Here is a 56,870-nt window from a genome sequence, read left to right as displayed (position 1 = left end):
TCGGTGAAGTGGATAGGTTTGAAATGGTACCAGCGAAAGCTGCGATATTAGAAGTACCGAATATATCAATTTGCATTTTTATGTTAGCAAAAGATCTACCCGTTGTCAGTGTTCTAAAAAGCAAAAACCCATACACATGTGTGTATGGGTTAGTGGGTTAGTGGGTTAGTGGGTTATACCATGTTGATCAAGTCCCCAGGTTGAAGGGAAGTCTGATATTCAAGAACTTCTACGGGTATATCTTCTATAGGAGTCCACGTAATGTTTGAGACGAGTATTTGTACGTGTGAATCACATAGGTCACCGACAACTCGATACACCTCACCATTATGTTTAATTGATTTAGTGAGCCAATTAGGAAAAGTATGATTAGGCAGCACTATATTAAGGACAGTTTCATCCTTAGAGTTACAACCCAACACGCCGCATTGGCAGTCTTCTAAAGTTTCAAACCCCCTCTCAAAATAAGACTTTAATTGGCTTTCACTTTCCATGCACGATTCACAAACATGAGTTTTCATAGAGCTAGACTCAACATAGAAATCGTCAAAAGTAACGCCAAGTGCGGTTATTCTTCCTTTACCAAATGGGCTATGTCGAATCAGCTCATTAAATCCAACATTGGAGTAAGGGTGATTGATTTTTTTCGGGAAAGTCATTCCTATGTCATGGAACCAACAGGCAAGTTTCTTCTTAGAATCAAGGGTTAGATCGGATTGCTCGCAATCAAATTCCGACCAATGCGATCCTATCTTTAGTTCGACAACTTCGCGTTCGAGCAGCTCTGATTGGTTTGGCTCTTCATCTGACACTTCTAGATCTGTAAGATGAATGCCGGTATTCGTCAAATTGCCTGAAGCAGTTATAGCCGTTGATAAATCAATCGAGCAATTAGTGACTATCGCCGTACCTTCGCTCCAGTATGATGTGTATAAAGCGGATATTTTCATGGAATTTCCTTGTGTTATTAAAGTGCATATAAATGCGTTTGAATAAGTATATTGCCGTATATATTTCAACCAACATGAGTAAATATGCGGAATTTTCTCCTAATTACCCATATCAATTTCTATTATTCTCCCTCTACTGTCCTTTACGGAGAAAACAGTAGCTATTGAATCAGGGGCTCTCATAGCAATAAAGGCTTCTTCCGCAGCTTCTTGAGCAGAGTCAGCTTCACTATCAATCGACCAGTTGACTACAAAGTTGGAAGGTTGTTGTGGATTAAAATGCTTAGACTGGAGGTCGTCCAATGTATTCACAGACTTAAATTCAACATCTCGACTGAGAAGACCTTTGAACAGATCCGTCATTATCTCTAAATTATGAGTTTGATTTCGGCTAGGCGACTGATTCAATTCAATAGCATTGATCATTAAGTCAATACTCTCCGATGTTAGTCCCACCTCCAATGGGTCAATTGTTAAACATGAATTCTGTTTCTTCTCCAAATCAAGAGCAGAAACCAATGTAGACAACAAGCATAAAGCATCGAAATGATGCTCTTTAAGTTGATTGAGGATTAATTCACTTTGTTTCATTCTTTACTCCAAACACACTCACTTGCCCTTAAAGTAAGAGCAAGCAAAGTATGGTTATTGGTTTAGTTATACAGGGAAGCGGGAGAGTAGCTGCTCAAATATGTCATTTAAGCTAGTACCTAATTCGAACCCATGATTGTTTTGGAAGGAGTCTTTTGACACCAAAACATCACTTTCATCACATCGACGTACTAGAGAGCAAAAAATAAGATATGAGTTGGCCGACTCATTTGGCCAAGGTATAGAAGCAGACTCTAATCGTTCAATAAGTTTTAACTTATCAAAACCACCTCGGTTCTCATGAAATAAATCCACCAAAGATAAGAAATCTTTAAGGGTATCTCGGCCTTGCATGGTTTGTTGCGTCAAGTGAACTAAACCAAATGGTTCAAGCACTGACTTGAGTGCTTCATCTCGCTTAATCGTGACTCTTTTCGACATTGAGTACAACAAATTCTCTGCAAAAGTAATGTCGGGAATCGTGCTCAAATGACCAACGACGGTAGCCCCGTTTTTATTGTACAAGATCGATAAATCTTCTGGTTTTTCAGATTTAGAGTCAGGGTGCGTGTATTTCCAGATTAGTTTCTGGCGTTCTAATGTTTTATTTACAGTAAACATTATATTTCCTTGTGTGGTAAAGTGACGTGGTCACTTTTTGTGTGAAGTACCAAAATGGTAGAAGGGGTGGGGAATAGTGCGACTTCGTAGAAGTAGTTACTTAAAGCACTGGTGTAACATAAGAATAAGTAGAATAGCACAGATTGAATGTATTAATAATAGATTCAACCTATGCACATAAATAGGTGGAGAGGAGGCTTAATCCGAGATCGACTTAACATGCGTTTCGTACATTGAAGAAACGGATTCTCTTAGGTCTTTCCAGCTTTCAATCGAGTATACAGAACCCGTTTGTATTACCGTCACACCCGCAACTTGCCCTGCGACCAATTTTTTTAAAATTGGATTGATACTGCCTTTCGGTATATTACCAAGGGCGTTTGTAATAGAAATCAATGTAGGGTTCTCTAGTTTATCAATAGCGCCAAGCACTAAAAACAACCTATCAGTATCACCTTTTCTTCGAGTATCGTTCATATAAAACCTAATTTTTACTCTCAATCCATATGTTATTGTAGTTGAGATATCGTTTTTATTGCTCAACCAGTTTAGCAGTAGGCGTAATATTCTCACTGATTATTTTATCAATATCAACCATCCCAAGCTTTTCAGCCAAACTACAAGAACTCTCGATATAGGAGTCTGCAAGATCAAACGAGTCTCGTAATTCAGTTTCAGAAAGAAAATATTGGTTAGCCAGATAAGCAAGTGGATTCGATTGGCAATCAAGCATTTCATACTTGTAAAGTAATCGCATAATCAATCCATTTCCTGCGAGTTCAGCTTCCGCTATTTCTGGTATTACTTCATTCATATTGACCGCGTAGTTTTTCTTAAGATTTTCCGCTTCATTAATATGCTTTTTCGTACTTCCAAACCGTGGAATCATCGGGGTTACATAGTTGTGGTAAATATATCCAAAAAATAAAGAGTAGATCACACTCGCCATTGATAAGCCACTTACTACAGCGAGCGACATAACAAGTACCACTGTGAAATATAGTTTAATTTTGTTTTCTCTCAGCTGTGAGACAGATGCTTGTTTTTCCGCATGAATATATTTCAACCTCAACTTTATGATTGGTAGGCTCACTATTTTATTCTTAAAAAGTTCTACGTCACTTTGCATCGAATACTGAAAATCTAAAGCGCATCCATACACAAAGTGCTCGTATGGAATAGTAGGGAAGTTTCCACACCTACCGAAGCCAAGCATTCCATGGACAGTAAAAATATTGTCGACAACCTCTGAGGAAACGAAACCCAATTCTTCCCACACTGGTCTTTGATGGGAGAAGAAATCATCAGAGGGTGATTGTTGTTTATAGTTAACAGTGCATTTTTGAGCCACCAGGCCTGACTCAAAATGTTGTTGATATAAGTAATGAAGCGTTGATGAAACTAAAGTCCTGATATGTTGATGGTCGACAAATTCCCATGATTTTTCCTTATTTAAATCACGAAGAACTAGCCCGTCTATTTGAATACCGATAAGGTCAGACGCATTATTGAATAAAAGCGAACCATTGAGCTCAACAGATACCGTACTTTCGTCATTCTTAGGTTCTTGGTGACAGACGAATAGCTTTGCTTTAAATCGATTCTGCTCTGTCATCAAAATTGTTAAGAAATCCTGCTCATGCCGAGCCGATACATTAAAAACCTCATCACCAGAGATATATTTATATCTTAATTTCAACATGCTAATCAGCGTAGTTTCCACAAAGAAATCCCTTAATATCAATATCAAATATAGAACCATATTAGGTTGAATGAATAATCCAATCAAGCAAAAAATTTTTACCCTATGGGTAAAAAAAACCCTTCTGCGAGTGATTAGAATTACTCGCAAAAGGGTTCCGGACTTTAGATATAACTTTCGTTATTAATTTGAGATATGAGATTTGATGTCCATTGATTAGTACAACAACCTCATTATTTACCACGTTCATGGAACGCTATTTCAAACTTAATCTCCATTGATGAAATATTTGTCTTTTGACAGGTACTCTTGGAGTAAGGTTTGTGCTGCAAAAAGCAGAAAGAAAGCACTAAGTACTTGAATAATTTCAATGACACAACCGCTAAGTCGATTGATTTCAGTGCCGAAACAATCTTTTTGGAAGTAAATAGAGTTGCATTAAGGTTGGAGTGTTACAAGTTAATACATCTGTTGAGTGTACTTTCTTTAAACGATGTCACGATTTGATCCAATGGGAAATAAAAAACACTGCTCAGAGAGCAGTGTTTTGAGGGTTAAAAGAGGGCTAGTTGGTCCTCTTGAGTTAGTGGGTTAAAAGGAATTGATTGAGTACACATGTTCGCTGCCGGTTTATTTACCAAAGGAGATTTATGATTAATCAATTGCTTGGCCAGTGGATTCTTCATATCCAAAAAATCTTGAATATGATTTTTCACTGATTGCATCAACTGACTGTACACCTTAAAGTCGACAGCTTGACCGATCACATTTGTTTCTATTGTTGCTCCCGTAATGTTTTGATCAAACTCGGTGGGAATGGACATTAGTTCCCTAAGAAGTTGATTCGTTGGCCATAAAAAACGCCCGTCATCATCGACAACAATCAGACTATCCTTAGCCATCTGCGGTTGTGATTTTAAGGGTGTTGGGCTATGAGTAGATTGAGAATTGATAATTCTCAGCCGACCACATTTGAGTCCATCTTGAAGTGATTTGCTGTGAGAAACATCGCGCATAAAAGGGATATGCTTCGCTATCACTCTATCCCAAAAACTAGTTTTTTCTTGCTCTTCAATCTCAGGGAATGAAAATGCAGAGGGTAGACTGGTGGCAACACTAAAACATCTTGCTCTAGGTGTATGCGAACCATGCTCAATCCCCATCATAGTTTTGGTATAAACAGTGTATCCCCATTTAGCTAGCCGTAATTCCCACATCTTATATAAATCTGATGATAGGAACGATCTAACTTGCTCTAGTACAACCACTGGTGGTTGGACCGACTCAATAAGCCTTAAACCGTCATACGCCATATCTATGGACGAGGATAGGTCAACTAATGCTTTCTCCTTCTTCTCCTTAGGTTTCATATGGCTGACGTCATTACATTGGAGGCTTACAGTGAAGACAGTACTCGGTGTGGCCGTTCGTTTAACGAAGCCAGCATCAATAGTATTTATATCTTCATTGTACACTTGCTTTATAGGTAAGTTGGCTATTGCTGTTAATACACCAGTCTCCGATAAGTCAGCATCCCCATCCCTTTTTTCTTTTGGGCGAGCATCTAACAGGCTATTAATTTCGAAGCCCCGTTCATAAGCTGCATAAGCATCAATCCCACTACTACAAACAGCGAAGCAAGAAAATGGTCTTTTTGATTTGACTACTTGAGCAATACGTTTAGCCAGGGCGTTGACCCAAGGCCGAACAAACAGTTTACCCATAGTGAATATGACGTGCACAAATTCACAATTCTTAGGGATCACTTTATCGAGCAAGCTTTTCGCGGAAATTTCGTACAATTCTTCAAACGGCTTGTTGGTTCTTTTTTTGTATTCGCGCTGGTATATCTGTTTGGGTTTATGGACAAGAGGCTCTTTACTTGCAAGGCTCACTGTAATGCCTTCATCGTTATCCATAATTTTTTCTATTACCTTCGTACCTTTTTCAAATAAGTAGAGAGGTAACCAGTTAGAACTGATTTGAATTTTTCTTTTACCACATGGGTAATTTGTAATTTTAAGCTTTTTGCTCATAAAATCATCAGGGATGTGCACGGATGCATTGATCATGATTTGTTTTCCTTGTGTGTTAGATTCACAATATGTGAATGGAGTAGGGAAGGGATACGGCCTTAGAGGCATGTTACCTGAAGTATCGAAGTAACCTTTATTTACCCATTATAACTTAGAGGTTTATATAAAACAAAAACCATTCTACTGCATGCAGTAGAATGGTTTTATGGAGGTAAGTTCTCTCGTTTGAGATAACTAGAAAAATTGGACTTACATTCTACAGCCCGATGTTTCGTTTCACTACTTATTCATTAACTACCGAATATTGATAGCTCAAAAGTTTGCGCTCTCTCTTTCAAGTTAAATCCAATATCGTTAAGTTCGTTAATTGGACTGTTGTTATCAACTTCATAAAAGAAAGCTTGGTTAAAGCGAATGCAACGACCGTAATCCAACTTGTTACATTCATCGGTCACCTCATCATTTTTTTCTACCAAAAATGCTTTGGTTACCAGATAGCATTGTTCAATACTACTGCAGCTAATTTCTGGGGCTGTACAGTATTCGACTGTCTGAACTTGTGCAATTGCTCTGGACAGGTATTTTTTTAGACGTTGCGTTAAGCCAATCTCATGCTTCTGCAGTTCGCTTATCTTATACAGTAAATCGATGACCACCAACCAATTGCGGGTGACCTTTGTTAGGTCATTCATTTCAAAAAGACCGACTTGTTTACGACGATAATCCATTGAAAGCTTAAATTGCGACTTGTACGAAAGCATCTGTTGTTCATACAATGCAATATTTTCTTTCCAATGGGTTGGTACCTTTCCATTCTTGTATTCCCGACAAGCAGTAGAAAACATTTCATAGAGACTTTGAGAGTGATTGAATCGAACCAATGATGCTTTCGCGCAATTGGTCCAAAAAAGGTAGTTATCATCAGGAAAGGTTCTTACACCCGTTGGAAGGTTAACCGTTCGAATGTTGTCCTCATGAGTGATGTTGTGAGCCATCAGAAAACGGTCGTCTTTTTGATGCTGAGTGAATGATGGCCAGTGATACTTTGTTAGTTCGATATCAACATCATTCGTTTTCAATTCGCCATAAGCGGTTTGCCAGTAAAGTGGAACATAGTCCATAGCAACAGGGTTTGTATTAATTATTCCAGTTGCCAAAAACGAGTCTAAATATAAACCTTTCATCGTATATTTCCTTGTGTGTGAAAAATAATGCCCACTTAAAGTGGGCATTATTTAGAGATTAATGAAGCAGTTCGTAACGAATAACGGAGTTGTCGAAAGTCGTCAGTTCTAATCCATTGTTTATCAGTTTAAAATCGGGTTTATCTGCCCAAGAAACTGGGTGATTCTTTGATACGAATGATGTCTTTGCCGCGTGAATAACGAGCTCGCCCGTAACCTCTCTTGGGAAAACAGGCTTCAACAGTTTGCGACCCTGTATAAAGAGGCCGCTATCATTCAGTTCAATATCTGCTTTTTGCACATTTAGACGCTGAGCATGCGCAATGGTTTCTTTAACCTTTGCATCCCAATCATCTAAAGATATGCCACCGATCATAATGCGCTTAACGCGGTGGTTTTGTGCCATTTCAAAAAAATGCTTTTTGCTTTTGATTACTATTTGTTCCATGGTAATTTCCTTGTGTGCGAACTTGAAAGTAACTTTCATAGACCACCAGCGGTGGGGAGGGTATATCAGTGATGCCAGCATTAAGCTGTGTTAGACGAGGCGCATCGATTCTAACGGTGTAGAAGTCAAATATGCATTAAGACCGTACTTAATTCAAGTCTATGGCATAATTTCAATGGACAATCTCAATAAAAAAGCCTTATCCATATGGATAAGGCTTTCGTTAGAGTTGTGTGCGGAAAATTAGGCACATTTTTTCATTTTTGCAGTGAAGTTAAACCCCATTTGCAATGAGTTACTCTGCGGCTCTTTGAACATTCTTGAGAAAACCTCCAATCTCAAATAATCAGGACTCAGTGTTTCCATTTCCTTAACCAATTCTTGCCACGAAACTTTTTTTAGTTGTTCGTACAGCAACGTATCAACGGATCTTTGACCAACCATCATCATCAAAATATTGACAGCCTCTTCTTCCTCACCCTTTTCGAAAGTAGGGAGTTGAAGGTTTTGATAGTCTTGCAACAGTAAATTATACAAAGCGACAGCTTGCCATATTTCATCTTCATTAATCAGATTGTAAAAGTCATCAGTGAAATGTGTGCAAAGACGATCGTCATGGAATTCCTCATCATATGAGTTGCCATTACTCTCTTTCTCATCATCCTCGAACATGAGGCTGTGCAAAGAAGCAAACTCGATCGCGTTGTGCGTATTAACGCAAGTCCGATCGTTGCCATGCTGAGATGGTTTATCGATAGTACTTATGTACTCATTAGTCTCCTTTTTCAGTGATAGAGGTACGGTGGGGTTATCCGCAAGGTCTTGTAAATACTTGGTGTATGTATCTTCATGCTCTTGAAGAATATCATTTTGAAGCTGAGAACCTTTTAGCAGACCATTTTTAGTCTTACCGAAGATAGCGCCAATTCGACAACAATCGAGGTGAATCGCATTACCTTCGTAACCATGTAAATTTGCTAGCAAGAGGCGAGGCTCTAATACATTTTTGGCGGTCACATCGCTCATTGCAAAGTAGTGAATTTCATTAAAAAGCTTTCCCCCTTTTGGATTGCGCAGTGACATTAATTTATCAATTTCACCAATGGTGAGGCGAAAGTCTGTGTCTTTTTTATTAAGACACGGGATGCCAAGCCGAATATTGACGGGGTAATTTAACACTTTCATCAACCGATGAGCTTGAGCCTGTATGTTAGTACAACGATGGATCGGAAGTATTACTGAACAACGTTTTCTTAACCAGGTTATATCCTCTTTATGCTTGATAACCGTTTGCAAGGCGTTATCTGGGCATAGTGGATCATCAGGGATTACGATTGATATGTTTTTCGACTTACAACTAGGTAAGTTAACAATCATGTTTCGATATTGCTCAAATACCCATTCTGTTGACTTATACACACCTTGCCTGAAGAAACGGATAAGACCATTATCCACAAACAATGGCGATCGGTCAGCATGATAGAGTAAGTCACTGAACAGATCCGCTTTGGATTCAGAAGAGACTCTAGCCAGTGAGGTACCGACAGCGCAACCAGCTTGTACAAAGCCCATTTCGTTCCCGTTAGAGATCCCACTACGATAATAGATCTCCTTTTGAAAACCTATTGCAGCCTGTTTGCTTGCGTACGATATTACGCGTTGTAGTTTTATCTCCAATTCATGTGGTGGTAGGTTTTCATCGCAGATGTACGATGGGCCCAGTTCCGTTAAAAAAGCGGTTTGCTTTTTCTTTGTATTACCGGCAATGGCCATAAAACATTCAAGAAATTGCTGCTCAAGAATTACAAAGTGCTCTGGTCTACCATCAGATAACGAACAGAGCAGCTTTCTAGCTTGTCGTTTGTGGTTTTGAGCATAGAGATCTGGTGCAACAACGTCATGGAGACCAACATCAAGTTTTTGAGCATATGTCTCGTAGGTAAGCAAACCATCATTGGTCATAACGCATAAATGAAATGTATTTATGCTTTCTGGATGCTGTTTGATGAGATTGCGGATTTGTATAGGGCAACTAAGCACCAAAATAGGTTTAGTCATGTTTAATTCCTTGTGTGTGTATTGCTGATAAAGCAATGGGTAGAGGCCCACGATCAGGAGGTGGGTATAAAGTGATGCCAGCTGAGCTGTGTTAGATGAGGGCGCATCGAATCTAACTTTTTACTATTTAAATATGCACGACACATAAGCTCTATGCAAGTTTGGTGCTCTTAAGGTGAGAAGAATCAAAGAAAAAAGCCCCAAATAAATGAATTATTCAGGGCTTTTATAGTACGTAGTTAAAGTTGTGAAGCCCAGGTTAATGGGGTTGTCTTTGCGATTTCGTTACAAATGTAGTCGTCAATATTCTCTTTTTCAGTTTCATACATCTGTTTGAGTGTTTCCCAACGCTTCTTCCAAGTGGTGTCAATGTTATCAATGATAATCAACTCTCCAGATGAGCTGTATCTAGCGTGGTAATCGCCATTTTGGTCATAGTCATCACCATATTTACAGTAAGCGATATCAACAGGTATTGTGTTTGACTTACAAAAGTCGATGAAGTCCGAAATGCTTCGGGGTTTTATATCAAAAGATTGCCATTGAACGGTTTCAACTAAGGTATCGTCGATTTCATTGGATGAATCTCCGGACATCTCGCCCACATATTCATCATCCAACAGATTTTTATGTAGGTCAAAGTCGCGTTTGAGCATAGTAACAATGATAGTCGCCATATAATTTCCTTGTGGGGTGAGCACGATACGTGCGGTGTTAAAAATTCACAGAAAGTGAGGGGAGGTTGCAATGATGCCAGCATTAGCACTGTGATAACTTGATGCATCGGTGTTATCTATTTGAATAATGACTATAGCAAAATGTAGATCGGATTAAAACACAGGCATAATGAGGCGGAAAAAACGCCATTACGCCAATGTTTTTGGCAGGTTCAGTCTATGAAGCGGTTAGTTTTGGCATACATCTCATTTCTTTTCGCGTCTTCTATTTGACCTTTGGTCACACCGCAAAGTTTCATCGTTTCTCTTTGGGTGTTAATCGTATTTTTAGCCCATTGCAAACACGCTTTTTGCCACTGTATAACTGCTAGAGGGTTTGACAAGTCAAGGCCAGTACCATGGCAAATGGCGCACTCTGATGTGCCAAACAACCCTTGTATGCGGCCTTTTCCGTGGCATGAGTAACATTGGTCCGGTCTGTCGGTCACAGTCACGGGACCATGATTGACTTCTAGCGTTATGTTTTCGTAGGAAACATCAAAGTCAATATCAAACGTTTTTAAAATGGACTCAGTTGACTGGTCGCGCTTAGCTATTCTGGTATTAAGTTGAATGGACTTATCTTGTTTTAATTGCTCTGGGTCATATTGGTCCATTTTAAGCGTCCTTATCGGTCACTAAAGCGGAATACACTTTGTAAAGGGCGTTTCCAATGGCATCACAAGCTATGTCTTTCTTAGGGCTGCTGAGGCAGCGATTCAAGGTTCTTCGAAAGGCGACTCTCTGCAACTCATCAACATCCAAACCATTAAGGGCTGCTCGGGAGTGAAGAATGGATTTAACAACGCTATGTTGATTCACTGCTTTACGAAATTCTTGTAAGAGCAGGTAAGCTTCTGATTCCCCATCCAGTTGCTCACTCAATTGCTTCATGATTTGAATGGATTGTGTCACTTCTTGAAATGATTCGTCATCAATACAAACATGTCGCAAGCTTGTATTTAAAGTGTCAAACAATGTGTCATGAGAAATACAATCCTCTTGAGTTCCACTTAGAAGCAAGTTACAGAAAATCAAAGCATCTTGTTGAAAGAAGCGTAAGGCGTGATTTGGAGTCGGAAATCCGCTTGAAGTTACCATGATAGATCCTTGTGTTAATTTTTAAGGATGCCAGCACTGCCGCTGTGATAACGATTGCATCGTTTTGTTATCAACCTAAACTATAGCACTCAACGGGACCAAGGTCGAATAATCAAACCAAAAAAAGACGCCATCAAGGCGTCTTTAAAGTTGGTTAAGAGTAAAGAACTCTGAGGTTGTTTGGGAAAACTTGAGGAGCTTCATAAAGCGTCTCACCATACTGGCCAGTTTCATCATTAATTCGAATCAGACCATAAGACTCTATAGCTGTCTTGAGTTCTTCTTCCGTTCTAAACCAGGATTTTTCATTGTCACCATAAGAACTTAGATGAGCGATGTAACCACTTTCTAAAGGTTTAGATAATAATTGAGCAGCCAACTTTCTTTTATCATTCAAAGAATTTAGCACTATTCGACCAATACGGTCATCGTGCAGAGTGTGGCCCACATAGCGACCATGGTAATCGATGAACTTGTCGGGTTCCGAAGGGAGCATATGTTCAAACACAACATGTTCACCTCTAAGAACCTTGAACGGCTTTTTGTAATCAGTTATCAACGATTGCAATTCTGACCAAAGTGCTCGATTTCTATCCCTTGCTTTGTTGCTATGAAAAGCCCAGTCTTCAAAGGAGTCAAAATGGCCATTGGTTGTGAAGTTACTCTCGCCATTAAAAAGCCAAAGAGGGACTTCGTCCAATGTATCTTTGTAGCCATTAGCCCCTTCAACTTTATCCGAAAATAGATGTCTAACGATGGTGCCTGATGGAACCAATTGACTGGTTTCAATGTAATATGCGGGGCCTCCACCGCAACTAACGACATCCGACCGTAGTGGTTTGGTATTAAATGTGATTTCGCACATCTCTGCAGATTCTGTATCTCGTATACCTCCAACAATGGCAAACATACCCATTGAAAATCCAGATAGAGAGAAAACAGCATCACCCGCTTTTGGTTGTTGGTGTGGCATAGATTATTTCCTTGTGTGGTTTTTATAAATTAACAGACTTTAAAGCTTCATAAGAACACCCTAGAACGAGTCTAATGGCTTTTTTACTAATGCCTTCGTTTAAAAGGCGCTGAACACTCTTCTTTTGAGATGAAGTGAGTTTTACCTCTCCCATTTCTTTCTGACGAAGTTTGAATTCATTACTTCTTAATAGTTTTCCGTCCATGACGATTCCTTGTGTGTGTTGCTAGATAGCAAAATGCCTAACGGCGAGGGGAATTAGAATGGTGTGTAGGGAAGCCCCCCGTAACTCAAAACACCGTTGTTACGTATTTGAATTCCTAGAATATAACAATTTGGAGCCAATGCAAGTTCAAGTCAACAGTGGTAATAAATCGGGGCATAGTGATCGTATCTTCTTGGTTTTAAATCCACGGAAAGCGACTAATTCAGAGACTTGTTTTCGTTTATCTCCGTTCGCCGCCACATAACGATTTACTTTAATTCGATACAAACGAAACCCTGCCTCTCTATAAGCCTTTAACAATGTTTTATTTTTAATGGAATTACTAATGATAACAGGGGTATCTACTCCCTTAAGTGAATCAATGACGGCCAATTGGTCGTCCATAGTAAAGCTACCTTGATAACCATTAAACTCTTCTGCGTAAGGGGGATCGATATAGATTAAACCGGATGAATTCAACTGAGCATGAGTAAACTCACTAAAACATTTTGAAGTGAATATCCACGATTGAGCGGTTTTCCTAAACTCGCGGCATTTTTGAATCTTAGCAATTGGAAATGAGGATGCTGTTCCTACGGGCGTGTTGTAAGTACCTTTTTGATTTACTCGGTAGAGTCCATTAAAACCAGCAATATTAAGAAAGAGAAATAGATCTGAACGTCTCTTTTTGCACCAGTCATTATTTATGTTAGTTCGATATTCTTCTCTTGCTTTATAGTAAAGGTCTTTTGAAAAATTCCAGTGAGGACTTGCGTGATCACCATTTATTTGATGTTGAAAAAAGTTTATCAGTTCTCTATTCGTATCGTTGGCCAAAACGTTAGGAAAGCCAAAGTACAATGACAGGCCTAGCGACCCAGAAAACAATTCAATTACCGTCGAGTCAAAGTCAATTTCCTTTTCTATCAACCGGCGTAATGATTGGGCTAAATAGCTTTTGTTTCCAAGCCATTTGATAGGAGATTTGGTTGCTAATCTATCGTACATGTAAAAACCACTCACTCTTTTTAATAACCATACTTCATTGAGGTTGGTTTATCCAACCTTTATATATTTAATAATACATGTCCTGCTGCGACTTCCAACCATTATTTGACTTGAATATATCAACAATCCACGCCAACTATAGTCGCAAAGAGTTAACACAGATAATTCTAATAACCTGATGATCTTATGCATAAGTTTACTTAATTGTATTTCATGGAACTACAAGCTTTCCAATACTAAGAGGGAATGATTTGATATGAAACGATTGATACTTGGAATACTACTTATAGGCTGTCACTCAATCAGCTTTGCTAATGACTCTACAGGTGATGTCGTTAACTCTGTTACCCAGGATTCCAATTTCAGTAGCAGCAACAGAAAAGTGGCTCGATTGTACTCCGGTAGTACAGCAGGTAGAGTAAACATTCCTTCTGGGTATGACACAATCATTGTTAACGGCGATACTCACTACGTTGGCGCAGGGTACACCAGCAATATCCATGAAAGCAAAAACCTTTAAGGAACATGCTAATTATTGCATCTTTGGTGATGCCACTGTCAGTGTTCCTGATTGTTCAATATACATAACAGACACGTATGTTACTGGGGGCAACTCTAGTAGAAATGTAGCAACTGGCTATTCTTGTGATGAAAGAGGCAATCGAGGAATCTGCGTCCCTCAATACACACCAGTAGGAGGAGTGGGAAGCATTTATAGTGTGATTGTTGCTAAAGAATAATTCTGGTCAGTGAATTAAAAAAGGCCCTTAATGAGGGCCTTTTATATTGGTTAGTTTAAGAAATCAATGAAGTTGACTTCAAACTCATTTTCCATCCAAATTATGATGTCATAGCGGGAGGTTCCAACTTTGAAATGCATAAATGCTTCTTCGATTTCATCGTTGTTGTTTACGGCAATTGTACCTAGTTTATCAACCCATGCTTGGGTTAAATCTTGGTGACAACTCAACATCTTTATTTCAGATGCTGACTGTGATTTTTCTTTATGGAGCAGGGTTCTCTGATTACCATTGATCCCAAATAGAGCGTGATACTTAGCATTTCTCGATCCAGGACTGATGATTTGAGAACGCTCATTAAGAGGTTGCACGTCAACAGATGTGTAATTCAACCAAAAATTTTTAGTTTCGATCACTTCATTTAAATGGTTCATAATGGATATTTCCTTGTGTGTTGTTAGGCGCATGCCTAATTGCCTAAATGGGCAGAGGGGTAGTAAAAGATGCCAGCTAAGCTGTGACTAAGTAAGTGCATCGAAATAGTCAAGGTAACGATTAAATTTTGCACTACATGACCCAGATTTTCAAGAATAACCGTAAAATATAATATGCCCTACCCATTTCCGTGATGAGTAACATCACTTCATTGAACTATTTGAATGACTTTGAATGACTTTGAATGTGCTCTTGAATCCAAGGCTTTAGGTAGTCGGTAGCAACAAATAAACTTAGCCTGTCAATGTTTAAGGGCTCGTTATCTATTATCTTGGTATCCTTCATTCCAGTGCCGACAATAATCCCCACAAGTTCTTCAGACATGTTAAATACGCCACCTACCATCACCGAGATGTTCTGTTTCAACGACCGCTCCGGTAACGTAATCAGAAACAATAGGGGTAGTCATGCCATTGCTTTCTAAAACACCGCTAAAGTAGTTACCATGAGTAAGGATAGATACTTGAGTGGGATCGTTTTCACTGCGCCAGTGATAATTTTTAGAAACATAATTTTCCGTTGTTTCCGAGTCAGAAAATGATATCTCATTTTTCACAATAAGAATCTCTGGCTCGGAAGCACTAGACGGTATGGCAATCAGTAAGCCCATTGCTGATGTAATAAGTGTTTTTGAAAAAAATTCATGTTGGATATCCTTAATCACAGTGAATAATCAACATATCAGCCAACGTCAAAAACTGGAGTATAAAAGCCAGACAGTTTAGGCGGCGTTTGAGTAAAAAAAAAGAATCATGCAAGCATGATTCTTTGAGGGGTAGTTAAGCTGCAGGTTGTAGACAGCGAGTAATGATTGATTCCAGATATTCACTATCTGGGTATCTATTATTAAGGTCAATATCCATCGAGTACTTCCCGCTTTTATAATAAAAAGAGAGAGAATAAACACCTACCTCATTATCCAGGCTTATGGATTCAATAAAATTCACATGTAGAAAGAGCCAGATTGGGTTCGAGATCATCATTGAAGAATATTCACAGCCGTAGTAATCGGCCCCCCCTTTCAATATAAATTGATGAAACTGACCTGACCCAATAATTCGAGCCAAAAATCTCAAATCAGGACCTGTTTTACTCAAAAATGTTTTTTCTAACTCCGTTACTGTTATTGGTTTAACCTTAGTTAAAGCTATAGGGCATACGCAATATCGTCCCGATACTTTATTAGTGCGAATATCTGCATGTTCGTACTCTTCACCTAGGTCGACTTTGCTCAGACCCAACAGTCCATCAAACATCGAACGTATTGTGTTCGTCTTTGTAAAAGTAAAAAGGTCTTGCAGCACCCCCCATACACTTATACTTGATGCCTTCTTAATAGTAACACTGAGCAACAGGCTTGTTACCTTGCCATTCCACTGCATCGCAGAGGAATTGTCGGTTAGTGATATCGTCATTAACGTCGAAGTAACAGGCTGTAAATGTATTTCCATTTGGTCCCTTGTCCAAAAATGAGCGACATTAGGCTTTACAGTTTTATTAATGTACGGGGTCATATCTGGCTCCACTACATTGTATTTGTCGTCGATTAATTCGGCTAAAGTGCACCAGCTAGGAATTTTAGCACCGTATAAAGGGTGCTCCTTAAATGATCTATTATCTTCGGCTTGTTTACCGAGTTCATGCAAGACCATCTCTATTGCACTTTTTGACGCGTCTTTAATAGTGGCGCTAGCTTGGTTAATCAGGACAATTTTTTCATTATTCGCAATCACACTACGGTCAGGGTGGTTAATAAAAGCTGCGCGTTTTATGCACTTCTTCAGTTCATGTAAGGTGAATTTACTTAGTGGTTTATCACTAAAACGACACGCAGTCTCAACTGCGTTTTTCAGCGTCATACGATTTTTCATGGTATTTCCTTGTGTGTTAAAGCCCTACGATAGTAGGAAGGGATAGTAACTGGTGCGGTAGCATGCGCTATGACGAACGAGAGCACCGAAATCGTCAAAGTAACCATTTAAATATAACAGAGAGCTATTTACTATTCTAGTGAGATAGATTTTTGCTCAATTATCTCCCTTTGAATTAGGACTGAAACCTAACGAAGTTTCATGTTCGCTGCTCTCAAAGCTCTGAGATTCTGCCAATTTTGAAACAAACCTATTCACTAGATTGTTAGGAAAAATTGACCGATGTGTATTAAAAATAGCTACGTTTGAATTATACAGGCGGATCGAAGACCCAACGTTATCCTCTTGAATTGAAATCTCACTCATAAGCTTGTTCAAGACGGTATCGGTTTTCAATTGCGGATACTCCTCAACGGTTGCTTTAAAACCAGAACTGACCATGGAAGTAAGAACTTCTATATCTTGTAATGTCCCTAAGTCCACTTCAGTACTCTTATTTTCAATATTCAGTAATGCACTTCTAAGCTTAGAAATGTCCTTCATCAGACTTGATTCAAACTCTTCATATTCTTTAACAGCTGAAGTTAAAGGGGGAATAATCTTAGATTTCTGGCGCTCTTGAGTGATGACGTCGGCCCAGGCTTGCTTGACCGAAATATGTCGGGAAATCAATCCATTGTGGATATAGATGACAACAAACCCAACCAAAAAACCCAAAATGATAAATGTAGTCATATGTATTGTTCCTATAATTGGTTTAAGTAACGTTTAAAGTTTAGTTCCTGTCCAATTTTGACAGGAATGTGAGGAGTAAATTTAACTTTGTGGCTCCAGCAGATAATCCTAATTCATTTTTGAACTCCGTTGGATTATCTAACCCAAACTCTCGGCCATCGACCGAAAGAACATCAATGTCTGAACACGAGATACATAGTTGGGAATAATCATTAACTTCTATATTGAGGCCAGAAAGTTCTTCTCCCAGTATGACGATTTCTTCAACCAAACTAGGGGTCAGGAATTTAGCTAATTGATGAACATTTTTTGCACTGCTGTTGAAATGATGTCTAAATACCAAACTGGCCGGTTGGTATGTGTCAGCATAGGTGAAATTTCCATCACTGATGACCGCAAGTTGAGAAGATTTCTCAAACGGAATCACAATACCACAGCGGTTGAACTTTCTATCTACTACATTGGTTGCGGAGTTCCTTTCTCTACCTATACTTCTTCGACGTTCAACGTATTCGAATTTAAAAAAATGCCCTTCTTCTAGAAAGCTATTATTTATCTGCATAACAGATGTAAACCGTCTGGAATGATTGCCTCGTTTGAATTCTAAAAATGATCCGAGTAAGCCTTGTGAATATGCGGATGTCGTCGATTCTTCTGTTAATCCGTGATAAATAACTTGGTTCTTTAAGTATATTTCATCACTTAAAAAGGCGATCGCTTGACGACGAACATGTGTCCACATCAAAGGAACAAAGACTAGGAACCCAAATAATAAGAAAAGGGGTAAGGTAACCCCCGTATTAAGAAGGTCCAAATATAAAAGACTCCCACCAACAAATGCGCTTGAACCGGAAAGCAAATACAAGAAAGTGTCATCGTACTTAAGAGGGTAACCAAGGTCTTGAGCAACCGTAACAACATCTTTAATCTGGGTTTGATTAATTGCACCTTCCAGTTTGCGTCTCATCCTCTTAAGGCAACTAGCCACCTCTCGATTACCAGTCATTTTCTTTCCCCCCCATTTCGTGTTGTCCACTGTACGTATACGAAGTACATATTTGATCAGTTTCATAGGAAACACCAACAACTTCATAGTCCATCGATAAGCCCAAAAAATACTTTTTAGGTGATGAACTTACCAGCGGTACAGTCGTTTTAACGTATTGTCGGCAAAAACTATCATTATTATCAATGTAGGCCAGAAGTGTCACTACGGTGTCTTCCCAGATTGAAAGATTTTGTTAATGGACAACCAATCAAGACTTAATACTATCAGTTTCAATATTTATATTTACTGATCCATCCAGACTGAGTTGACCGTTAATTCCTTTAATAAAACTGATTGATTAAAAATTATCAGCTAGAACGGGCAAACCATCGAGTTCTATCGCGGTAACTGGCGAAGACACAAGCACACTCAGTGCTATTGCCATTTTGACAATTTTCATAATTAATCAATTCCTTTAGTTATCCTAATCAGATTATCATAGGTTTTTTAAACAAACCAACCATCACAATACGGTCCTTGTGATGAAGATAAATGCCTTATATACTAAAAATTCCACAGTAACATCGATGCTAAAGTTACAAAGCTTAGGCTTGCATCTCTGCATATCTTGCACTTCTTTGCTCATTTTTGAGCTCAACACACAAGGAAATATCCAAATGAACGCTATTAATGCGACTTTAAATCCATCTGATGATCAGGTTTTTACTGATACTCAGTCCATCCCACTAAGTAATTTTGAAGCAGAAAGGTTAAAACATCGCCAAGCTGCGATCGATTACATCAAGTTAGTAATCCCCAATTGGCAAGATCTTATCATTTCCGATGTAGAAGAAGATTCTATCCATTTTTGCGGTTACAGCGGTGGCGTGGATTCCTCAGTCACTGGTTTGTGCCTTGCCTTATTCAACCCTAATTTGAATCTAATTGGTATCATGACAGATACTGGTGACGAACCCATCTCTGTCCCTGAAATACTTGATACTATTGAATATTTAACAGGTCACAAGATCGTGGTTATCCAGGATGACTCTTTGTACGGACGCATCGAAGAAAATGGTTATTTACCAAGTCCAAAATCTCGTTGGTGCACGAAAGTGTTAAAAATCGACCCTTGGATCAAGTATATTACTAATAACTTTCTTTCTTCTGTCTCTGAAGAGGGGGGTAGAAAGGTGTATGCGTACGCGGGTATCCGCTACGATGAGAGAGATCGTTCTGGAATAGTCGACATCGATGGCATTGAAACTATTCACCCGCTTATTCGAGCTAAGGTAAATAGAGAGCAAGTCTGTGACATCGCGGCCCAATTCAATGTATTGGGCTCGACCTATTACAGAGGGCGCAGTCGTTCAGGGTGCGAATCCTGTATGTACCAAACCTACCAAGAATGGATTTCATTGTTGATTTGGAATAGGAAGAAATACTTTAAAGCAGCCTCTGTCGAGAAAGTACCTCAGCCTATCTTAGACCGTTATAAGTATGATGATTCTTTTTGCGTTAAAGATATGGGTTTTTACACTTTATACCCAATTTCATCTATTGTTCGCGATGAAAAATCATCTTTCGAAGTAAACACTATTTTTAACACTGTCGAGAGGCAAGACGACAAAGGGAAGATAACTTGGGACTACAAACCTAAACCACCAACCAAGAAGAAGAAAGAAAAAGCGAAAACTGGCACAGCAGAGGTTCAATTTGATTTATTGGGAGGTCTTCCTGTTGAAGAAGATATATCACCAGTTGAAGTTGAGCCAATAGAGGTTATCAAAGGAAGCAATATCATCATAGAGGATGAGGTGACACTTTACGTGGCCGTAGAGCACTATAGAAACAAGCTTATGAATATGATTGGCAACGATGAACTCAATTCAATTTGGCAGTCGCGTTTAATCTCGTATTCAACGGCAGTTAGTGGTCTAACAAAACAATTGCACGGGTATTCCTACCACCGTGCCATGGCCTCAAGAACCGCATGGGATAGTGTAGAGCAATATGATGAAGAAAGTCATATATCTATACTTATGATTAAATTTCCTAAGGGCATCATACCAAAAGTCGATTACCAGTCTTTTGAAAAAGTGTTTACTTGGAAATATGGTCGATCGCTGGTAGAGCAAGCTCATATCGTAAGCTGGATAAATAGAGTATGTGATTTAGAGCGCAGTAAGGAGATTGTTCGTTTATCTAAAGTAAACAAACGAAGGACTCAACTCACTAAAATGTGTGAAAAAACCGTGGCAAATCATGTTGCGGCTGGATCACCCAATTTTGGTACTGTGATTGGAGTTGGACACTATCGGCCAAAAGTCATTGAGGAACGTTCTATAGATGATTCTTATGATGAAGACCAAAATTCCGTTCGATGCTTTATGTGCAGCATGTAAACAGCAATAAAATAAAAACCCCACTACCTAGTTTATGACTAGGTATGGGGTTTTTTATTGCTTCATTTTCCGTTTGACCCGTTTAACCGTTGATTGGCTTTTACCGGATCGTCTGACTACTTGATTAATGGAAAGTCCCTCATTTAAAGCTTCAATGATATCTGGATGTTTCGAAACAAGGTCTTCAGTACTTCCTTTCGGTCGCCCAAATGTTCCGCTTTCATTAAGTGTTAAAGCAATACCTCGCCTAATCGCATTGAGTCGTTTTTTTTCATACCGCCATCGACCTGTTAGAATGAATCTTTCTGCTAAATTGAATGGCTCCAGACTGTTATTCAATCGTGTAAAATCCGACTTTAACTTCCTCAAACTCGCTTTATCTAATTTCAAATATTCTTGATGGCTACCAAATTCGAGTTTGAATTCTTTATATCGATGTAAGGCATACTGCTCAATATAACCGCAATTAGATATCTGCCTTAGAACTACTGTTTTTGTTACCTTACATTGAGTCTCTCGCTCAATATCTCTCACTGTCTCAACAAGTCTAGTCTCCGGTGAACGGCGAGTACGACCAATTTTTAATACTTCGGATCCATCAGATAAATGAAATTCGAATAAGTATAGAGTACTGGCCATTATCACTTGTTGCCGGTTCGCCTCTATATCAAACAAAGCTTCGTGCACTTCTCCATTGCCCACCCTTGTTTTAAGTTCGGTTATGCGGCTTTGCAAGTTTCCTCTCATCCAGATAGAGAATTTTGAAAGGGTCATACTGCCTAGAATGATTCGGGCACTATCTGAAAACAAATAATTGTCTGCCCATTCATCATATGAAAACAATGGCTCTCGGTATTTGGGTTCAATTGTGCTTAAGCTTTTCTTGAAAACATTAGGGGATTTCGATTTAGGATTAAAACCTTCATGTAAGGCTTGAACAACCGAAAGCGGAAAGTTTAAGTGAAAATGGTGCCAACCAGAGATAGTTGGTATTTCAGTTAATGATTCATTGCACGTCTCGCCATCGTGTCGAAAATGATGAGACTTAATGGGTCCCTTCACTGCGATTAAGCCGCATTTGCAAAAAGGGCATTGAAGGTCAGTAAGACCAGATACTTGGTCTTTAACGTTGCGGAACTCTCCGTCACTAGTTCTACCAATACTTAAGTATACAGGCATATGACACCATACTTTTTTGACCCAATTATGTTCTCAGTTTAGCTAGGGTCAAAATAGTATGCAAGCTTAAGAGCTATTTTCATTCGAAATTATAGCCTCCATATTTCGTTGCAACATAACTCTTATAGTTTCTGTGTTCAAAGTTCATCAAGTAAACAAGTGGAGAAAGGCCGACAATACTCTGCACCGAATTGAGAAAACCATAATGCTCTCCGCTAACACCATCCAATAAACGCCGCAAATAAAACCCTAGGAATAATTGGAATTAGAATCACAAAAGGTCATTTTCTATTAAGTTTTTGAACGACATACAATAAACACAATGGTGACCTAATGACAAAAAGTAACCTTCTATCATCAGTTGCAATAACTGGAATGATACTTCTCTCCACTGCTGCGCATGCAACTAGCCCTATAATGCCCTTAAACGGCGAGATATCATCCCTCGCTGAACTGCGCTGGCTCAGTGAGAACTCAACAGGGTGGGGGAATGCTTGGCAGTTAACAGCGGATATTGACGCCAGTGATTCGATGAACTGGAATCATGGGGACCATGACAATGATCCAGGAACATCAGATGAGTATATGGGATTCACTCCTATAGGTTTGGACTCTGATAGGTTCACAGGGTCATTTGATGGAAATGGATTTACAATATCCAATTTATTTATTAATAGGCCCAACACACGCAACATTGGCCTTTTTGGTTACGTTGATAGCGGGACAATTCAAAATTTAAACTTAAGTGATGTTTCAATAACAGGCTATCGAGAAGTGGCTGGCCTCATTGGAACAGTAGCAAGTGTTTCGAGCACCCCCCTCATTAAAAACATCTCTGTTACAGGTACGCTCTCAGGTAATGGAGCGGTCGCGGCTCTAGTTGCTTCACAAGATTCCACGACCCCTGATGTGACTATCGATACTATTGACCTTGATATCACCATTAATTCAACACAGGATGCAGCTGGAGCGATGGCGTTGTTACGGGCAGGGACCGCGTCCAACATCCATGTCAAAGGGGACATATCCGGTCAATCCGTAGGGGGCGTGTTTGGCGGCATATATGGTGATGCATCACTGGATACCATTTCTTATGATGGCGTGATTGTCGCTTCATCAGGTGCTGGCGGTCTAATTGAAAATACATATACTTCGTTGCCTATACGCAATATTGAAATTAAGGCCACAATCCAAACCTCAGATGGCGGGGGTATTGCGCTTAGAGCTTATGATGCAGATATTGTGTCAGCGGCGGTTGATGTCACAATTGAATCGACCGATGAAGGTCAAATAGGCGGCGGGTTCGCAACAACATATAATTCGAGTATTTCCGATCTTGAAATGAAGGCCACTCTGCTAGAAGGTGAGCAATCTGGAGGGGTAGCAGCTTACGCCGATAACTTAACGATATCTGATGCAACCCTAAACTCTATTGTTACCGCTTCAACCTCAATAGGCAGTTCATCTCGCTACGGAGGCGCATTCGGCTACGCCTACGATGTAAAAGCAAGTGATATCGATATAACAACAATCGTTAACAGTCCTCAAGGTTATGTAGGGGGCTATGGTGGTTACGTAACGAGCACGACTACCGATATAGCGGAGAGTTACGCCAACACCATATCAATAAGTGGAACGGTTTCTAGTTTAAGAGATAAAGTCGGAGGGTTTGCAGGGGGGGTATACACCTCTTCAGTGACCAACCTGTTTCTTGATGATGTTCAAGTAGAAACACCAGACAATCAGGTTGGCGGCATCTCCGGTTTTTCGGCTCAATCAGTATTTGATGCAATCTATGGTTCGGTTACCGTTAATGGGTATAACGAAGTAGGCGCAATTTCAGGGGTAGCTTATGCCACCACAGCTACCAGAATATCTGTAGATACAGAGGTCACAGGAACTAGTAAAGTTGGTGCCGGTTTTGGTTATGCTCCAGATGTTAATGCTTCAAATATTCAACTGCGAGGAACGGTTGAAGGGGCCAATGACTATGTGGGTGCATTTATTGGTCATGGCGGAGGAACTCTAAATCGCATTATGTTACTGGTTGACGTAAGCGGCCTTAACTATGTTGGCGGTGTGTTAGGCAGTACCATTGCAGCCACGGCACTTGAAAAAGTCATTTTTAAGGGTGACGTTAAATCTAGTAATTATGGCGGCAGTATCATAGGCAGCGACACTAAAAGTGCTGAAGCTACTCTAGTGTACCATTCTGCAACGGGATCTTATCAAAATGACCTTTTTGGTGAGGCCGTTTCAAACTCAGATTTAATGGATCAATCTTTCTATTCCGATTGGAATTTAGCTTCAGCTTGGGGTCAAGGGGATTGGTTTATGCCCGACTACGGTATGTATCCTACCCCTTCTCTGGGCTACTTGCCTGAATTTGTAGAACCAACTGAAAGTGAAGGGGAGGTTCCTGCAGTGATAGTGGAAGCTATGTACAACTTTTCCGTTCAGGTTGAAGCGAGAGATGGGTCAGGTAAAAATAAAGATGTAACTTATTATTTAGACGAGAATTCACCTACTTTCGTTACTGTCGACACCTTTGGACTCGTTGTCGGTAACCCTGTTGAAACCGATGAAGGTTTACACTCTATCATGGTGTATTCAAAGACCGGATCCAATGTGAATGCGCTACCACCTTTCCAAGTAGTCGTGACGAATAATACCCATAGTGGTGACGAGAACGATTCGGACATTAGCAGTCCAGGAGATGCAGATCTTGAAAGTGGCTTTCCTCAAGTCAGTTCTGGTGGGGCAAGTGGTTTTGGAACCATCCTTGCCTTGATGGTGCTATTACTAATTAGGCGAGATAGAAAATAGTTTGGATTCATTAGATTAACCAATAATTAATCCATAATCGGTATGTTCAGGTCAATTTGATATACAAACCTTTTAGATTGACCTGTCTACCGCCTCATTAGAATTCTACCTCCTTTTTTCCTAGCCATAAAGAAGGTATGCCCCAATTTAACTTCAGGTATAATTGACGCTATTAAACTGAAAACTAGCATTGTCTAGTTTTAAAACAGGTTAACCCTTTAAGTTTTCGAAATTGATAGAGGAATCATGAAAGATCAGAACATCTCAGACCAAATTATCATTCAATGTGAAGTTGCAATGTCGCTTATTGATCAAGGCGATGTGTTGGCGGCGAAATGTGCCTTTGAAAAAACCTTACTACTGAGTAAGCAATTTAGTGCTGATTTAGATAGTTTTAATGAACTGGCTACAAAGAATGAGAACCTTAACACTTTAGTTAAACTTCAAATCAATGAAAATTCTGAATTAGGTAAGCATTTGACGACGGTCAACAATAAACTCATTGGGCTCCAAACAGCGTATAACCAACTTAAAGAGCGTCATGACTCGGTATCCATTGAAAACTCCACATTCAGAAGAATGAATCCCGTGGAGCTTGAAAAAAAGAACGAGAAATTAAAAGGAGACTTAGAAGTACTAATTGATCAGTTAAAGGTACTCAAGAATTCAAAGGAGTCGAAACCAGAGAGTCTTTTAAACTTTGAGAGGGAGCTTCGTGAGGCAAAAACCAAACTCGTTGAGTATCGTGGTGTCGAACTTATCAGTGACTACCCAGGCACCAAACGTAAGATGCTTTACACATTAACTCGCTATCCATTTCCAAAAAAATTTGCGCGACGAGATTCGAACCCTCATCAAATCCCTCTAATTTCCGAGTTACCTTTTCTGTTTCAATTAAGCAGTAACACGGGTATCTCAGTTGACATTTCATTTACTATATGGGGCTCTCCAGTATTTCCTTTCTTATCAGAATTCTCTTACGATTACCCTTCAGGACTAAGCGAAAAAATCCATCAAGAATTCCTCAAAGCCATTAAAACTGAAGAGTCGTTGAAACATCAGTCAGGGCTTATTAAATTTTTTAAAACAATTTACGTTGCTGATGTGAGCTCTCTGGATATTGTCGAGATTAAAGCCTTACAAAAAGCCAAATATATTCGTCTTTTTGATGCAATTTCAACGACTGACGTTGCTTTTATGAATGCCATGTCTCGTGCAAAACTGGATGAAACGATAGCTAAAGCTTTGCGCATCAAACTCATTGATGCTTCAAATTCTGCGCAAGAACAGATGAAAGCTGAAGTTTCAAAAGCTCTGATTGAGCTTAAGAATGAAAAAACAGCATAGAAAAAGGGATTTGTATTTATTGTTCGCACTTGAAATTTCTTAGTAGAGTTTTAAGTGCACTAACTTACAAGCAGCAATATATGTACTTGTATCGGGTGATTTTATGGGTTTTAGCGAACTCTTTGAGTTCAGATCTACTTTCAAATGGATAAATTCCTTTTTCTTCTAATGTTTTAACTGATTGGCACACATCCTCCACCAACCACACACCACCTGTTACCCGAAAACTTCCACCGACAGTTTTAGTGATCACCCGCCCCATGGAATCTATACAGTTATAGGTTTTTTCTTCGACATAATTCAATTCAACTTCAATAAGTGATCCGTCTGGCTTGTAAAAGCGAGGGCTTTTGTGTGCACTAATTAAGTAACATTTCATTGGTCACCTCTTTGGGTTGTAAATCGGTCTAATCGGCATTACTATCCCACAACTGGTTTGTTTATCCAACCAATTTTACTTAGTGAGGCGTTATTGATGAATGAAGTAATTGAACAAAAGTTAGTTGATACGTTACTTGTCTTACGCTCGGATTTAATAAAAACGTATTGCCAGTCGGTAGAACTTCAAAGGCAATCACTGGCGATCGCGAATCAAATAGAACGTCTAATACCTAAAAAAAATGCGGGATACATAGACGACTTTGATGTTGTATTCATTAGGTTGGCTGAGAGACTGGGAGAGAGTTCCTCATCAAGAAGCCTCCCTAAAATGTCATTTTTACTTTCATTATCTAGTGAAAAACTTAACAAGGTTATTCAAGATGTAATAGATGAACACTTGTGGTCTGTTATGTTCAATCGACTTGGGGTGTTTTCAATGATGTCAAAACTTCAAAAGGATAAATTTACAAAGCAGTGTAGGCTTGATCCACTGCCATTTGAGAAACAAAACGTAGAAGGAACATTGCGATCTTTATTTTCTCGCAAAGAGGAAGTATTACTAGAATCTTTGCAGGACTCTCTTAATGATTTACCCAATTCATTCCAGAGTAATGACCAGTATAAATTTAATAAGCGAATTATCATCAAAAATGGATTTATTTCCTATGGGGACACCTTCAAGCTCACCACTCACGATTCATTGCAAAGTATTCTTGGGTACATTTGGCAGCTCATCTACATGAATGGATGGCAAGTCGATTCAAATGGATTAAAAGGTAATTTTATTTGGGACGAGTTAGACACAATAGTTTCTAAATCTAATGGTGACATCAGCCTACTTGATAGTGTTGAGGTTCTCGGCATAGAGTTCAGGTTTTTTGCCAAGAAAACCATTCATATTCTTATGCCCGATACTTTGATTGGGGCGTTAAATGATGCCGTTGCGAGAACAAACGCACTGCCGAAATCTATATAAAAAAGGGCCAGCATGAATGCTGGCCCTTTAGTTTTAAAATGCTCCCTTAGGATAGAAAGACTTGTTTGTTCTAATGAATTTTTGAATTGAATCGAGTTCATTATCCAACATCGAACCCCAAATTGCATCGGTACAGTTGCCTTCGAGTTCGCTAGGACTGATCAATTCAGCCTCCATCATTTCAATACCAAGATGGTAGTCAGAAACTACTTCTTTTGTAATCTTTCCTCGTGCATCAAAAAGTTCATCATCAATGGAACAATAAACATGAGCCAGAGCTCCTTTGTTTTCACCATGTGCATGGCAATCCCAATCGTACATAAGCTTTATATTTGGATTCAATTTCGCGGCAGCTAAGGCAAAGATGTGGCATCGACCGTGAAGGTAGGTAGCAACAGAAGAATCTCCCCATACAGGGTTATTTTCTGGTAACCATATTTCATCGGCAGTGACGAGTTCTTTGATTTTTTCCACCCATTCACATAACAATAACTGGTTTTGAAGGCTCCAAACATAACCGAAGTTAGCATCAGCAATAGCCTGTGATGATTTAGTCTGAGCGTTTATCGTGTCATTCGCACCATAATATCGTCCATTAATTGAAACTAAGGCGTGAGCTCCATGGGCATATGTTGCTATAACAATATCTGTGCCTTTCACTTTGTTGAAAGAGTCGTATAGCCACCCATCAAGGTTTTCGTTCATAGGCTCTAATAACCAATAGAGATCTTTAAGATGATCTTTTGGTTTAACGGCCACACCACTCTGTCGCAACTGCTTTAAGATTTCTCGAATTTCAAGCACTTCAGAGTATTTGCACGTTTTATTCTTGTAGTGTTTCAATTCGCTAAACGGCCCAACTTCATGACTCTGTTCATCGTGATCAGTTTTAATGATGGTTATATATCCACCAGCGTTAATGTGATAATCAAAGTCTCCCGTTCCAGCTTTGAATGGCATCACATCGGCTTCAATATCTGTTTGGTTAAATGATTCTAGGTAAGTTTGCTTTAATTCTTCCGCTTCAAACCATAACCCACATGGAATTGGATTATTGCGAAAGAAATGACCCGCAAGGACTTTCAGTACCCAGGATGGGGATCCGTCTGACGAGCCATAAAGAACGTTAGACTCGGTGGTGGAGATGAAAAAATTAGTACTCATGATTGATTTCCTTGTGTGCTGCTTTTGAAGCAAAAGCATGTGTTTCACATAAATGTGAAGAGGGAAGTAAAGTAGCGCCAGCTAAAGCTGTGGCAAAAATTTAAGCGCTGAAATTGCCAGATTGGAACCCATACTATACCAATGATTGTCAACAACCCAAAGTACTATTGTTAAGGCCGCTTGTAAGACCTTAAGATTAGCCGAATTCAAATCGGCACTTTCTCGGTGGCGTTTATCATTATTCACCGCCCATAGTGCTACTGTAATTCTATACATCTCAACGGGTCATAAGGACGAACTTCATGCATTACCACAATTCGATAAGAGCAGAGATCTACCCAACACTTTTTCCTTTTGTTGTATCAATGATCATCGCTCTTGTGGCTCTTATTTGGGTTAACTCAAGCGGTGAGCCTTTCTATTTTCGAATAGATCACGGGCTCGAGTTATTGAAGTATTTTTACTCCGTGAATAACTACTTACTCCTTAAAAGTATGGTCTGCTTGGCCATCATTGCCTCTATTTTATCTTTTTGGTCGACCAGAGTATCTCGTGGTATCTCAATGGTTGCGCTATCGCCTTTAGTCTATTCTTCAATGGTGCTTGTCGATGCCATAACCTCGAATACAGTCACTATTTCTGTCATAGCTATCGCCATCTTGATGAGCTTATCTACTTCAATTATTCTCTTTCTTTCATTGCTAGTTTCTCGTGTAGGTCCAACAATACTCGCGCTTAAAAAACAAAAAGACCAAGTCAGATGACTTGGTCTTTTAATGTTGTTTATTCCATTTCGGTGTAATTTGCTTCTATATAAGCGATCCCGTCATCATTAGGTACTTTTATACAAATACAAAGAGCAGTTTCAACTTGGTCGCCCATTGAGAAATGAATGCCTTGCTTTTGAAGTCCAAATTTTTCGATTAAGAACGTATCTATTAATGGGTCAAACTTATCTCTGTTGGAGAACCCCCCTTCGAAACTTCCTTCATCAAAACGTGCATCTCCTTCAATCCACTGGTCATGAGGTAAGCGAAGAGTTGTCCCTTCGTATTTTTTAATCAGATCGGTTACTAACTTCTGCGAGAACTCAGAATTTAGGCCAAGTTCATCGACATGATGAATAACCAACCCAAAACTGTTTCTTTCTCTGTCTGCGTCTAACCCGATTTGAATGTCAAAACTCCAACCTTCACTGATCACTGGTTGCAATTGTTTTTCCAGTTCGTCTACTACCTGTTCTTGAGTCAAATCAGTTGACAGTGAATTAGGATAACATGCGATTGAACAAGCATAATCTCCCAGAGTTTGCAGAGTAGCATTTTGAAAGCTACACATTTGACTACTTTCTGGTACATTTTTCTTAGACTTAAATGTGCCAGTCGATATAGCAGCAATGTTTCCATCAAATTGGTGGTAAAGCGATTCCGCTTCAGCATCCGTTTCTTCAGGGGATATCATTTCTTGGCTGAGCCCTTTATTGGTTTGGTTTTCCCGAGCGGCGTCAAACCATATTTGCCACTGTTCTTCTTTCAAGGCCCAAAAGTCTATTTTCTCTACAACTTGAACCTGACAAGTTTGGTTTAATACCGTAGTAAAAGCTTCATTTAACCCCATCATCTGATCACTATCGATCTCAATACCAAAGTTTTTCAGTTGTTGAGCAACGCCGTGCACGATGTCGTCAAGATGAGTTTCTGATAAGTATTTTGTTGTTTTTTGCATGAGTATTTCCTTGTGTGGTTATAAGTACTTTAAAAAAGCGATATTTGCTCAGCAGGGTTTGGGCCTTCTAAACATTCTTCGTCCGGTGATTCATCTTGGTTATGGGTTTGTGGTGTTGGCATCTCTCCAGGGAAATAATTAGCTAAGCAACTCGGTGGGTTTGGTTTTTTGCCATCTAGATTAATCACATGTGTCATGGCCATTGCCTTGCCATCTGTGTCTACAAGCGTTATTTCCCAATCACCTTGCCACTCACCATCAATATGTCCAACAGGGTCTATTTTTGCTAGTTCGATACCTTCGTTATCAAAGTATTGGTAATCAGGAGAGTTTCGATAGCAACGAATAAGCCACGCACTCTCTAGACACACTCCAGTTGATATTCGACTTTGAGACATAAACACCTTCTTTATTCATTAAGTGCAGTGGAACGTTTAAGTGCGACCATTTTAGTGCCGTTTATGACTTTATCGACATCACTCGCGTATTCAGTGGCTTTCTTTCGAAAATCATCTTCCGAAATGGACCACGAAAAACTGAGTGACGTAGTAGATAGAACATTGTTACCACAGCTGTCGTAGTTTGCTTTAACAATCGCTGTGAACTCGTCTCCGGTGACTTTGTAAATTAATGCATCATCGACCTTACCTATGGATTGAACCTCTCTTTGAGCTGCTACACATCCATATGATGTAACTTTTTCTAGGGTCCAACCTACTTTTTCAAACTCTTCACTAAGAATAGGGTTGAGTAGGTTGGTTTTTTTGACTCGATACTCTTTTGGGTGTTGGTTAATCATAAGGTGCTCCTTTGGGATTCATCAATTGAAAGAACCAATGAAAAAGCCACCGAGTGGTGGCTTTTTATATTGAGTTGATAAAGGTTAGATTTGGACTAAATTGACCGAAGAGGTCGCTTTCATAAATTGAATGCGAAAGTCGCTATCACCGCAATCAGTGAGACGAATCTTTCCATCTCGCTTTATGGTGATTGGTTGTTTTTTACTTCTTAGCATGCCACCACCATTAGGTAGTGCTAAAACTTGGCAAGTGTCATGGGTGATCTCTACCGCTTTGTAAAACACAACATCATCTAGTGTTTCCACTTTATCCCAAACGCGGGATTCTTTAGCTTGATATTCAAAAGCCGCAGATACAGCCACTACTGGTGTAAAGATGCCAATGGTGATGGTCGCTGCAATAATTAGTGATTTCATAATCGTCATGGGTTATTTCCTTGTGTTTAAGATCCTACGACAGTAGGAGTTGGGGAGAAATGGTGCCAGCGTTCAAGCTGTGACTACTAAAAGCACCAAAATAGTCTTTTGCATTAATCATTCTAGCATTTGAGAAGAGCAATGGAAGAGTTATGAGCGATTAGACGCTAAAAAAGGTGACTCACTCAGAAAAATATTCACGAGCCTGTAAATAGTTAAACACTTTGATGGCTGTAAACGAACTTAGCCCAGTGTATAGGATGAATGTTATCATTGAGAAAATTGAAGCTTCTTCAGCGGCACTGAAGAAATCAAACGCATCTTTAGGAAGCAACAGAAAAGACAACACGGTAAATACCAGCATCGTGATGATCTTTATTAATCGAGTTTCATTTGGTTTTAGTTTCAATTTGGCATTATCTACAATGTAAGCAATACCAATTAATGTAAAACAATGAAGAGGGTAGAATACCCCGCCCCAAAGTTCGTTTCCTACTCTTACGATTAGCGCCATAAAGAAATAGATAGCAAGAGCAATCAGCAGTTGCGTATAGATTTGGTACCTCATCTTAACTGTCATCTCCATTATTTTATCCTTAATGTGAGTTTCTTTCTTTAAGTGCAATTCTTAGGTCGGTTACATAGCTTTTTAAAACGTAGAGAGTCCCACTTCCATGCTTAGCTTTATTCAAGGCTGAACTGGTCGGTGAAGCACCTTTCACTGACAAGATCAATCTTGCGGCTTTCTCTTCAGATCCTGCCTGTTGTATGAGTTCCTTTAACTCAGTTCGAGCATTTTCTAAGACAGAAGATTGATCATTTTGAAGACGATTTTCTTTATTTGTCATGGTACATGCTTTACTGTGACGGCCATAATAATGCTCAATATACAGTCAATTATACACTTCCAATGGAAGTATTCAAACGATAGGCATTCAATGGAAGTGGCCTTGGAACCTTTTGAATGAGTCATTGTTATAAAGCCTACCATTCCGGAATAGATTAACAAAAATTGTTACTGTTAATTTAACCCCAATATTCAACGATCCCCAAATGAGTATCAGGGTGACGCTGAATCACCTCGCATCCATCTGGCATACTGATTCTGAGCTCTTCTATAGATTTCGCTGTAATATTTATACTTGTGGGTTGTAGCCGTGAAGCAAATGTCGGAGGGGACTTGATCACTAATGTCGCGATGTATTCGCAAGGTGGGGGCGTTAAACTAACTTCGAACATTGGACATTTTTGTTCTTCTAAAGCTTTATAGAAAGCCTTGCTCAACATTATCGCGATCATCTTTCACCTCACATCTCGTTTCAAATGAGTAAAATTAACGGTATAAATTGGAAGCAATAGGTGCCTGTCATTAAGATTACCAATAACGTAATAGGGGAGTATTGGAGAAAACCAATCCAACGGTGGATGGGTACCAACATCATTACTCTCCGACTGTTTAAAATGGCATTAAAGAAACACATAACTAACGTTACAATCCCCACCAACCCAATATAAAACAATGAATTCAGCATAATTATTCGAAAGTTCATATTGTTATTTAGTAAAACTAAAGAAGGGTAATAGGGGGCTTCAAAACCATAAACTGAAGTTAGTCGATCATGTTCTCTTAAGAGTTTCAACAAAGTGGTTTTATCGTATGCTATTGCCGGTTTATCTTGGTACCCGCGCAAAAGAGTCTGGTCTGCATAAGAAAGAACTGATTCGTCAAGTAAACGATCGTTTACCACTTTCACTTCATTTACCATATAGGTAAGCACTCCCCAATGAAGAATGGATTGAACAGATAAGGCTAGAGCAGACATCAAAATAAATCTTTTCCACGGGTAAACCTTTCGGATACGTGTAAATTCCATACATATGCCAATTTCAAATTAGTATGAGTAAAAGATAGGCTATTTATCACCCGATTTTGGTTTTTCACAAGTAAAGTCACCTTCTCATTTAGATATGTAATAATTTCAGGTGTGAGAAATGGTTTATAGTTCTCTTTGTTGAAAATGGATTGTTTTAACTGTCGAGCTACTTCCATACCGATAACCGCGTCTACCAGCATGTGTTTAGAGAAAAGAACTATCAAATTGGTTGACTCACTTCCAAAAGTCGCCGTTGTCTTTTCCAAAGCTATATCAAACATTTCATCTCTACTGACATCAGCCAGTTGCAATCCCGTGTAAACATTTTTAGCCAGTTCGTTAATCAGAAGTTGATGAGGAGAAATCATCCAACCATAAAAGTAAGTGGGCTTAGATAGCTGCGCTATGTCAGATAGGTATTGCGCACGTATTGAAAGCAGTAAAGTAATATCGGCCTTAGTGAAACCGGCAGACTCATAAATATTATTGAAACGGCTGTCCTCGTAAAAGCTCAATACTTCGACTTCCGTTGACTCTTGCCCATTCAGTGAATTCCAGTACTCGGTGTGCAATAGTTTCAAACCATGATTTAAAGTGGCGAGGTCAGTATTAGTTTCTAGGGTGGCCCTATCTGAAAATTGATCCCTCGGCGTACTTGTTTCTAAAACAAAGGGGGTGAGGGTTAACTCATTGGGTGGCGTGTTGATTGATGCAGATTTCTGCCACAAATGATCATGAGGAGTCAGTTGACTCTCTAACGGTAGAAGTACAAGAGCCATCCCAAGAATGGTCGAGAAAAACAATATTTTCATCATATTATATCCCTCTTGAATTTATGACCAAAATATATCAGTCATCATCAAGATAACCATCAAAAACCAAACTTTTTTGACGGCGTTTAATTATGCGTTATTTATTAGTAACTTAAAACCCATAGAGAAGGTAATGAAAGGATATTGAAATATTTTTTAATCTATATAAATGAAAATGCCTTCCCCTTATATAAGGGGAAGGCATCAATATTATGCTGCAATAGCATTGAATTCAGATTGCTGAATATCCGACGTCAAACGATGAATCGAATAACCATATACTGAATCTCTTTCCATTGCTTTAGGTAATACGCACCAATCAACATCGGTAGTACTTAATTGAACATAATCAGAAATGGTTTCAGCGTGACCACTTCCCCAAATCACATCTTCAACACCAATCGCACCTTTAGTTAACCTCACAGGCTTGTTGATATCCCGCAAGATAAAGTCTGTGACATTGACATAGGTTGTCAATGCCGATACCCCCCCGTAACAAGCATTATCTATGACAATACTCAACAGCTCTGCACTGAAGGTTACTGGCAGTTGTGCATCAGGTTGAAAGGGGTTCTCGTTTAAGTAATCGACACAAGGGTGATCTTCATAAGCCCTCTCCAGATAAGAAATAAAATCGACACTGGCAAGGTTCGCCAATTTTAGTAATGAATGAATGCCATTGACATTAATCAAACCTTTAGACCCACTTACCTCAAACCGCAATTCCGTATCTTCAGCAGAGCCATTATTCAAATCTACACCAGGTGAATAGAACAGTTCCGCAACACCGTCAATGACATCAAAAACAGAGCTTTTATCAAGCAATGAAATCTTGTCAAAAAGAGCGGTTCGGAGTTCGTCCAAAACCGACTCTTCGAATTGGTCCTCCATGCTCATCACTATCGCATTAACACAAAGGTCGATAGGGGAGATATCCAACGTCTTGATTTTTTCATAAAAGTGTTGAGTCAGATGACTAGATAAACCTTCTAAATAATCAGTTTGTGTGAAAGGACCTTTTTCGACTAATTGACGCTGTATTGTGTTTGCTGCATTCATTACCCAGCGTAAATCTTCGTCAGATTCAATTGTATAATTGTGTTCCTCCCAGAAAGTAGGAAGGCTGTAACTTGAAGAAAGTTCATCAACTATTGATTGGCTAATTGCCGCCGTATTGATTGTATTTTCCACATCGATTTCATGAGTGGTATTCGTATGATCAGTAAACGTAAGTTTCATATTAATTTCCTTGTGTGCAAAATAAAAAACACCAGAAAGGTGTTTTAGAAGCCGCTTAAGCGGGAGATATCTTAAAGTGGTGCGTTAAAACATTATGGCAGTGAAGTGCACCGAAACTGCCAATAATCATTTCTAATATAATACAAACAAGACTAGACAAGAAGTATTTCTTAACACCGACCACATATTTTATAGGGTAAGAGGTACCGACTGTTGTTGTTCCTGTACTTTTACATATAAAGTTAGGATAAGAACCCGTACATTGGCAATGATCTGTTTGCACCTACTACCTTGGTTACTTCCTCCCGTAGTTGAACCTGAATAAACACGCACTTCAGACCCAGCGGTAGAAAAATTGGCATCCTGAGTCACAGAGCTGACAACTGTGCCTGTGGAATCATCAGCCCAAACTTGACCATAATACAACCCTATGGATATCACCAGCGTAACCCACATTTTTATACTAATTGCTCCTGACATTAATTCAAACAAATAGCAAATGCCACCAACACGTCATATTGCCAAAGAATACTGACCAATAATTAACCAGTAGCCATCACAGATACAGAGTCATATATGAATCAGTTCCACAAAATCAAAAGATATTAATAATAAACAAAAATCCCCACTAAATTTAATTAGTGGGGATTTTTAGGTCGGTATAAATATCAATCAAGGTGTGAGGAGTAATCCTGACACTTAAAATAATACACTTTTTAGTAGTTGACTCAAGAGTAAAAAAGATTTATCTATCAGCATCACTAACTGAAATTGACTATTGAATACTAGGCAACTTTATCCGTGCATTCAGAATCAGAGATTTCGTAGAGAGTTTTGACAATGTCATTGGTTACCTTATTGTCGTAAGATTGTGACATCTTATGAGCAAAATCGTGTAATGAAGTCGACCCAAGCTCAAGTAGAAAAATGTATCGAGAACAAGCCTTATAGACGATTTGAAGGGCATCATCACTTAAGTTCTGGTTCGTTACTAATTTAGAAGTTAATTTTGTTCTTTCGATATAAGGTAACTGAACTTTACCGATCGTCGAAAAATTAGAAGTATTCATACATCCACCTTAGTGCCATAAATCTTAAAAGCCAGAAACTAAGATATCTGGCTTTAATACAACAAATATACAAACGCCACCTAAATTGTGTCATTTCTATGGTTGGAGTGACTCTACTGTTCTTAGAGTATTTGAAAGGGCTATAACGCGCTCATTTGAACTGTAACGAACCAGTTTATCGGCAAATTCATTCAACGTATATTGACCCATCGGTAGAATGAACCCAAAAGAATCACAAGCATGATGTAGTAACGATTTAGTATCATCTGACATGATACAGTTTGTAGTTAATGTCTTGTTCAATCGGGTGATTGTGATGTGCGAACCATTACTAAAAATAGGACACTCTTCATCCACCAATTTAGTTACACCATTCCAAGTTTTATAAGCCTTTTCAACTTCCTTAAGGTTATGAAAAGTACGAATACCCAAACTAGAACGATGGGCTCGGTGTGAGGCGTTATCTGTTTTCATCTCCCATACGAAGTTATTGACTGAACAAAACCGTTTGGTAAGAAGCATGATTGAACCTCTAGATATGGCCTGATACTGGCCATCACATAATTGTGTGATCATTTTTATTTCCTTGTGTGTAAAAAGATAATTGTGGTAAATCATTTCTTATGGATAGGTTATCGCTCTTGCTCTTCTTGAGTCAGTTCATCCAACGTCAATTTGCACTGAGGAAGGTACTTTTCCATAAAATATTGTATTTCAGGCTCCTTTGCGCTTTGGTCCAGTTTTTTCTGAAGATTATTTATTGCTTTAGTAAATTCATGGTTACTCATCGAAAGTTCATCATGAGCTTTAAGAAAAGCAGCTATGTTATCGGCGGTTTTACAAAGGCATTTCTCATAGTCATTGGCGTAAGATTGAAGATAAAAGGGTTTTAGATACTCTCTTATTTCATTATCTTCTTCAGAAGCAAGTAATGATTCTTCAACCTGACGCTCAAGTTCTTTGATCGCTTTGGTGACCTCTGGATTGGCGTATTTAACCGGAGAAGGGACATCCGAAACACCAGCCGACTCGGAAACTTCATGAAAAACTGCAAGTGTCGCTACTCGTTCTGGATTGACACTTTTATTGAACTTAACTTTTGCAATTACTGCTAATTGAAAAGCAATTTGAGCTGTCGCGTAACAATGTTCAGCTACGTTTTCTTCCACCATGCTTCGCATTAGTGGCCATCGCGTAATAGTTTGAGCACGAAGGTTCCAAGCGAGGGCGGAGTTAGGAATATGATTGAACATAATATTTCCTTGTGTGGGTATGATTAGGATCTAGATCCACAGGGTAGTGGAGAGGTGTAAAAATGGTGCCAGCAGAGCTGTGATAAAAGAAGGTGCACCGAAATTATCAATTAACTTTCTAAATATGCCATGAATTGCAACAACAGTCTAATATTGAAGAGGTGTAATCAAGGACTTTAACGAGGAATATTGCTCCAATTACTATTTTTAAACTTAGTGATAGACCTCAAATTATCTGATAGTAAGTTGATTAGTTTTAGTTTTGGTAACTGGGTGATGAGAAGAGCTTCATTAAATTCCTCAACTGATAAGTTTTTAAAAGGCTTAATCTTTGTCATTTTAGAATCAAAATACAGGTTCACAGAGTCGTAATCACAGTTTGTGGCACTCGCTATCGTATTGTAAATGTTCATTTGCTCTTCGTAATCATGGTAACGAGTAATGATCATCTCTTGACCAATCGACTTAATCTCAAATTTGATGTAGTAATCACTGCGAGAATTGATCAGGGTAATTTTATTCTCAATCTCCATTACATGATCTGGTAGTGCTAGTCGCGTGTTACGCTCTTCGATAAACAAGGGGGCGATAGAATTTTTTAACTGAGGCTTATTGTTACGCTTAGCGTTAAACTTCGCTCCAGCGTCTTCAATTATATTTTTTTGGTTAGCAGTGATGTAGATTTCAGAGTGTTGATTTGCCGCCGCTCTCTTCACACTGAAATCTGGAATGACCATGTTGATTTTAAAACCTAGTAGGTCTAATTCGATAAGAGTTTGGTTATTCTCTTCGGTTTGTAGTTTAATCAGCTTTTTAGTTTTGCTTAAACTAAGTTCTTTTAAAACATCACGGGTTATTTCAACATGTTCTTTTCTACTAGAGTTCGCCCAGCAATTTTGCACAAGTTCAATCAGTGTTAAGTTAGGGTTGTTAAACAAAGCTAGTCTTAGCTTATCGTTAAAGGAAGAATCTTTAGAGAAATAAACGATTCTTAATCGAAGATAAATTCTGTTGAATAGAGGGGTTAAAGAAGAGGTTTTTTTACTGATCGTATGGTGCCATTGAGACTTAGTAAGGTAATCAATGATTTGCTTATCCCACGCAATAGCAATAGCAATGTATGGATGTCCACTTTCGTCAATGGTGGTTATGCGAGCACTGATACCTTTTAAATATGTTAAAAATGAGAATTTTTCAGTAACTACAGTGTTTAGCTGATCATTAGGGACGTTGTGTACAGAAAAAATAGAGTGTCGAATCCTGTCGATTGATTCACTTAATTTTACTCGTTCTGAGTCATGAAAATCGCCAATTGTTAAAATATCAATCATACGAATTGTAAATCTGAAACCTTCAGGTGGTTTACCAATGAACTCATCTGTCTTTTTGAGTAGCTGAATTTGGGTTAGAGTAAAAAGGTGATCTCTGACCGTACAATCAAAATCGTTCATTATACCAATTGTCGAATTGGCCCTATTGGTATAAGCCTCGCCTTCATTGGTATATTCAATACTTGTTACTTCATTCTTGATTGACTGTCCAGGTGATACAAGATTCGCGAATCTTTGATTGTAGGGCAAAATTGCTCTAGATGACTCTAAATCTTTATTTGTTAGTGGGTCGATGTTTGGCGCTATACCTAGTGATTCTACTCTTCGTTTTGCAACTACGTTTGAAGAGGGTGCAGGTTGCTTACTTTCATCAATATCTTCTAGAGGTAAAAAATAAATCAGTTTGGTTCTGGCTTTTGCTTCAGTTCGTTCGGTTGCCTGACAAGAGATTGTCCATGAGTGCTTACTTAGAAAAGTGAATGCACTAGAAATGGTGCTTTTAGCCAACTTAGATTCTTCTACAATGTCTTCAACGGATATGAATGTTTTGTTGGTTGCAGTATGAAGTTTTAAGATAAGTTCGTAGACCTGTTTGTGAGATCGTTTTTCCGCCCTTTCTGAAAGGAGTTTTAGTCCAAAAATGGCAGATTTATCTATCTCAATACAAGTACTTTTGATCATGAAACATCTTATTCAATTAGGTTTGTTATAGCGTACTTTAGCACGAGAATTGTAAATAACAAGATCATAAAAGATCCTTTCAGATTTCTAAATCACTAATTTATTTATCTTTTATTATGTTGGATTGTTGATCTTTGATCATATGATCCGAATTTACTCCGCTAAGATTCTTTAACTTAAGCACTTGTTTTAACAAGACCAAATTTAAACTGAATTACGATCTATGATTCATCCTCCGAAACGATGATCAAGAGACACTCGAAAGCATGATCATAAAATCTTATGATCTACGTGTTAATTAGGTACGATCTTCGATTTAAGTATTTAAGTTGTACACATAAAATACACATGAAGTATTTTTGAAGAGTGTGATTTGTGTCTTTTATTTCAGCCTTGTCGGTACTGATATTGTCCACTTAAATGTCAGATAGTAGGTTTGGAACAGACAACTTACTGATTTAGGATATCTTGGTGTAGGTCTTAGCGTTCTAAAGCATCTTATTTGTGATTACCACTAGATCTTAACTGACCGAAAATGTTTGGTCAGTTATCTGTATTATTGTAAAAGGGAGATCCAATTAATATCCTTAATCATTACTATTCAGTCATTTACGAAACAGAAAACCCAATTGATACATTCTATTCTTAGGCTATTAGTCACGTAATTAGGCTCAATATTTGCGTGGAACGGTAGATCCTAAGCATTACGATCTTCGATTTAAGTTCTATTTTGGGTTTAGGTTAGCGTTATTAGCATCGTCAATTGCTCACTATACGAGATCATAAAAACGATTCCGGTCTACGGACCCCTCGACATTATTGTGCGCTTATTGGTCCTGTGCGCGAGCATTCAGGCCAAATCGTCGATAAGGTTTAGGTTGTACCATTAACGGTAAGAGAGCTCTGATAGTGACTTACAGTAAGGCTTAAGCTGCATGGCGATTAGGTCTATCTCTGTTTTATCTTACTGTATTGCATAGTTAAGTACGCAATTAGGGCTATGGAGTGGCTTGCTATATTTACGATCTTTGATTTAACGTTGTAGTTAGATAGTTAGCGTTTTAACAATCAAATATCGTGAATGTGATTAGATCCTGAAATTTCGGCCTGTGCTCTACTTCGTTGCGGATAGGTGCTCTCAACGGTATTACACTCATAAATTGTAAGTTCGCGTAGATCTTGTTATTCACGATCTACGATTTAAAGCAAAGAAATTTCAGGCTTGGCGTCCTAAGACTCAACAAATGCGAGCATTGATAGATCCTCTTGACTCACGATCTACGATTTAATTGTATCTTACGCCCTGTTTCGGTGAAGCCTCACCAGCGGTCTGTATAACTTATTGACGCCATACGGTTGATATTGGTCTTTTTGAGGGTGATAAGACTCTAAATTTCTTGTTTTTCATAGAACGAAGAATTTACGATCTATGATTTAACCCGTTACCTAGCTCTATTTACCGGTTGTTTTCTGGCCTTAACCACTTTGATTAGCTTTATCATTGAAGGCTAAGTTAAGCAAATGTACTTCAATATGGCGCGATAAGACACGATGAATGTTTGTATTCGGAGATCAAGAAAATCACGATCTACGATTTACTTTCAATATTAACCTGAGTCTTGGAGCCAACTAACATCAGGGGGGAGTTCACATTCCTATATGCTCTGGGAATCCGGACTCTTAACAATAGCGTGATATCACTCAAAATTTGTGAATGTTTGAAGATCATGAAATTTACGATCTTCGATTCAACTCCAGTTAGAGGGATAAGGCACTCAGATTGTAACTAAGGAAAGATCGTAATGTTCACGATCTATGATTGAACTCAATCACTATATTCTTCTAATCATACAACTCAGCGTGATAAGCCTCGAAATTTGTAGGCTAATCCAGATCTAATAATTCTGCAGTTCCTTAAGGTAATCAGATACTCAATCATGATTGTCAATTAAGGTCCTTTATTGTCCCTGATATTCCGATTGTTTCTGAACAAAAGGGAAGCTGTGACCATGCATTCCATTTCTGGTTTGAATTAGCGTGATTAACATCATGTTTTGTAAGTCACAGTAGATCCAAATGATTCACAATCTTCGATTTAACTCGTGATGCCCATTTTAAAGTGACTTCATGTCGCTCCCCTAAGCCCTGAGAAACTTGTGATTATTCAGATTTAAAACCTATATCAAGCCTTAAACTTAAGGTCAGGCTTAAGACTTGAAACTATTAAGTGTTGATAGAACGTATACATTTACGATCTACGATTTAAGTGTATCCCTTAAACCAATGCTCAATACCACTGATGTAAAAAAACCTCCGTGGTCGGAGGCTTTTAGATTTTTAGGACTAATCGTAACTAGGCCAGTTCTTGTAGATCATCTGAAGATAGTCACATTCAATTAATGACCATTCAAAAATACCGATTGCCGCTATTCTAAGGGACTTTGAACAGTAGATGTCATGAGTAACGGCAGTTGAGTACTCTTTATCTACTCGGTTATAGGTAAAATGGGTTCCAGTACCAGGATGGTAAACAATGTCTGTATCATTCCATGCAGGGTGGTCGGGGTCTGCACCAAGAAGTTCTATAGCCAGTGGACAGTCAAAATTTACTTGCCCGTCGATTTTTGCGGGTTGAAAGATAAGTTGTGAAAGAAATAGATCGAATTCTGGCCCGTGAGGTAAGAGACTGATCTGTTGTTCATCACAAACCTCTTTTATTTCACTACCAATAAGTCGCCACGGTTCGTACGTTGATTTTTCTCCTTCTACCACAGAAAAAATAGATAACCCAGATGTGGTGTCTTTTAGATAGACAGGCCCAATTCCTTCCTTCAAGTAATACTTTGTTTTTTCTTCGTTGTATTGTATTGCTTCGGTATCTTCAACGAAGTTATTTGGAAGTTTACCTAATGCGTTTTGGTATTGACTGTTAGAGTATTCTTGCTCCCATTCTTTGTTTACTTCCGCATAGCAGAGACCGACTGTTACTCTCTTAACTAATATTGATTCGTTAGAAAAGGAGTGGGGCTCATAGCCTTTAAATGCCGATTGGAGTGGAGAATGAATTTTACGGATTATATGATTTCGAGTTGGTATTTGAAATTCTCTTCTTAACGCAGATTCGAGGTTCAAATTTTCTAAAGCATCGACGTGAACTACGTAGTGATCATCTGGAAATATTTTTGCTGCTATCGCCTTTCCATGACTGTTCGGGAGACCATCGAAGTGTTCTTGCATACTGTATGCCTTTCTGAAGGTCGCTGAATTGTGATTGTCCTTACGGAAAATACGTATCTCAAGGTCGACCTTACTTGCTTCTGTGTATTCGTGTTCCAATATCGGGTACAAATCCTCGATAACAGTACTTAGCTGCTTAGAAAGATTATGCTTAATTATGAGATTGAGTCGTTTGACCATTTCACTGTTATCATGCCGGTTGTATAAACAGAAGTAAGCATCCCAGTGCATTTCTAGTGCTTCGTTTTCATCACTGTGGTTTAAGCTAGTTACCATTGTGAGCTTGTTCGTACGAACATCATAAGTAACCTCAACATCCAGGGTTTCCGAATCATCCAACCCGTGCAGACTGATATTTTTATTCATCACCGTCACTTGATTGTTTTGTTCGCGCATGGCCCATCCAGATTTATTTAGGTAGGATGCAATTGCTTTTGCTTTGTAGTTCATGGTTATTTCCTTGTGTGATATAAAAATATACCGACTAAAAAGCCGGTATTGGAGTATCAATATCTTAATTAACTTTAAGAAAACTAGGTCGAGCTAAGGACTCTAGCGCTTCCTTCGCTTTCTTGTAAGTAGTGGTGAATAAGACTTTATAGTCTAGTGTTTGTACCGTTTGCTTAAACGGATATTGAATTTTGTCGCTATCATTAGACGGCTCTACAACATGTAGAAAGTTACCACATTTTCTAATAACGACACTTTTTTCATCAAGCTCGTTTATAAGAGCTTGAATTTGACTTCTATCAAGCGATAGACGCTCGATGGAAGACTCCAGTAGTTTTAGTAGTAACTGACTGTTGCATGATGCGTACTGCTCATGGAGAGCAGCAAGCGCCAAGTCGACTTCTGCTTTACCAAATGTTTCTTCAAGATCAGGAATGTGTTTTTTCAATTCCTTGAACAACATGAATGGGTTTTGAGAGGTTGTTGCTATGATTTTTACAGAATCAACAGCCGTATTGGCCATGGCTCCGTTAAGCATGATAACTTTCATGGTGATTTCCTTGTGTGTTGGCTAAGCCATATATTCCACCAGCAGTGGAGAGGAGGGGTACTGCAAAGATGCCAGCTAAAAGCCGTGATTAATAAAGCATCGAAATAATCAATTTACCTTAAGATTTTGTCACCAAATTCAAAAATTGTCTAGTTTGTACTAAGTTTTAGCAAAAAAAATAGACAACCGAAGGTCGTCTATTTGTTGGGTGTAAACTTAAGATGCATTCCAGTGACTAATGATTTCTTTTCGTTTCTCTTCTACCTCAATTTGCTTGTTGAGGAGTTTCTCTTCCAACAATATTAGATTATCTAAAGTAAGTCGCTGAGAATTATTCAAAACAAAAATTTCATGTAAAGCCGATTGTAAAGATGCCCACTGCGTATCTAAAGACGCCCCTTGTTCAAAGCTCCAGGTTGTCAGCATAAAAGGCAGTTGAACGTGGTTAGCCCATGTATTCGGCCTTACCACGTAAATAAAGTTCTCATTCTGCCCCGCCAGTATCCCATCACATTGATATTGGTTAATCGATTGTTTGATCTCATCGAGCTTCATAAAACGATTTGTAGCTTGGTTTAATCGAACTAGAAGGCCTTTTGAATCTGTCTCTTTAAAGAATGGTAACAGGTCAGACAGTACTTTATCTACAGAACGTCTGGTGAATACGCTGTTAAGTCGTCCTTGATTGCGAAACAGAAGTTTGTTCAGTTCAATATCAGTTTTTGCGGTCTCCATAAATGCGCAAATAATGCTTTCAGCATCGTTAAACGAAGAACCCTTGAATTCAATATTTGCCATTATTTACCCCTTATTTGCTATCAGATCTGTAGGGTCGATTTCGGTATCAAACTCAATCAATTGATAACCATTGCCTAAAGCATATAGAAGGCAATCGTTAAGAGACTTCGAAAAGGGCATCTCACACTGGGCTGTCAAAAAACTCATTTCATCCAAGATATGGCGATTAGTATCTTCTGCATTTATCTTGGTTAGTTTGAGTAGAAACCCAGACTCTCGGGACCAAACTCTATTTGGTATAGTTTTGGCCATGGTGGTGAGGTTTTGCTGATCTTCATCAGAAAGAGCAGCGATGGATTGTTCTAAGCAACGATAGTAAGACATGAATATTCCTTGTGTGGGCTCACCAGATTTGGTGAGAGATAAATTGGTTTTTAGCAAGAGATAAAAGATACACCTTCAGTGTCACCTATTACCGTGTTCGAGTTGATACAATCCATGACATGTAAGTTACTGACTGTGTTTCCAAGCCAGCCATTAAACAGTCTTTGCCAAGCACCTATATATTGTCCCGCACATTTGCTTTTTTGCATGCGGGTTTTTGCTTTACGAACATTGGATTTGTACGCTTGTTCGTGCTCTAAACGTGCCTTATTCTGAAGGACAGTGTAAATGGATGAGAATTTATTTTCGTCCAGTTGATTGCAATAAGCCATAGCAGTGGTTTTCCTTGTGTGAGGGTGAGCGATTGCCCGATATGGATAATTTTCACGAATACGTGAAGGGGGTATAAATGATGCCAGCATAGCTGTGATAACAGGGTGCACCGGAGTTATCATAAGAGAGATAATAATGGCAGTAAATACCATTCTTCGCAAGCTATGCGATGATACATATATCGCTATCTGTAGACAGAGGTAGTGGATGGAGTAAGATAAAATTTAAATTGATTGTATCGATGCTTAATAATCACAACGCAAGTTGGCATCTTTTTTTATCTAGCCCATTAGGGCATACTCACAAGGAAATTCCATGTTAGAAAATACCGCACCTGAAACCTCATGCCTATTAGCCACAAATGCTATTGAGATTCTTCAATATCTAGAAGGCTCTAATTATTCGCTTGGGACAGTTTTTGATAGCCCTTTAGTACTAAGCGCGATGGCCTTAATTACGTATCTGGCCCCAATTACTGCCCTAGCGATGGGCTACGATTAATTTATCCAGTGATGAAAGTAGAGACATCGGATTCGATGTTAGTGAAGTTCTATAATCAGAGATGGCATATGGAGCGAGAAGAGTAATCAAGTCAAGATTTCTCAGCTGCGACATAAATTAATCTCGATGCTCCAAAAAGAAACACAAGCAGAAGGGGATTACCTTTGCGCTGATGGCATTATTGAACAGTCGAAAGAGTATTTTGACCGTCTCATCATGCAAGGTGAATTAAGGGCAGGTTAGGGCCTATACGGTACGTGATACAAGCATTCATCGTATTTGATTAGATTGATTGAGTGCGCTGGTTTATTTATACTCTAATTAGAGTATTGCTTCGTAAGTATGAAGATGATTGAAAAACAGAAACCTATAGTTAAGTCACCTAAAACCCAAACTGAAAAAGAACTTGATGCAATTGCAAAAGATGAGCTTAAACACGAGATCAATAGTTTGATGAGCCGTTATCAGGTTTCGTACGAAGTGGCAGCAGAACGTTTGACGTTAATGGGAAGAACCATTTCTGAGCAAGGTTTAAGGAATAAGGTCAGTAAAGGGACTTACCAAGCCGTTTGGTACCATGATTTCATACGGGTAATGAAGCAAGATAACGATGGGTCATTACCAGTTGATATAGATGAAATCATTGCTAGTTATGAACAGGTCCTCAATTCCGAGCCCAGACTAGTCTATTTACCCCTCACAATTATTAATGGCGTAAGAACACCAATCTTGAATGCTCGAGCATGTGAGACTGCGGAGGAAGCTTTGCAAAAAGCCGAAGAGACTATAGCCGTTTATCGCGTTAAGCTATAGTTTTTGCCAAGTTCTCTAGGTGAAAGCGCGAACCACCCACTATCCCAAAGTACTTTAGGGAAAGGTTTTTGATTTACCTTAAACATTGCTGCAATGATTAAGGTAATTAGTTAAATCCAACAACCGATGTGATAGGTACTGATAAACCCAATGTCTCTTGTTCACCTCGGCAATATTCATTAACGCATGTGTAGTGCGTTATGATTTTCTTTGTGTTACACCCGATGGCTCCACTATCATTCATGCTGATTATGCAATCAGGGGCTGATGCAGTTACAGATCTCATATTGTTACAACGGCGCTCCCCAGCTGCTCGGTCGTTTTCGCATGTGCCAGTGTAGGTAACGTTATATCCTTCAGCCATTTTTAAATTACTGGTTGCCCCCAACCCTCTGACAAACATTAATCCGTTAACGGCATAGTACTTATAGGCGTTGCTGAAACCTATTTTTCCGTAAGTGGAGCCTTGATAGATCCTTTTTTTATTACCACTAGAATCTTGAAAATTGGCATCTTGGGTGACGCTAGAAACAACAGTGCTTGTTGAATCGTCACCCGCAAACGCAGAGTGAGTTGGAATGGTTAGGATAAGCATTGCAGCAAGAAATGTTTTATTCATTGGTGTCTCTCTAGTTATTGGATTGGTGAATCCATGAGATAGTTTCAATTGAATGGATGTATTGCAAGGAACGCCGTCGTACTTGTGTCAAAGTTGATGAGATGGGACAGGTTCATTAATAACAGGCATGCCGCCCAATAGAGCGGCTAAAAGGAGTTTAGAGTTTCTGTGCTACAGCTAATGGGGGAGTGTATTCGTTGATTTTCTTCGATTCGTTATAGAGACTAAAGGATTCAATTTTGTAGTAACAACGTAGTTCCGGTTCAGGCTCTTGTTGATACTTACACGTATCCAATTTATACGCCACCAACGTAGGGATTTTTTTATCTTTGTTAGCAGCCTTCATAATTTCAAAGGCTTTCTCTTTTGTTGCCGGTATCACCCACTCGGTGTTATCTAATGAAATAGATGCCTTTCGGAAATTGAACTTGTTTCCTGCGATATCTGCAGAGTAATTGGCTTGTTTTGGCCAATACTGATTATCCGTAAATCTGAACTCTTCAGCTTCGGTGTCGTAGTCTTGGAGTTGGATACGGAAAAAACGCATAAACCGCTTAGGTGCAGTATCTATTTTATTTTGAAGTTCCATTCGAGTTTGGTCTAAAAACGATTGTAGTTCGAAGTCTGTACTTTCTCGGTGCTCTAACTCGCTTTGTAGTTGTCTATCCGTGGCTATTACGCTGCGAACCACGTCATTTGAAAGTTCAGTAGTTGATAAATAGTTAATAAGGGTTTCATCATACTCATGCTCATCCGCGAACTGATTGAATTCAGAGTGTTTTGTTGACGTTAATGTTGATTGACAGGCACTAACAAGTAAAGACAAGGCTAGAGTCGAGACAAGCCTTTGTGTTTGAGTTCTACGATTCATCGATTTATATCCCTTTCATCATTCATTGACCAGTTAGTATCTTATCTAACTACTTACTCTTATGGCCATGCGTCTTCCTCGAAATCATGCTTTGGTGCAAAACAATTGATGATTATTGAGTGCGATTTTTCATGGTCATGGTGATCTTTTTCTTTCCGCAATTTCCAGCAAAGCTGATCCCAATTGTATGTCCAAATGATGTGGCAAGGTATAAGGGAAGGTTTATTATCAAGGCTGATTTCAAGACCAGAAGTCATCTCGACGGGATCAAAACATAAATGTTTTTGGTAATAATAAGCTAGCGCTTTTAAATGGCGCTGTAATTCTTGTTCCATTACTTCAATAAGACTGAAAGATGAATCCATAAGGGAAAAATCGGGTTCAAGCGTTTCTGCAATGCCCCTTAATCGTCGAGTCAGATTAACCCAGTCATCTAAGCCTTGAACTAATGCTTCTTTCATGAATAAACCAATTTGAATGCCTATGTTGATTCGATGGTCACTTCCTTCAGGGTCATCCAGGATAACCATCTCATAATCACCCATGGGTTTAACTAGTGTTGGATAATTATGGGTAAGAATATGCCAGCTTGCTTTGTTGCTTGTGAATGGAGTAGAGCAATAGATGTGCAAGAAAGAGTGAATTTTAACCGCGCAAGTGTCAGCAGATTTGAAGGTTCTTCGCTTAATCGAAAAAGGTAAGAAGTCATCGTCGTTTTTGTTAAACCGATGCTCGGGACAAAGGCTTGATTCATCTTGCAATAATTTAGATTTATAGAGTTCGATATTAAAAAGTAAGTTATCTATCTGATTGTCTAGTTGCACAAGTCATTTCCCTTGAGACGTTAGGTTACTAACATAGCAACCTTGATTTAGGGAACCCAATCAAAAGCAGGAAAAGTTGTGCGGCGTTCTGAGAACTTGGAGAGATATTCATTTATGTTTGAAAAGTAAATGTCAGTTGATCCAATTTGGATTTTTATTGGTTTAGTCGGAGGAGGTACAGACTTATGAACACAGGTATTCAGATTGTGATGAATTCGTTCGATAAATTCTTTCCGTTTAGTCAATTTGATACAGAAGAGGCGCTTATTTCTCACTCAATTTCGACCTTAGCTAAAGTATCTCGAGTGCGCCGAGTAGCATCCAATGAAGAATTGAGAGAGACCATCGAAACGGATCTTGAATTCGCGATGATCATAGGAGCACCTCTTGAGGAGTATCAGCATTTTGTATTGGCTTTGTTCGGATGGGCCTGTATGAATCAGTCCTTCAATTTTCGAAAGGATTTTTACCATGTAGACACATCTTTACTTATAAGGGGTATCAGTTCAGATACATCGACCGTAGTTCATAATTTTACTAGCTATTCCAAAAGGTGGATACAATGTACTTGATAGAGAATCATAAGAAGAACACTCAAGAATTACTTGATAAAGTCAGAGTGATCTTTGATAGCGAGGAAAAGGGACTTGATGATGAATTACTCCTGATGCTTACTGACGGTCTTTTTGGATGCCTCGCTTCCTCTGAACAGGTGATTGATGTGTCGGATTACTTTCACCATCACGAGACAATAATTGCGAATCGGCTAAATGCTACCTTCTCTCAAGGAAAAGCGGCTGTTTTACTTTCCAAACTGGAAAATGTCTGCACCATATACACTGAGCCTGTCCCTTTAAGTTCTATAGATTGAATACCAAAAAAGGAAAGACCTGATATCAGCACATCGTCTTTCCTTTTTTAACTTTGAACTATGTATTATATAAACCAAATCAGAAAAGCAACTCTTCAAATATCACAGAATTATCCGCAGTGACGGCCTTAATTCCCTTGAGCTGAGTGAATTTATACTGCCCATCTTCGAAAAGATAGTTCTCGCAATACGTATCGACTTCGTATCTATGAGCAATATCGGAAGACAATTCGGTCGTCACGGTGCTTGCGATGTATTGAACACAAAGTTGGTCAGTTTGAGAGATGTACTTCATTAATGAGACTTCGTTAACTTTATATTCGTTGATTAACCTTACTTCAATGAGATTTTTTGCTAACCCATTGGGCTTAAAAGTGAGTTTATCAACGCTTTCATCGGGTAATTGACTAGTACAACCGCTGATCGCTATTAGCCCCGTCAAAGTAAGAATCGTTGTTTTCATTGTTGGTTCCTTTTCTATTTCAATTGAGTGATTTTAAATCTTCCCATTACAGCCAGGATGCCAAGTTCATTTTTGTATACTCCCAATAAGCACTTTTTTGCTTTGGAGTAGGATGCAAGTTTTCCGTATTTGTCTAAGTTGTACAACTTTGAGCGGTACGTAAACTCACCTTGTTCGTCATATTCCTTCCACCGTGCGATATAATAGGACGAGGTTCTGGCTGGCTCAGCGAGAGTGGGTTTTGATTTCTCTATGAACACTGGCTCTAGGCTATGTGGTAATAGAGTAAATAGAGTGTAATCGCGTAAGATTCGCTGCCAGTACTTCCCCCACATTTTTTTGCCCAATTCATTTCGAATACGGATTGCCTTTTTTAGACCAGCGTCTTCCCCTATTTTTTGCTTCCTATCGATCGGTGTAAAACTTTGTCTTCTGGGGTATGGATGTGAATCTTGAAATTGCAGCCTCTTTTGGAAATAAACCGATGACCTGTATTAGTCATCAAATTAGATTTTTTCTTAGGGGCGGATCGTTCATTTAATTCATTCATTTTAATGGCCACATTTAGCGAGCATTCTAGATATTACCCTATGCTCCTTTGCGGTATACACTAGCAAGTATTTTTGAACATTGTCGTCGAAGCTTTTAATGTAATCGCACCGGAAAGGGTGGTAGGGAGGTAACCATGAATCGGGGCCTTGTGCGCTTTTACTGCCGTTCAATGGACCATAGACAATAAGTAGGTTTCCAGTGTCATTAGCGAACTGTTCTTTTTGATCTAGGGTCCATGTAGCTCCTCCGTGCTCATGAGCCCACTTTAGCGGTACAATGTGGTCTATTTGCAATTGAGATGCGGATAAATAAGTTTCGTTTGAAAAAGGGTCGTACCACTGTCCGGTTTTAACTGTACACTTATTTGGTTTTGTAAATGTTGGCTGAATCAAAGATTGTTCAATGAGGAGTTCAGCCCTTAAGTTTTGACAATCACCATCCGTGTCCAACCAATGATTCCAGTCATCGCGATTGTAAACATAGTTAAAGTTGCGACCTTCTTGCTTGGCTTCTTGTGTTGCTTGAGCTACTTGCTCTTTCGCAGTTACTTTTGTGTTGCCTTTCGGAAGTCTCCCACCACTGTTTATGCAAGCTACAAGGGTTGGGTAGGATTCATAGTTCTTAGTCTTAGAGTAGTAATTACTAGTTGTATCATGGCAAATGCCGCTCCGACTCTTTTTAACAGGAACTTCGGCTAATACTGTTTCAGTGGATAGAAATGCAATCGAACAAAAAAATGAAAGCGCGATGTTACGGAGCTGATTTTTAGTTAGAAAAGTAAACATTTTGTAGTCCACATAAATACTATTGGGTCAGAAGTACTTCTTCAGCGTTTTCAGAAATTACAAGTTTGAAGACATGCAATGATTGCTTCAACTCAAGGCATTTCGAGGTCTCAATAGCTTCACATCGAATCAATGCATCAGCCCAAAGGTCGAGCGTATCACTATCGTGATTAAACATTTTTTGTAGTGCTTCATTGCGTTGTTCTTTTGTTTCAATCTCTTTAATGTGACTATCGATTCGTTCCATTGATTCACTAACGAAGCCATCAACCGCTTGAATTTGCGTAGGTATTTTGGAGTCCGTACACGCAGTGATGCTTAATAAAGTAGACAGTAATAATAGTTGCTTGTTCATACAATAGGCCTTAGTTAAATTGAATAATGAATTAAGCATTTCAAAAAAACAAAAATGGTATTATTGAAACGATTCTGCTCTACGAGGGTAATGTAAAATACAACTCCGAGTAGAATGCCAATAGACACGAGCGCACCAAGCACAACAGAGACCCCAAAAAAGACCACTATGAAAGATGTGGAGATGCGAAGAGCGTTCTGTTTGGTCAGCGTTTTCTTCATCATCAAGATATTGGCCATTTTGATGCATCTCCAGAAATTGATAGACTACTGTATTAAAGAAAAAGGCTTGCTACGTATGGTATTAAAAAATACCTCGTTTCTTTTTAGTAAGACCTTTTCACCATAACGAACCAAACCCACATCGCCTTGAACACGAAACATGTGATTGTCTGTACAAACGGTTGAGCTGGTTGAGCCCCAAAATCCGCCATCCAACACTTGTACTGATTGAAGGAGACCCATATTTTTTGGTTCATTCGCTTTTTTGTACTCAGCGTCTCGGAACGATTTGGCTGATTTGAAGCTACCAAACCTTGCTGCTTCAGCGAGATATATACAGCATGCTGTTATGAGTAAGAGCATAGCCATGTTAACTACCAAAACATTTATGGTTAGACTGCTGATACCTGTTCCTAGTAGGCTGTCAGTCGATGTTGGAAATCCACTTAGCCATCCTTCTTGAAACTCGGTTAGGGCAACGGCTAGAGAATGGAACGGGAGTGTACGGTCGGAAAATGTATAGATACCTAACAGACATAAATAAGCGAATGGTACAACTCTCAATAACAGGTCAATAATGTGGTATTTACTTTTCATCTTTAACTATCCTTTTGTTTGTAATTAATTCGGTCTATAGAGATGGGCCGAAGGTAAGCTCGACCTGTTTTACTGAGTTCAAGGTAAACGCTTCTCGCCTGTATTACGCTACAACCATTTCGTATCAGGTCTTTTATGAGGAAATAACCAACAATGTTGACACTTTTTAATGTCTGAGCGTTGTACACCTTGAACTCACAAAACAAGACATTCATGCAGAGGTGTTTTTCTTGCTTTCTGGGTGAGACTCACGCATCGCAATCATTGCCGTGTAGTTAAGAACGCTAACATGGTCATTATTACTTATCGCTTTGTTTCTCAGATCGTATAAGCCCCCGATACTAATGACGGAATTGTCCCACCATCCGTGACGACCCGAGTCACTCGCGTTCTTAAGTTTTTCGCTCATTGACGATGTGGCCGCAATTAACAATTGTTTATCCACAAACGATTCGGTATCGACATCTCTATTTGGACTTACCTCGGCTAATGCAAGGTGCATACATGGTTTAAAGTAATCATTTGTCATTTTTGATTCCTTTTGTTGTTCCGCTTGTTGATATAGTAGGCCTATTTTGATTCAGAAAATATAAACGCCGCATCATTGTGGACGAAATCCGTATCATCAATTTTCAAAAATCTGCAGTGCAGTGCCGGTTACTTCTTCTCCTATTTTGTTTGTGAACCAGTATTCATCATTATTTGAGCTGATATTGCATCGAGCTTGGATCTGATTGTTTTGGTTATTAAGTAAATTCTCTTTAAATAAGTAGATACCACCATGCCGCAGGTTGGCGGGGGAAATGGGCTTGCTTTTAAAGGTTTCAGTGTTCATGGTCAGGGCTCCCTTCAGGTGAATAATTGTTCATGAAATTCTAAAACAGAGGTAGGAGGCGGTAAGTAAGGATACAAAGGCAGGTACCAAACCCCGTGTCGTATTTCTTTTATGCCTAACTTTTCAAAAAAAACACGATAGTGGTGGATTCTAGAAGGGTGACTTTCACGAAATTCAATTTCCGTTGCATTGTTCTGCTTTAGAAAACGAGCAACTGCGCCAAATAAGGCAACACCAAGACCTAGATTAGATATCTGCTTTTGCAATGCAAAATGGCCAACGATCGCTAACCCCCCACCGACCATGTGGATACCTTCAATCCATCCGAAGGTTAAGTCAAAACCTTCATTACTGTGATAATTCGCAGAGATGTTAGGCATCAACAGTGTACCGTGTGTGTCTATATCACCAGTGATACCAGCTAGGCCCAGAATTTGGTGACTCCATTTTAGTGGCTTATTGAATTGCCCTTGAAAATGTGATTCTGGACTCTGCCGCCACTCCTGGATGTCTTCTATTAGATTTTGATCCAAACGGTACTCTAATTGTTTTTTGTTCATTGAGACCTCGATACATTTAGCGTTAAATAATTTAGTGATTTAACGTCTTTGCTCAGTGTTTTATTGCTCTCTCTGAATGAGTTGAAATCGCTTGTAAGTTGCTCCCGCAGTTGCGCAAAAGAAGACAACTAAAGAAATAGCCCATCGGTAGTGCATAATGATGGATATAGTTTGAGATGCATTAGTCTTATTGGGCATAGGATGTTGCCATGCAAAAGAAAAAGTGATGGTCAATGCGATTAGAAGCAAGGTTGTGGTGGTTATACCTACCATGAGTCTCCAGTCATATTTGCGATGCATATTTTTCCCTAATCAGGCCTGAGTCATTGGATTAAGTAGATTGGGCGGTTGCTTGTTATAACTTCACCCACTTAACGTTCAAACAATCTAAAACAGAAGAGGCGAAACGTAGTGACGGCGTAACTATATTCGCGTATTTAGTTGCGATAATTGCACTTGAAGTTAAAGAATTCGATCAAGTGTCTTCAAGCAATGCCCTGTCCAAGTCCCTATAGTCATCACATCTTATAACGAGAAAGAAACTTCTCTATTCACCATTGCACACATTAATATGGAAATACCTTCATATTTTAAGGTGTCTAATTATCATACTACTTTAGGTTGATTAATCAAACCAACTTGATTAATCTTTCGTGTAATGTCTTGTCTATACAACCGTAAATGTTGTAGCGTATTTGAAAGCGCATTGGCCCAATGGTTCTATTAAAGGGAACTCATTTGAAGAGAAGTTATTTAGATACTGATAACATTCATATAGAAGGAAGTCTTATGCAAAATTGGGTCTTAAAAGATGATAATATTCATCAACTTAAAATTTCGGAGGCATTTATTATTGAGATTAATGCTGTTGAAGGCTATGCAATCTGTACAGGTATAGATGGGAAAATAGGCTTAATTGATGGTCACCTTGAAGAACAAAAACGCAACGTAATTAAGGTGGTTAAAGCGATCTTTGGTGACATACTCCAAAATTTGGGAGACTAACTATTCAATCCCTACGCAGACTAATAGACCAATAACAAACTATATTGATAACTTCATTCCACTAGTCTATGTCTTGCTTTTCCAAACTTCGCGTGGGTCGTGATTAGGTATCATTGTCCAATTTTCCCATTCTACTTGTGGTTAGTATTCGATACGTTTTTTACGGCTTCGTCGTACGCGAAAACCTTTAAAGAAGCTATTGCACTAACAATTACGCACAAACCACCTATTTTCCAAATCACGCTTTCTGGATACCCAAAAGCATAGAAGATCAGCATTACGCAAACTGCTATTACTGCAACAACCACAGAACCTGACAGTATGTTACCCACTATGTTCATTTTTCCTACATTGAGTTATTTGAATTTATCAGCCAAGTAATCGTATTCAACATCTGAATTTATATCACTTTCAGCTAACCAACCTTTGCTCCACTCATCATGTTGCCAGTCACCAACATTATATGGATTTAAGCCCAACACGATGCGGTTTCTAAACGCTTTAGCACCCTGATCATAAGGTAAAATTTCAGTTTCAGGCATGAGTTCAAGTTTCCCATCAGCTATCTTTGCTTTTAGTTGAGTGCTGTTCTTCGAAGTCTTTAACGATCTTGCAAACACCACTTTGAAGCTCTTTATCGTTTTGATGCGATTTTATAAAGGATAATGCTGAAACCAAAAATGCTAGTATCGAACCTGAAAGTACTAGGTACATGGTAATTTCCCTATTAAAACCGAATGCGTACAAGATTGCCCCGAGTACAATCAATGTCACAGCTAACATTAAAGCTACTAGCCTATTATCTATATCGGATAGAATTTTCTTTAAACTTTGGTAGTTCATAATGTTCCCTTCTTGGTGTATTCAATATAAATTTGGCAAATCGGATGAATGTACTGATTAATTTCAGTAGGCAAAATTTCCAATTCACAATCAACACTTCCATGAGCTATATCACCACCACTATGTTGACGGAGCATTAGATCAACAAAATATACCGCAGTATCTCTGTAATATTCATTATCTAAACGGATTCTTAGATACGGGTTATGATAAAGTTCGCCATTATCTCGTATGCTCAAAAACAAGTTATCATCGTTATCATCCAGTTCGAGTAAAATCACATCGATATCCATTTCAGCCAGCTGCTTAATGACTAACTTCGATAATTCGTTAGGTTCTTCTCTTGGTGATGCAAATTCTGCGACAACAGTTTTCATAACTTTTCCGGTGTTAGTTAGTGTGTTTTGGCTGAGTGCTTTGCTTTGGTAAGGTGTAATGCGATTCTTAATCACATTCAAAACAACAGCAGTCCATTAGAGTTATTGTTGCTTAATGCGCATTTTCCTATTTTTTCGGTGCCCAGGTTACTAGGCCAAAATTCCTATTTCGATTTTCGGTTAGT

The 56,870-nt window shown here is 38.9% G+C and carries 66 protein-coding genes and 1 pseudogene (1 of these 67 running past the window's edge); 11 read left to right on the top strand and 56 right to left on the bottom strand.

All coding sequences use genetic code 11. From position 1 onward, the window contains the following. Positions 1-161, top strand: partial view of a hypothetical protein gene (locus A1QO_RS20200; RefSeq protein WP_141707113.1) — the 3' portion only. 31 nt of this gene lie to the left of the window's left edge; only the last 161 of its 192 coding nucleotides appear in the window; its start codon lies off the left edge, out of view; the stop codon is at positions 159-161. Between the two features lie 12 nt (positions 162-173). Here A1QO_RS20200 and A1QO_RS03780 read toward each other — a convergent pair whose 3' ends face one another. The 15 genes from A1QO_RS03780 to A1QO_RS03710 all read right to left on the bottom strand — a co-directional run bounded on the left by A1QO_RS03780 (position 174) and on the right by A1QO_RS03710 (position 13,593). Beyond that, positions 174-950, bottom strand: coding sequence for a hypothetical protein (locus A1QO_RS03780; RefSeq protein ID WP_017041794.1), 777 nt, complete (start codon positions 948-950; stop codon positions 174-176). A gap of 99 nt (positions 951-1,049) precedes the next feature. After that, positions 1,050-1,541 (bottom strand): hypothetical protein, encoded by a 492-nt coding sequence (locus A1QO_RS03775; protein ID WP_017041793.1) that lies wholly within the window; start codon positions 1,539-1,541, stop codon positions 1,050-1,052. Between the two features lie 66 nt (positions 1,542-1,607). Next, positions 1,608-2,162: a hypothetical protein gene (locus A1QO_RS03770; protein WP_017041792.1), complete on the bottom strand. Its 555-nt coding sequence runs from the start codon at positions 2,160-2,162 to the stop codon at positions 1,608-1,610. 198 nt (positions 2,163-2,360) lie between these two features. Beyond that, entirely contained in the window at positions 2,361-2,639 is a 279-nt protein-coding gene (locus A1QO_RS03765) for a hypothetical protein (RefSeq protein WP_017041791.1), read from the bottom strand. A 55-nt stretch (positions 2,640-2,694) separates the two neighbouring features. Beyond that, positions 2,695-3,885, bottom strand: coding sequence for a hypothetical protein (locus A1QO_RS03760; RefSeq protein WP_038132124.1), 1,191 nt, complete (start codon positions 3,883-3,885; stop codon positions 2,695-2,697). Between the two features lie 533 nt (positions 3,886-4,418). Continuing rightward, entirely contained in the window at positions 4,419-5,936 is a 1,518-nt protein-coding gene (locus A1QO_RS03755) for a DNA cytosine methyltransferase (protein ID WP_017041789.1), read from the bottom strand. A gap of 254 nt (positions 5,937-6,190) precedes the next feature. Next, positions 6,191-7,084: a hypothetical protein gene (locus tag A1QO_RS03750; RefSeq protein ID WP_017041788.1), complete on the bottom strand. Its 894-nt coding sequence runs from the start codon at positions 7,082-7,084 to the stop codon at positions 6,191-6,193. A gap of 58 nt (positions 7,085-7,142) precedes the next feature. Next, entirely contained in the window at positions 7,143-7,532 is a 390-nt protein-coding gene (locus A1QO_RS03745) for a hypothetical protein (protein ID WP_017041787.1), read from the bottom strand. Between the two features lie 243 nt (positions 7,533-7,775). Further along, positions 7,776-9,590 carry a hypothetical protein gene (locus tag A1QO_RS03740; protein ID WP_017041786.1) on the bottom strand — a complete coding sequence of 605 codons (1,815 nt, stop codon included), beginning with the start codon at positions 9,588-9,590 and terminating at the stop codon, positions 7,776-7,778. Positions 9,591-9,829: 239 nt separating this feature from the next. Then, entirely contained in the window at positions 9,830-10,267 is a 438-nt protein-coding gene (locus A1QO_RS03735; RefSeq protein ID WP_017041785.1) for a hypothetical protein, read from the bottom strand. A 212-nt stretch (positions 10,268-10,479) separates the two neighbouring features. Further along, positions 10,480-10,923: a hypothetical protein gene (locus A1QO_RS03730; RefSeq protein ID WP_017041784.1), complete on the bottom strand. Its 444-nt coding sequence runs from the start codon at positions 10,921-10,923 to the stop codon at positions 10,480-10,482. A gap of 1 nt (position 10,924) precedes the next feature. Beyond that, positions 10,925-11,407: a hypothetical protein gene (locus A1QO_RS03725; RefSeq protein WP_017041783.1), complete on the bottom strand. Its 483-nt coding sequence runs from the start codon at positions 11,405-11,407 to the stop codon at positions 10,925-10,927. Between the two features lie 154 nt (positions 11,408-11,561). Next, on the bottom strand, positions 11,562-12,380 hold the full coding sequence (locus A1QO_RS03720; RefSeq protein ID WP_017041782.1) for a hypothetical protein: 819 nt from the start codon (positions 12,378-12,380) through the stop codon (positions 11,562-11,564). 22 nt (positions 12,381-12,402) lie between these two features. Further along, positions 12,403-12,585, bottom strand: a complete 183-nt coding sequence (locus A1QO_RS03715) for a hypothetical protein (RefSeq protein ID WP_017041781.1) — start codon at positions 12,583-12,585, stop codon at positions 12,403-12,405. A 147-nt stretch (positions 12,586-12,732) separates the two neighbouring features. Continuing rightward, complete coding sequence (locus A1QO_RS03710) at positions 12,733-13,593, bottom strand: DNA adenine methylase (protein WP_017041780.1); 861 nt, start codon at positions 13,591-13,593, stop codon at positions 12,733-12,735. 256 nt (positions 13,594-13,849) lie between these two features. On the opposite strand from A1QO_RS03710, the gene A1QO_RS03705 reads away from it, so the two are divergent. After that, a complete protein-coding gene (locus A1QO_RS03705) occupies positions 13,850-14,113 on the top strand; it encodes a hypothetical protein (RefSeq protein WP_017041779.1) in 264 nt (87 codons plus the stop codon). 270 nt (positions 14,114-14,383) lie between these two features. Here the strand turns inward: A1QO_RS03705 and A1QO_RS03700 are convergent, their stop codons facing one another. The 6 genes from A1QO_RS03700 to A1QO_RS03680 form a co-directional block, all read right to left on the bottom strand. Further along, positions 14,384-14,767 (bottom strand): hypothetical protein, encoded by a 384-nt coding sequence (locus A1QO_RS03700; RefSeq protein WP_017041778.1) that lies wholly within the window; start codon positions 14,765-14,767, stop codon positions 14,384-14,386. Positions 14,768-14,984: 217 nt separating this feature from the next. Further along, on the bottom strand, positions 14,985-15,152 hold the full coding sequence (locus tag A1QO_RS20380) for a hypothetical protein (RefSeq protein ID WP_017041777.1): 168 nt from the start codon (positions 15,150-15,152) through the stop codon (positions 14,985-14,987). Position 15,153: 1 nt separating this feature from the next. Then, complete coding sequence (locus A1QO_RS03695) at positions 15,154-15,492, bottom strand: hypothetical protein (protein WP_069583225.1); 339 nt, start codon at positions 15,490-15,492, stop codon at positions 15,154-15,156. Between the two features lie 115 nt (positions 15,493-15,607). Beyond that, positions 15,608-16,699 (bottom strand): hypothetical protein, encoded by a 1,092-nt coding sequence (locus tag A1QO_RS03690; RefSeq protein ID WP_017041775.1) that lies wholly within the window; start codon positions 16,697-16,699, stop codon positions 15,608-15,610. Between the two features lie 156 nt (positions 16,700-16,855). Beyond that, positions 16,856-17,434: a LemA family protein gene (locus A1QO_RS03685; protein WP_017041774.1), complete on the bottom strand. Its 579-nt coding sequence runs from the start codon at positions 17,432-17,434 to the stop codon at positions 16,856-16,858. Between the two features lie 40 nt (positions 17,435-17,474). Beyond that, positions 17,475-18,440 (bottom strand): hypothetical protein, encoded by a 966-nt coding sequence (locus A1QO_RS03680; RefSeq protein ID WP_141707111.1) that lies wholly within the window; start codon positions 18,438-18,440, stop codon positions 17,475-17,477. Positions 18,441-19,099: 659 nt separating this feature from the next. On the opposite strand from A1QO_RS03680, the gene A1QO_RS03675 reads away from it, so the two are divergent. Further along, the gene (locus tag A1QO_RS03675; protein WP_017041771.1) at positions 19,100-20,827 is read left to right on the top strand and encodes a hypothetical protein; all 1,728 of its coding nucleotides are present in this window, start codon (positions 19,100-19,102) and stop codon (positions 20,825-20,827) included. 54 nt (positions 20,828-20,881) lie between these two features. Here the strand turns inward: A1QO_RS03675 and A1QO_RS03670 are convergent, their stop codons facing one another. Then, positions 20,882-22,006 carry a GIY-YIG nuclease family protein gene (locus tag A1QO_RS03670; RefSeq protein ID WP_017041770.1) on the bottom strand — a complete coding sequence of 375 codons (1,125 nt, stop codon included), beginning with the start codon at positions 22,004-22,006 and terminating at the stop codon, positions 20,882-20,884. A 333-nt stretch (positions 22,007-22,339) separates the two neighbouring features. Here A1QO_RS03670 and A1QO_RS03665 point away from each other — a divergent pair, with 333 nt between their 5' ends. After that, positions 22,340-24,832: a hypothetical protein gene (locus A1QO_RS03665; protein ID WP_017041769.1), complete on the top strand. Its 2,493-nt coding sequence runs from the start codon at positions 22,340-22,342 to the stop codon at positions 24,830-24,832. Positions 24,833-25,078: 246 nt separating this feature from the next. Next, a complete protein-coding gene (locus A1QO_RS03660) occupies positions 25,079-26,179 on the top strand; it encodes a hypothetical protein (protein WP_017041768.1) in 1,101 nt (366 codons plus the stop codon). Positions 26,180-26,243: 64 nt separating this feature from the next. Here the strand turns inward: A1QO_RS03660 and A1QO_RS03655 are convergent, their stop codons facing one another. After that, entirely contained in the window at positions 26,244-26,558 is a 315-nt protein-coding gene (locus A1QO_RS03655) for a hypothetical protein (RefSeq protein ID WP_017041767.1), read from the bottom strand. A gap of 96 nt (positions 26,559-26,654) precedes the next feature. Between A1QO_RS03655 and A1QO_RS03650 the strand changes: the two genes are divergently transcribed. After that, positions 26,655-27,536, top strand: a complete 882-nt coding sequence (locus tag A1QO_RS03650) for a DUF4942 domain-containing protein (protein ID WP_017041766.1) — start codon at positions 26,655-26,657, stop codon at positions 27,534-27,536. 33 nt (positions 27,537-27,569) lie between these two features. On the opposite strand, the gene A1QO_RS03645 is transcribed toward A1QO_RS03650, so the two are convergent. Continuing rightward, positions 27,570-28,700, bottom strand: a complete 1,131-nt coding sequence (locus A1QO_RS03645) for a hypothetical protein (protein ID WP_017041765.1) — start codon at positions 28,698-28,700, stop codon at positions 27,570-27,572. Positions 28,701-29,002: 302 nt separating this feature from the next. Between A1QO_RS03645 and A1QO_RS03635 the strand changes: the two genes are divergently transcribed. Beyond that, complete coding sequence (locus A1QO_RS03635; protein WP_017041763.1) at positions 29,003-29,464, top strand: hypothetical protein; 462 nt, start codon at positions 29,003-29,005, stop codon at positions 29,462-29,464. Between the two features lie 19 nt (positions 29,465-29,483). On the opposite strand, the gene A1QO_RS03630 is transcribed toward A1QO_RS03635, so the two are convergent. From A1QO_RS03630 to A1QO_RS03535, 17 genes are all read right to left on the bottom strand, one after another. Then, positions 29,484-30,425 (bottom strand): hypothetical protein, encoded by a 942-nt coding sequence (locus A1QO_RS03630; RefSeq protein WP_017041762.1) that lies wholly within the window; start codon positions 30,423-30,425, stop codon positions 29,484-29,486. 29 nt (positions 30,426-30,454) lie between these two features. Next, positions 30,455-30,823: a hypothetical protein gene (locus A1QO_RS03625; RefSeq protein WP_017041761.1), complete on the bottom strand. Its 369-nt coding sequence runs from the start codon at positions 30,821-30,823 to the stop codon at positions 30,455-30,457. Between the two features lie 11 nt (positions 30,824-30,834). Then, positions 30,835-31,224, bottom strand: coding sequence for a hypothetical protein (locus tag A1QO_RS03620; RefSeq protein WP_017041760.1), 390 nt, complete (start codon positions 31,222-31,224; stop codon positions 30,835-30,837). A gap of 84 nt (positions 31,225-31,308) precedes the next feature. Further along, positions 31,309-31,650, bottom strand: a complete 342-nt coding sequence (locus A1QO_RS03615; protein WP_017041759.1) for a hypothetical protein — start codon at positions 31,648-31,650, stop codon at positions 31,309-31,311. 172 nt (positions 31,651-31,822) lie between these two features. After that, positions 31,823-32,227 (bottom strand): hypothetical protein, encoded by a 405-nt coding sequence (locus tag A1QO_RS03610; protein ID WP_017041758.1) that lies wholly within the window; start codon positions 32,225-32,227, stop codon positions 31,823-31,825. Positions 32,228-32,237: 10 nt separating this feature from the next. After that, the gene (locus A1QO_RS03605; RefSeq protein WP_017041757.1) at positions 32,238-32,489 is read right to left on the bottom strand and encodes a hypothetical protein; all 252 of its coding nucleotides are present in this window, start codon (positions 32,487-32,489) and stop codon (positions 32,238-32,240) included. A gap of 974 nt (positions 32,490-33,463) precedes the next feature. Further along, the gene (locus A1QO_RS03590; protein WP_017041754.1) at positions 33,464-34,330 is read right to left on the bottom strand and encodes a hypothetical protein; all 867 of its coding nucleotides are present in this window, start codon (positions 34,328-34,330) and stop codon (positions 33,464-33,466) included. 207 nt (positions 34,331-34,537) lie between these two features. After that, positions 34,538-35,566: a hypothetical protein gene (locus A1QO_RS03585; RefSeq protein WP_017041753.1), complete on the bottom strand. Its 1,029-nt coding sequence runs from the start codon at positions 35,564-35,566 to the stop codon at positions 34,538-34,540. A 785-nt stretch (positions 35,567-36,351) separates the two neighbouring features. After that, positions 36,352-36,636, bottom strand: a complete 285-nt coding sequence (locus A1QO_RS03575; protein WP_017041751.1) for a hypothetical protein — start codon at positions 36,634-36,636, stop codon at positions 36,352-36,354. Positions 36,637-36,732: 96 nt separating this feature from the next. Further along, positions 36,733-37,212 (bottom strand): hypothetical protein, encoded by a 480-nt coding sequence (locus A1QO_RS03570; RefSeq protein WP_017041750.1) that lies wholly within the window; start codon positions 37,210-37,212, stop codon positions 36,733-36,735. A 56-nt stretch (positions 37,213-37,268) separates the two neighbouring features. After that, on the bottom strand, positions 37,269-37,889 hold the full coding sequence (gene yfbR / locus A1QO_RS03565) for a 5'-deoxynucleotidase (protein ID WP_017041749.1): 621 nt from the start codon (positions 37,887-37,889) through the stop codon (positions 37,269-37,271). Positions 37,890-38,065: 176 nt separating this feature from the next. Beyond that, complete coding sequence (locus A1QO_RS03560; RefSeq protein WP_017041748.1) at positions 38,066-39,901, bottom strand: hypothetical protein; 1,836 nt, start codon at positions 39,899-39,901, stop codon at positions 38,066-38,068. 2,343 nt (positions 39,902-42,244) lie between these two features. Further along, positions 42,245-43,588, bottom strand: coding sequence for a hypothetical protein (locus A1QO_RS03555; RefSeq protein ID WP_017041747.1), 1,344 nt, complete (start codon positions 43,586-43,588; stop codon positions 42,245-42,247). 64 nt (positions 43,589-43,652) lie between these two features. Beyond that, positions 43,653-44,138 carry a hypothetical protein gene (locus tag A1QO_RS03550; RefSeq protein WP_017041746.1) on the bottom strand — a complete coding sequence of 162 codons (486 nt, stop codon included), beginning with the start codon at positions 44,136-44,138 and terminating at the stop codon, positions 43,653-43,655. Positions 44,139-44,354: 216 nt separating this feature from the next. Beyond that, positions 44,355-44,936 carry a hypothetical protein gene (locus tag A1QO_RS03545; RefSeq protein WP_017041745.1) on the bottom strand — a complete coding sequence of 194 codons (582 nt, stop codon included), beginning with the start codon at positions 44,934-44,936 and terminating at the stop codon, positions 44,355-44,357. 3 nt (positions 44,937-44,939) lie between these two features. Next, a complete protein-coding gene (locus A1QO_RS03540) occupies positions 44,940-45,260 on the bottom strand; it encodes a hypothetical protein (RefSeq protein ID WP_017041744.1) in 321 nt (106 codons plus the stop codon). A gap of 50 nt (positions 45,261-45,310) precedes the next feature. Continuing rightward, positions 45,311-45,592: a hypothetical protein gene (locus A1QO_RS03535; RefSeq protein WP_017041743.1), complete on the bottom strand. Its 282-nt coding sequence runs from the start codon at positions 45,590-45,592 to the stop codon at positions 45,311-45,313. Between the two features lie 316 nt (positions 45,593-45,908). On the opposite strand from A1QO_RS03535, the gene A1QO_RS03530 reads away from it, so the two are divergent. Next, entirely contained in the window at positions 45,909-46,094 is a 186-nt protein-coding gene (locus tag A1QO_RS03530; RefSeq protein WP_017041742.1) for a hypothetical protein, read from the top strand. A gap of 348 nt (positions 46,095-46,442) precedes the next feature. Further along, positions 46,443-46,907 carry a DUF6471 domain-containing protein gene (locus tag A1QO_RS03525; RefSeq protein ID WP_141707110.1) on the top strand — a complete coding sequence of 155 codons (465 nt, stop codon included), beginning with the start codon at positions 46,443-46,445 and terminating at the stop codon, positions 46,905-46,907. Between the two features lie 106 nt (positions 46,908-47,013). Here the strand turns inward: A1QO_RS03525 and A1QO_RS03520 are convergent, their stop codons facing one another. From A1QO_RS03520 to A1QO_RS03510, 3 genes are all read right to left on the bottom strand, one after another. Beyond that, positions 47,014-47,526 (bottom strand): hypothetical protein, encoded by a 513-nt coding sequence (locus tag A1QO_RS03520; RefSeq protein WP_017041739.1) that lies wholly within the window; start codon positions 47,524-47,526, stop codon positions 47,014-47,016. A 157-nt stretch (positions 47,527-47,683) separates the two neighbouring features. Further along, positions 47,684-48,397, bottom strand: a complete 714-nt coding sequence (locus A1QO_RS03515; RefSeq protein WP_017041738.1) for a DUF4852 domain-containing protein — start codon at positions 48,395-48,397, stop codon at positions 47,684-47,686. A gap of 59 nt (positions 48,398-48,456) precedes the next feature. Beyond that, positions 48,457-49,221, bottom strand: coding sequence for a hypothetical protein (locus tag A1QO_RS03510; protein WP_017041737.1), 765 nt, complete (start codon positions 49,219-49,221; stop codon positions 48,457-48,459). A gap of 562 nt (positions 49,222-49,783) precedes the next feature. Between A1QO_RS03510 and A1QO_RS03500 the strand changes: the two genes are divergently transcribed. After that, positions 49,784-50,092 carry a hypothetical protein gene (locus A1QO_RS03500; protein ID WP_017041735.1) on the top strand — a complete coding sequence of 103 codons (309 nt, stop codon included), beginning with the start codon at positions 49,784-49,786 and terminating at the stop codon, positions 50,090-50,092. 79 nt (positions 50,093-50,171) lie between these two features. Here A1QO_RS03500 and A1QO_RS03495 read toward each other — a convergent pair whose 3' ends face one another. From A1QO_RS03495 to A1QO_RS03445, 9 genes and pseudogenes are all read right to left on the bottom strand, one after another. Next, positions 50,172-50,555: a hypothetical protein gene (locus tag A1QO_RS03495; protein ID WP_017041734.1), complete on the bottom strand. Its 384-nt coding sequence runs from the start codon at positions 50,553-50,555 to the stop codon at positions 50,172-50,174. Positions 50,556-50,569: 14 nt separating this feature from the next. Beyond that, a pseudogene (locus A1QO_RS20550) lies at positions 50,570-51,105 on the bottom strand (Fe3+-citrate ABC transporter substrate-binding protein). A 1-nt stretch (position 51,106) separates the two neighbouring features. Continuing rightward, positions 51,107-51,892 (bottom strand): HNH endonuclease family protein, encoded by a 786-nt coding sequence (locus A1QO_RS03485; protein ID WP_017041732.1) that lies wholly within the window; start codon positions 51,890-51,892, stop codon positions 51,107-51,109. Positions 51,893-51,911: 19 nt separating this feature from the next. Then, positions 51,912-52,247, bottom strand: coding sequence for a hypothetical protein (locus A1QO_RS03480; protein WP_017041731.1), 336 nt, complete (start codon positions 52,245-52,247; stop codon positions 51,912-51,914). A 266-nt stretch (positions 52,248-52,513) separates the two neighbouring features. Next, on the bottom strand, positions 52,514-53,065 hold the full coding sequence (locus A1QO_RS03470) for a hypothetical protein (RefSeq protein WP_017041729.1): 552 nt from the start codon (positions 53,063-53,065) through the stop codon (positions 52,514-52,516). Positions 53,066-53,276: 211 nt separating this feature from the next. Then, positions 53,277-53,594, bottom strand: a complete 318-nt coding sequence (locus A1QO_RS03460) for a hypothetical protein (RefSeq protein ID WP_017041728.1) — start codon at positions 53,592-53,594, stop codon at positions 53,277-53,279. A gap of 96 nt (positions 53,595-53,690) precedes the next feature. Then, on the bottom strand, positions 53,691-53,900 hold the full coding sequence (locus tag A1QO_RS03455; RefSeq protein WP_017041727.1) for a hypothetical protein: 210 nt from the start codon (positions 53,898-53,900) through the stop codon (positions 53,691-53,693). Between the two features lie 14 nt (positions 53,901-53,914). Next, positions 53,915-54,460: a hypothetical protein gene (locus A1QO_RS03450; RefSeq protein ID WP_017041726.1), complete on the bottom strand. Its 546-nt coding sequence runs from the start codon at positions 54,458-54,460 to the stop codon at positions 53,915-53,917. Between the two features lie 60 nt (positions 54,461-54,520). Continuing rightward, on the bottom strand, positions 54,521-54,760 hold the full coding sequence (locus A1QO_RS03445; RefSeq protein WP_017041725.1) for a hypothetical protein: 240 nt from the start codon (positions 54,758-54,760) through the stop codon (positions 54,521-54,523). A gap of 489 nt (positions 54,761-55,249) precedes the next feature. Here A1QO_RS03445 and A1QO_RS03440 point away from each other — a divergent pair, with 489 nt between their 5' ends. Beyond that, positions 55,250-55,465, top strand: coding sequence for a hypothetical protein (locus A1QO_RS03440; RefSeq protein WP_017041724.1), 216 nt, complete (start codon positions 55,250-55,252; stop codon positions 55,463-55,465). A gap of 356 nt (positions 55,466-55,821) precedes the next feature. Here the strand turns inward: A1QO_RS03440 and A1QO_RS03430 are convergent, their stop codons facing one another. Genes A1QO_RS03430 through A1QO_RS03420 form a run of 3 tightly spaced genes read right to left on the bottom strand, consistent with a single transcriptional unit; the run spans position 55,822 to position 56,685 of the window. Next, entirely contained in the window at positions 55,822-56,007 is a 186-nt protein-coding gene (locus A1QO_RS03430) for a hypothetical protein (protein ID WP_017041722.1), read from the bottom strand. A 16-nt stretch (positions 56,008-56,023) separates the two neighbouring features. Next, positions 56,024-56,308 carry a hypothetical protein gene (locus A1QO_RS03425; protein WP_017041721.1) on the bottom strand — a complete coding sequence of 95 codons (285 nt, stop codon included), beginning with the start codon at positions 56,306-56,308 and terminating at the stop codon, positions 56,024-56,026. Beyond that, positions 56,305-56,685: a hypothetical protein gene (locus tag A1QO_RS03420; RefSeq protein WP_141707109.1), complete on the bottom strand. Its 381-nt coding sequence runs from the start codon at positions 56,683-56,685 to the stop codon at positions 56,305-56,307. The genes A1QO_RS03425 and A1QO_RS03420 overlap by 4 nt, the downstream gene beginning before the upstream one ends. Positions 56,686-56,870: the final 185 nt, after the last annotated feature.

This window comes from Vibrio genomosp. F10 str. ZF-129 (genome assembly GCF_000287055.2).
GTDB lineage: Bacteria > Pseudomonadota > Gammaproteobacteria > Enterobacterales > Vibrionaceae > Vibrio.
The sequence above is the reverse complement of the archived record's forward strand: the minus strand, read 5'-3'. Positions and strand labels throughout refer to the sequence as shown.

Coding starts and splice junctions, on each gene's coding strand:
- A1QO_RS03545 (WP_017041745.1), bottom strand. CDS start 44,936: ATGGCAAATATTGAATTCAAGGGTTCTTCGTTTAACGATGCTGAAAGC.
- A1QO_RS03630 (WP_017041762.1), bottom strand. CDS start 30,425: ATGCAAAAAACAACAAAATACTTATCAGAAACTCATCTTGACGACATC.
- A1QO_RS03660 (WP_017041768.1), top strand. CDS start 25,079: ATGAAAGATCAGAACATCTCAGACCAAATTATCATTCAATGTGAAGTT.
- A1QO_RS03735 (WP_017041785.1), bottom strand. CDS start 10,267: ATGGCGACTATCATTGTTACTATGCTCAAACGCGACTTTGACCTACAT.
- A1QO_RS03525 (WP_141707110.1), top strand. CDS start 46,443: ATGATTGAAAAACAGAAACCTATAGTTAAGTCACCTAAAACCCAAACT.
- A1QO_RS03440 (WP_017041724.1), top strand. CDS start 55,250: ATGCAAAATTGGGTCTTAAAAGATGATAATATTCATCAACTTAAAATT.
- A1QO_RS03570 (WP_017041750.1), bottom strand. CDS start 37,212: ATGATCACACAATTATGTGATGGCCAGTATCAGGCCATATCTAGAGGT.
- A1QO_RS03585 (WP_017041753.1), bottom strand. CDS start 35,566: ATGAAACTTACGTTTACTGATCATACGAATACCACTCATGAAATCGAT.
- A1QO_RS03575 (WP_017041751.1), bottom strand. CDS start 36,636: ATGAATACTTCTAATTTTTCGACGATCGGTAAAGTTCAGTTACCTTAT.
- A1QO_RS03650 (WP_017041766.1), top strand. CDS start 26,655: ATGAATGAAGTAATTGAACAAAAGTTAGTTGATACGTTACTTGTCTTA.
- A1QO_RS03625 (WP_017041761.1), bottom strand. CDS start 30,823: ATGTCTCAAAGTCGAATATCAACTGGAGTGTGTCTAGAGAGTGCGTGG.
- A1QO_RS03635 (WP_017041763.1), top strand. CDS start 29,003: ATGCATTACCACAATTCGATAAGAGCAGAGATCTACCCAACACTTTTT.
- A1QO_RS03555 (WP_017041747.1), bottom strand. CDS start 43,588: ATGAACTACAAAGCAAAAGCAATTGCATCCTACCTAAATAAATCTGGA.
- A1QO_RS03590 (WP_017041754.1), bottom strand. CDS start 34,330: ATGATGAAAATATTGTTTTTCTCGACCATTCTTGGGATGGCTCTTGTA.
- A1QO_RS03500 (WP_017041735.1), top strand. CDS start 49,784: ATGTACTTGATAGAGAATCATAAGAAGAACACTCAAGAATTACTTGAT.
- A1QO_RS03780 (WP_017041794.1), bottom strand. CDS start 950: ATGAAAATATCCGCTTTATACACATCATACTGGAGCGAAGGTACGGCG.
- A1QO_RS03655 (WP_017041767.1), bottom strand. CDS start 26,558: ATGAAATGTTACTTAATTAGTGCACACAAAAGCCCTCGCTTTTACAAG.
- A1QO_RS03420 (WP_141707109.1), bottom strand. CDS start 56,685: ATGAAAACTGTTGTCGCAGAATTTGCATCACCAAGAGAAGAACCTAAC.
- yfbR (WP_017041749.1), bottom strand. CDS start 37,889: ATGTTCAATCATATTCCTAACTCCGCCCTCGCTTGGAACCTTCGTGCT.
- A1QO_RS03550 (WP_017041746.1), bottom strand. CDS start 44,138: ATGAAAGTTATCATGCTTAACGGAGCCATGGCCAATACGGCTGTTGAT.
- A1QO_RS03705 (WP_017041779.1), top strand. CDS start 13,850: ATGAAACGATTGATACTTGGAATACTACTTATAGGCTGTCACTCAATC.
- A1QO_RS03685 (WP_017041774.1), bottom strand. CDS start 17,434: ATGACTACATTTATCATTTTGGGTTTTTTGGTTGGGTTTGTTGTCATC.
- A1QO_RS03610 (WP_017041758.1), bottom strand. CDS start 32,227: ATGGAGATGACAGTTAAGATGAGGTACCAAATCTATACGCAACTGCTG.
- A1QO_RS03430 (WP_017041722.1), bottom strand. CDS start 56,007: ATGCCTGAAACTGAAATTTTACCTTATGATCAGGGTGCTAAAGCGTTT.
- A1QO_RS03425 (WP_017041721.1), bottom strand. CDS start 56,308: ATGAACTACCAAAGTTTAAAGAAAATTCTATCCGATATAGATAATAGG.
- A1QO_RS03715 (WP_017041781.1), bottom strand. CDS start 12,585: ATGGACGGAAAACTATTAAGAAGTAATGAATTCAAACTTCGTCAGAAA.
- A1QO_RS03620 (WP_017041760.1), bottom strand. CDS start 31,224: ATGATTAACCAACACCCAAAAGAGTATCGAGTCAAAAAAACCAACCTA.
- A1QO_RS20380 (WP_017041777.1), bottom strand. CDS start 15,152: ATGTCTGAAGAACTTGTGGGGATTATTGTCGGCACTGGAATGAAGGAT.
- A1QO_RS03615 (WP_017041759.1), bottom strand. CDS start 31,650: ATGACGATTATGAAATCACTAATTATTGCAGCGACCATCACCATTGGC.
- A1QO_RS03665 (WP_017041769.1), top strand. CDS start 22,340: ATGACAAAAAGTAACCTTCTATCATCAGTTGCAATAACTGGAATGATA.
- A1QO_RS03700 (WP_017041778.1), bottom strand. CDS start 14,767: ATGAACCATTTAAATGAAGTGATCGAAACTAAAAATTTTTGGTTGAAT.
- A1QO_RS03755 (WP_017041789.1), bottom strand. CDS start 5,936: ATGATCAATGCATCCGTGCACATCCCTGATGATTTTATGAGCAAAAAG.
- A1QO_RS03515 (WP_017041738.1), bottom strand. CDS start 48,397: ATGAATCGTAGAACTCAAACACAAAGGCTTGTCTCGACTCTAGCCTTG.
- A1QO_RS03770 (WP_017041792.1), bottom strand. CDS start 2,162: ATGTTTACTGTAAATAAAACATTAGAACGCCAGAAACTAATCTGGAAA.
- A1QO_RS03495 (WP_017041734.1), bottom strand. CDS start 50,555: ATGAAAACAACGATTCTTACTTTGACGGGGCTAATAGCGATCAGCGGT.
- A1QO_RS03750 (WP_017041788.1), bottom strand. CDS start 7,084: ATGAAAGGTTTATATTTAGACTCGTTTTTGGCAACTGGAATAATTAAT.
- A1QO_RS03675 (WP_017041771.1), top strand. CDS start 19,100: ATGAACGCTATTAATGCGACTTTAAATCCATCTGATGATCAGGTTTTT.
- A1QO_RS03745 (WP_017041787.1), bottom strand. CDS start 7,532: ATGGAACAAATAGTAATCAAAAGCAAAAAGCATTTTTTTGAAATGGCA.
- A1QO_RS03470 (WP_017041729.1), bottom strand. CDS start 53,065: ATGAAAAGTAAATACCACATTATTGACCTGTTATTGAGAGTTGTACCA.
- A1QO_RS03455 (WP_017041727.1), bottom strand. CDS start 53,900: ATGAACACTGAAACCTTTAAAAGCAAGCCCATTTCCCCCGCCAACCTG.
- A1QO_RS03605 (WP_017041757.1), bottom strand. CDS start 32,489: ATGACAAATAAAGAAAATCGTCTTCAAAATGATCAATCTTCTGTCTTA.
- A1QO_RS03645 (WP_017041765.1), bottom strand. CDS start 28,700: ATGAGTACTAATTTTTTCATCTCCACCACCGAGTCTAACGTTCTTTAT.
- A1QO_RS03540 (WP_017041744.1), bottom strand. CDS start 45,260: ATGTCTTACTATCGTTGCTTAGAACAATCCATCGCTGCTCTTTCTGAT.
- A1QO_RS03480 (WP_017041731.1), bottom strand. CDS start 52,247: ATGAACAAGCAACTATTATTACTGTCTACTTTATTAAGCATCACTGCG.
- A1QO_RS03690 (WP_017041775.1), bottom strand. CDS start 16,699: ATGAAAAATCGTATGACGCTGAAAAACGCAGTTGAGACTGCGTGTCGT.
- A1QO_RS03460 (WP_017041728.1), bottom strand. CDS start 53,594: ATGACAAATGATTACTTTAAACCATGTATGCACCTTGCATTAGCCGAG.
- A1QO_RS03725 (WP_017041783.1), bottom strand. CDS start 11,407: ATGGTAACTTCAAGCGGATTTCCGACTCCAAATCACGCCTTACGCTTC.
- A1QO_RS03765 (WP_017041791.1), bottom strand. CDS start 2,639: ATGAACGATACTCGAAGAAAAGGTGATACTGATAGGTTGTTTTTAGTG.
- A1QO_RS03710 (WP_017041780.1), bottom strand. CDS start 13,593: ATGTACGATAGATTAGCAACCAAATCTCCTATCAAATGGCTTGGAAAC.
- A1QO_RS03560 (WP_017041748.1), bottom strand. CDS start 39,901: ATGATCAAAAGTACTTGTATTGAGATAGATAAATCTGCCATTTTTGGA.
- A1QO_RS03535 (WP_017041743.1), bottom strand. CDS start 45,592: ATGGCTTATTGCAATCAACTGGACGAAAATAAATTCTCATCCATTTAC.
- A1QO_RS03775 (WP_017041793.1), bottom strand. CDS start 1,541: ATGAAACAAAGTGAATTAATCCTCAATCAACTTAAAGAGCATCATTTC.
- A1QO_RS03680 (WP_141707111.1), bottom strand. CDS start 18,440: ATGACTGGTAATCGAGAGGTGGCTAGTTGCCTTAAGAGGATGAGACGC.
- A1QO_RS03740 (WP_017041786.1), bottom strand. CDS start 9,590: ATGACTAAACCTATTTTGGTGCTTAGTTGCCCTATACAAATCCGCAAT.
- A1QO_RS03530 (WP_017041742.1), top strand. CDS start 45,909: ATGTTAGAAAATACCGCACCTGAAACCTCATGCCTATTAGCCACAAAT.
- A1QO_RS03520 (WP_017041739.1), bottom strand. CDS start 47,526: ATGAATAAAACATTTCTTGCTGCAATGCTTATCCTAACCATTCCAACT.
- A1QO_RS03445 (WP_017041725.1), bottom strand. CDS start 54,760: ATGCATCGCAAATATGACTGGAGACTCATGGTAGGTATAACCACCACA.
- A1QO_RS03485 (WP_017041732.1), bottom strand. CDS start 51,892: ATGTTTACTTTTCTAACTAAAAATCAGCTCCGTAACATCGCGCTTTCA.
- A1QO_RS03450 (WP_017041726.1), bottom strand. CDS start 54,460: ATGAACAAAAAACAATTAGAGTACCGTTTGGATCAAAATCTAATAGAA.
- A1QO_RS03670 (WP_017041770.1), bottom strand. CDS start 22,006: ATGCCTGTATACTTAAGTATTGGTAGAACTAGTGACGGAGAGTTCCGC.
- A1QO_RS03720 (WP_017041782.1), bottom strand. CDS start 12,380: ATGCCACACCAACAACCAAAAGCGGGTGATGCTGTTTTCTCTCTATCT.
- A1QO_RS03730 (WP_017041784.1), bottom strand. CDS start 10,923: ATGGACCAATATGACCCAGAGCAATTAAAACAAGATAAGTCCATTCAA.